Origin of the sequence: Roseovarius gaetbuli, assembly GCF_900172365.1 — a bacterium.
In the GTDB taxonomy this organism is placed as follows: Bacteria; Pseudomonadota; Alphaproteobacteria; order Rhodobacterales; family Rhodobacteraceae; genus Roseovarius; species Roseovarius gaetbuli.
The window spans coordinates 1-52,194 of the sequence record NZ_FWFJ01000028.1 but is presented as its reverse complement, the minus strand read 5'-3'; the positions used below and the strand labels follow the sequence as shown (position 1 = coordinate 52,194).

44 protein-coding genes and 5 pseudogenes are annotated in these 52,194 nt (G+C 54.7%); 18 read left to right on the top strand and 31 right to left on the bottom strand.

Annotation, left to right across the window (positions count from 1 at the left end; all coding sequences use genetic code 11):
- Nucleotides 1–98 precede the first annotated feature (98 nt).
- On the top strand, nucleotides 99–764 hold the full coding sequence (locus ROG8370_RS13600) for an IS3 family transposase (protein WP_370738340.1): 666 nt from the start codon (nucleotides 99–101) through the stop codon (nucleotides 762–764).
- A 3-nt stretch (nucleotides 765–767) separates the two neighbouring features.
- Here the strand turns inward: ROG8370_RS13600 and ROG8370_RS20215 are convergent, their stop codons facing one another.
- From ROG8370_RS20215 to ROG8370_RS13545, 12 genes are all read right to left on the bottom strand, one after another.
- Nucleotides 768–974 carry a hypothetical protein gene (locus tag ROG8370_RS20215; RefSeq protein WP_139838156.1) on the bottom strand — a complete coding sequence of 69 codons (207 nt, stop codon included), beginning with the start codon at nucleotides 972–974 and terminating at the stop codon, nucleotides 768–770.
- 80 nt (nucleotides 975–1,054) lie between these two features.
- Nucleotides 1,055–1,576 (bottom strand): HdeD family acid-resistance protein, encoded by a 522-nt coding sequence (locus ROG8370_RS13595; protein WP_085827729.1) that lies wholly within the window; start codon nucleotides 1,574–1,576, stop codon nucleotides 1,055–1,057.
- Between the two features lie 158 nt (nucleotides 1,577–1,734).
- Nucleotides 1,735–3,447 carry an amidohydrolase gene (locus ROG8370_RS13590; protein ID WP_085827728.1) on the bottom strand — a complete coding sequence of 571 codons (1,713 nt, stop codon included), beginning with the start codon at nucleotides 3,445–3,447 and terminating at the stop codon, nucleotides 1,735–1,737.
- A 36-nt stretch (nucleotides 3,448–3,483) separates the two neighbouring features.
- Nucleotides 3,484–4,812, bottom strand: a complete 1,329-nt coding sequence (locus tag ROG8370_RS13585; RefSeq protein ID WP_085827727.1) for a metal-dependent hydrolase family protein — start codon at nucleotides 4,810–4,812, stop codon at nucleotides 3,484–3,486.
- Between the two features lie 112 nt (nucleotides 4,813–4,924).
- Entirely contained in the window at nucleotides 4,925–6,271 is a 1,347-nt protein-coding gene (locus ROG8370_RS13580; RefSeq protein WP_085827726.1) for a metal-dependent hydrolase family protein, read from the bottom strand.
- A gap of 88 nt (nucleotides 6,272–6,359) precedes the next feature.
- The gene (locus ROG8370_RS13575; RefSeq protein ID WP_212580085.1) at nucleotides 6,360–7,859 is read right to left on the bottom strand and encodes a serine hydrolase domain-containing protein; all 1,500 of its coding nucleotides are present in this window, start codon (nucleotides 7,857–7,859) and stop codon (nucleotides 6,360–6,362) included.
- Nucleotides 7,860–7,992: 133 nt separating this feature from the next.
- Nucleotides 7,993–8,988, bottom strand: coding sequence for a class A beta-lactamase (gene bla / locus ROG8370_RS13570; protein WP_085827724.1), 996 nt, complete (start codon nucleotides 8,986–8,988; stop codon nucleotides 7,993–7,995).
- Between the two features lie 160 nt (nucleotides 8,989–9,148).
- Entirely contained in the window at nucleotides 9,149–10,774 is a 1,626-nt protein-coding gene (locus ROG8370_RS13565; protein WP_212580084.1) for an amidohydrolase family protein, read from the bottom strand.
- A gap of 164 nt (nucleotides 10,775–10,938) precedes the next feature.
- Complete coding sequence (locus ROG8370_RS13560; protein WP_139838155.1) at nucleotides 10,939–11,604, bottom strand: DUF3299 domain-containing protein; 666 nt, start codon at nucleotides 11,602–11,604, stop codon at nucleotides 10,939–10,941.
- Nucleotides 11,605–11,636: 32 nt separating this feature from the next.
- Nucleotides 11,637–13,268 (bottom strand): amidohydrolase family protein, encoded by a 1,632-nt coding sequence (locus tag ROG8370_RS13555; protein ID WP_212580083.1) that lies wholly within the window; start codon nucleotides 13,266–13,268, stop codon nucleotides 11,637–11,639.
- 164 nt (nucleotides 13,269–13,432) lie between these two features.
- Nucleotides 13,433–13,954 carry a DUF3299 domain-containing protein gene (locus ROG8370_RS13550; protein WP_170925245.1) on the bottom strand — a complete coding sequence of 174 codons (522 nt, stop codon included), beginning with the start codon at nucleotides 13,952–13,954 and terminating at the stop codon, nucleotides 13,433–13,435.
- Nucleotides 13,955–14,340: 386 nt separating this feature from the next.
- Nucleotides 14,341–15,135 carry a hypothetical protein gene (locus ROG8370_RS13545; RefSeq protein ID WP_139838154.1) on the bottom strand — a complete coding sequence of 265 codons (795 nt, stop codon included), beginning with the start codon at nucleotides 15,133–15,135 and terminating at the stop codon, nucleotides 14,341–14,343.
- Nucleotides 15,136–15,299: 164 nt separating this feature from the next.
- On the opposite strand from ROG8370_RS13545, the gene ROG8370_RS13540 reads away from it, so the two are divergent.
- The 3 genes from ROG8370_RS13540 to ROG8370_RS20210 all read left to right on the top strand — a co-directional run bounded on the left by ROG8370_RS13540 (nucleotide 15,300) and on the right by ROG8370_RS20210 (nucleotide 18,941).
- A complete protein-coding gene (locus ROG8370_RS13540; protein ID WP_139838153.1) occupies nucleotides 15,300–16,271 on the top strand; it encodes an AraC family transcriptional regulator in 972 nt (323 codons plus the stop codon).
- A 499-nt stretch (nucleotides 16,272–16,770) separates the two neighbouring features.
- Nucleotides 16,771–18,405 (top strand): alpha/beta hydrolase, encoded by a 1,635-nt coding sequence (locus ROG8370_RS13530; protein WP_085827716.1) that lies wholly within the window; start codon nucleotides 16,771–16,773, stop codon nucleotides 18,403–18,405.
- 131 nt (nucleotides 18,406–18,536) lie between these two features.
- Complete coding sequence (locus tag ROG8370_RS20210) at nucleotides 18,537–18,941, top strand: hypothetical protein (RefSeq protein WP_139838152.1); 405 nt, start codon at nucleotides 18,537–18,539, stop codon at nucleotides 18,939–18,941.
- On the opposite strand, the gene ROG8370_RS13525 is transcribed toward ROG8370_RS20210, so the two are convergent.
- The 4 genes from ROG8370_RS13525 to ROG8370_RS13515 all read right to left on the bottom strand — a co-directional run bounded on the left by ROG8370_RS13525 (nucleotide 18,908) and on the right by ROG8370_RS13515 (nucleotide 20,412).
- Complete coding sequence (locus tag ROG8370_RS13525) at nucleotides 18,908–19,282, bottom strand: potassium channel family protein (RefSeq protein WP_085827715.1); 375 nt, start codon at nucleotides 19,280–19,282, stop codon at nucleotides 18,908–18,910. The two genes, ROG8370_RS20210 and ROG8370_RS13525, sit on opposite strands and share 34 nt — an antisense overlap.
- Before the next feature lie 224 nt (nucleotides 19,283–19,506).
- A complete protein-coding gene (locus ROG8370_RS13520; protein ID WP_085827714.1) occupies nucleotides 19,507–19,755 on the bottom strand; it encodes a hypothetical protein in 249 nt (82 codons plus the stop codon).
- Between the two features lie 2 nt (nucleotides 19,756–19,757).
- Nucleotides 19,758–19,880 carry a hypothetical protein gene (locus ROG8370_RS21280; protein ID WP_281252705.1) on the bottom strand — a complete coding sequence of 41 codons (123 nt, stop codon included), beginning with the start codon at nucleotides 19,878–19,880 and terminating at the stop codon, nucleotides 19,758–19,760.
- Between the two features lie 19 nt (nucleotides 19,881–19,899).
- Nucleotides 19,900–20,412 (bottom strand): HdeD family acid-resistance protein, encoded by a 513-nt coding sequence (locus ROG8370_RS13515; RefSeq protein WP_085827713.1) that lies wholly within the window; start codon nucleotides 20,410–20,412, stop codon nucleotides 19,900–19,902.
- 474 nt (nucleotides 20,413–20,886) lie between these two features.
- Between ROG8370_RS13515 and ROG8370_RS13510 the strand changes: the two genes are divergently transcribed.
- Complete coding sequence (locus tag ROG8370_RS13510) at nucleotides 20,887–21,363, top strand: hypothetical protein (protein ID WP_085827712.1); 477 nt, start codon at nucleotides 20,887–20,889, stop codon at nucleotides 21,361–21,363.
- A 269-nt stretch (nucleotides 21,364–21,632) separates the two neighbouring features.
- Here ROG8370_RS13510 and ROG8370_RS13505 read toward each other — a convergent pair whose 3' ends face one another.
- Nucleotides 21,633–22,934, bottom strand: coding sequence for an alpha/beta hydrolase (locus ROG8370_RS13505; protein WP_085827711.1), 1,302 nt, complete (start codon nucleotides 22,932–22,934; stop codon nucleotides 21,633–21,635).
- Between the two features lie 140 nt (nucleotides 22,935–23,074).
- On the opposite strand from ROG8370_RS13505, the gene ROG8370_RS13500 reads away from it, so the two are divergent.
- Nucleotides 23,075–23,407 (top strand): hypothetical protein, encoded by a 333-nt coding sequence (locus ROG8370_RS13500; RefSeq protein ID WP_139838151.1) that lies wholly within the window; start codon nucleotides 23,075–23,077, stop codon nucleotides 23,405–23,407.
- 29 nt (nucleotides 23,408–23,436) lie between these two features.
- The gene (locus ROG8370_RS13495; RefSeq protein WP_085827709.1) at nucleotides 23,437–23,748 is read left to right on the top strand and encodes an HdeA/HdeB family chaperone; all 312 of its coding nucleotides are present in this window, start codon (nucleotides 23,437–23,439) and stop codon (nucleotides 23,746–23,748) included.
- Between the two features lie 146 nt (nucleotides 23,749–23,894).
- Here the strand turns inward: ROG8370_RS13495 and ROG8370_RS13490 are convergent, their stop codons facing one another.
- Nucleotides 23,895–25,250 (bottom strand): carbohydrate porin, encoded by a 1,356-nt coding sequence (locus ROG8370_RS13490; protein ID WP_085827708.1) that lies wholly within the window; start codon nucleotides 25,248–25,250, stop codon nucleotides 23,895–23,897.
- 369 nt (nucleotides 25,251–25,619) lie between these two features.
- Between ROG8370_RS13490 and ROG8370_RS13485 the strand changes: the two genes are divergently transcribed.
- Both ROG8370_RS13485 and ROG8370_RS20205 read left to right on the top strand, forming a co-directional pair.
- The gene (locus tag ROG8370_RS13485) at nucleotides 25,620–27,188 is read left to right on the top strand and encodes a phospholipase D family protein (protein ID WP_245827380.1); all 1,569 of its coding nucleotides are present in this window, start codon (nucleotides 25,620–25,622) and stop codon (nucleotides 27,186–27,188) included.
- Between the two features lie 125 nt (nucleotides 27,189–27,313).
- Complete coding sequence (locus ROG8370_RS20205) at nucleotides 27,314–28,630, top strand: BamA/TamA family outer membrane protein (protein ID WP_139838150.1); 1,317 nt, start codon at nucleotides 27,314–27,316, stop codon at nucleotides 28,628–28,630.
- Between the two features lie 532 nt (nucleotides 28,631–29,162).
- On the opposite strand, the gene ROG8370_RS13475 is transcribed toward ROG8370_RS20205, so the two are convergent.
- Nucleotides 29,163–30,194: an IS110 family RNA-guided transposase gene (locus tag ROG8370_RS13475; protein ID WP_085827706.1), complete on the bottom strand. Its 1,032-nt coding sequence runs from the start codon at nucleotides 30,192–30,194 to the stop codon at nucleotides 29,163–29,165.
- 499 nt (nucleotides 30,195–30,693) lie between these two features.
- On the opposite strand from ROG8370_RS13475, the gene ROG8370_RS13470 reads away from it, so the two are divergent.
- Complete coding sequence (locus ROG8370_RS13470; RefSeq protein ID WP_139838149.1) at nucleotides 30,694–31,191, top strand: hypothetical protein; 498 nt, start codon at nucleotides 30,694–30,696, stop codon at nucleotides 31,189–31,191.
- An 8-nt stretch (nucleotides 31,192–31,199) separates the two neighbouring features.
- Here ROG8370_RS13470 and ROG8370_RS13465 read toward each other — a convergent pair whose 3' ends face one another.
- A complete protein-coding gene (locus ROG8370_RS13465; protein ID WP_085827704.1) occupies nucleotides 31,200–33,959 on the bottom strand; it encodes an AsmA family protein in 2,760 nt (919 codons plus the stop codon).
- Between the two features lie 263 nt (nucleotides 33,960–34,222).
- Here ROG8370_RS13465 and ROG8370_RS13460 point away from each other — a divergent pair.
- From ROG8370_RS13460 to ROG8370_RS13440, 5 genes and pseudogenes are all read left to right on the top strand, one after another.
- Nucleotides 34,223–34,800: pseudogene (locus tag ROG8370_RS13460) on the top strand (Mu transposase domain-containing protein); the annotation flags it as partial.
- A 24-nt stretch (nucleotides 34,801–34,824) separates the two neighbouring features.
- A complete protein-coding gene (gene istB / locus ROG8370_RS13455) occupies nucleotides 34,825–35,580 on the top strand; it encodes an IS21-like element helper ATPase IstB (RefSeq protein WP_085827703.1) in 756 nt (251 codons plus the stop codon).
- A gap of 109 nt (nucleotides 35,581–35,689) precedes the next feature.
- Entirely contained in the window at nucleotides 35,690–37,297 is a 1,608-nt protein-coding gene (locus ROG8370_RS13450; protein ID WP_245827378.1) for a L,D-transpeptidase family protein, read from the top strand.
- Nucleotides 37,298–37,428: 131 nt separating this feature from the next.
- Nucleotides 37,429–38,346: a MipA/OmpV family protein gene (locus tag ROG8370_RS13445; protein ID WP_245827376.1), complete on the top strand. Its 918-nt coding sequence runs from the start codon at nucleotides 37,429–37,431 to the stop codon at nucleotides 38,344–38,346.
- 186 nt (nucleotides 38,347–38,532) lie between these two features.
- Nucleotides 38,533–38,796, top strand: a pseudogene (locus ROG8370_RS13440) (transposase); the annotation flags it as partial.
- 13 nt (nucleotides 38,797–38,809) lie between these two features.
- Here ROG8370_RS13440 and ROG8370_RS13435 read toward each other — a convergent pair.
- From ROG8370_RS13435 to ROG8370_RS21620, 3 genes and pseudogenes are all read right to left on the bottom strand, one after another.
- Complete coding sequence (locus tag ROG8370_RS13435) at nucleotides 38,810–39,316, bottom strand: peptidoglycan-binding domain-containing protein (protein ID WP_085827701.1); 507 nt, start codon at nucleotides 39,314–39,316, stop codon at nucleotides 38,810–38,812.
- 783 nt (nucleotides 39,317–40,099) lie between these two features.
- Nucleotides 40,100–41,074, bottom strand: coding sequence for a DUF2092 domain-containing protein (locus tag ROG8370_RS13430; protein WP_170925244.1), 975 nt, complete (start codon nucleotides 41,072–41,074; stop codon nucleotides 40,100–40,102).
- A 111-nt stretch (nucleotides 41,075–41,185) separates the two neighbouring features.
- Nucleotides 41,186–41,278, bottom strand: a pseudogene (locus ROG8370_RS21620) (IS6 family transposase); the annotation flags it as partial.
- Between the two features lie 89 nt (nucleotides 41,279–41,367).
- On the opposite strand from ROG8370_RS21620, the pseudogene ROG8370_RS13425 reads away from it, so the two are divergent.
- Nucleotides 41,368–42,398, top strand: a pseudogene (locus ROG8370_RS13425) (IS110 family RNA-guided transposase).
- Nucleotides 42,399–42,671: 273 nt separating this feature from the next.
- Here the strand turns inward: ROG8370_RS13425 and ROG8370_RS20990 are convergent.
- The 3 genes and pseudogenes from ROG8370_RS20990 to ROG8370_RS13415 form a co-directional block, all read right to left on the bottom strand.
- Nucleotides 42,672–42,800, bottom strand: a pseudogene (locus ROG8370_RS20990) (DDE-type integrase/transposase/recombinase); the annotation flags it as partial.
- Entirely contained in the window at nucleotides 42,778–43,065 is a 288-nt protein-coding gene (locus ROG8370_RS20195; RefSeq protein WP_139838147.1) for a hypothetical protein, read from the bottom strand. The pseudogene ROG8370_RS20990 and the gene ROG8370_RS20195, both read right to left, overlap by 23 nt.
- 119 nt (nucleotides 43,066–43,184) lie before the next feature.
- Nucleotides 43,185–44,588, bottom strand: a complete 1,404-nt coding sequence (locus tag ROG8370_RS13415; RefSeq protein ID WP_139838146.1) for an MATE family efflux transporter — start codon at nucleotides 44,586–44,588, stop codon at nucleotides 43,185–43,187.
- A gap of 160 nt (nucleotides 44,589–44,748) precedes the next feature.
- Here ROG8370_RS13415 and ROG8370_RS13410 point away from each other — a divergent pair, with 160 nt between their 5' ends.
- Nucleotides 44,749–45,333 (top strand): DUF502 domain-containing protein, encoded by a 585-nt coding sequence (locus ROG8370_RS13410; protein WP_085827698.1) that lies wholly within the window; start codon nucleotides 44,749–44,751, stop codon nucleotides 45,331–45,333.
- A gap of 109 nt (nucleotides 45,334–45,442) precedes the next feature.
- Here the strand turns inward: ROG8370_RS13410 and ROG8370_RS13405 are convergent, their stop codons facing one another.
- The 3 genes from ROG8370_RS13405 to ROG8370_RS13395 all read right to left on the bottom strand — a co-directional run bounded on the left by ROG8370_RS13405 (nucleotide 45,443) and on the right by ROG8370_RS13395 (nucleotide 49,230).
- Nucleotides 45,443–46,147: an IS6 family transposase gene (locus ROG8370_RS13405; RefSeq protein ID WP_085827697.1), complete on the bottom strand. Its 705-nt coding sequence runs from the start codon at nucleotides 46,145–46,147 to the stop codon at nucleotides 45,443–45,445.
- A gap of 76 nt (nucleotides 46,148–46,223) precedes the next feature.
- The gene (locus ROG8370_RS13400; protein WP_085827696.1) at nucleotides 46,224–47,660 is read right to left on the bottom strand and encodes a serine hydrolase domain-containing protein; all 1,437 of its coding nucleotides are present in this window, start codon (nucleotides 47,658–47,660) and stop codon (nucleotides 46,224–46,226) included.
- A 28-nt stretch (nucleotides 47,661–47,688) separates the two neighbouring features.
- Entirely contained in the window at nucleotides 47,689–49,230 is a 1,542-nt protein-coding gene (locus ROG8370_RS13395) for an amidohydrolase family protein (RefSeq protein ID WP_085827695.1), read from the bottom strand.
- Nucleotides 49,231–49,444: 214 nt separating this feature from the next.
- Between ROG8370_RS13395 and ROG8370_RS13390 the strand changes: the two genes are divergently transcribed.
- The gene (locus ROG8370_RS13390; protein ID WP_212580081.1) at nucleotides 49,445–49,981 is read left to right on the top strand and encodes an IS6 family transposase; all 537 of its coding nucleotides are present in this window, start codon (nucleotides 49,445–49,447) and stop codon (nucleotides 49,979–49,981) included.
- Nucleotides 49,982–50,997: 1,016 nt separating this feature from the next.
- Here ROG8370_RS13390 and ROG8370_RS20605 read toward each other — a convergent pair.
- Nucleotides 50,998–51,138, bottom strand: coding sequence for a hypothetical protein (locus tag ROG8370_RS20605; RefSeq protein ID WP_170925243.1), 141 nt, complete (start codon nucleotides 51,136–51,138; stop codon nucleotides 50,998–51,000).
- A gap of 4 nt (nucleotides 51,139–51,142) precedes the next feature.
- Complete coding sequence (locus tag ROG8370_RS13380; protein ID WP_085827693.1) at nucleotides 51,143–51,544, bottom strand: transcriptional regulator; 402 nt, start codon at nucleotides 51,542–51,544, stop codon at nucleotides 51,143–51,145.
- Between the last annotated feature and the right edge of the window lie 650 nt (nucleotides 51,545–52,194).

The window sequence follows — 52,194 nt, the reverse complement described above, 5'->3', positions numbered from 1 at the left end:
TCCGACCAAAAACGCTTCTTCTGACCCTTCTTGCCCGCCATATCCGCCCTCAAGATGTCCACTATCAATAGTGGACACTTATCAACACACTCTATGAAATGTCAGAGCAGCGAGGCCGGACGCTTACCTTTGGTCTGTGTTTTCTGTATCTGCGCAACGTTCAAGGCTATGGCTGGAACCACAAACGCGTCTACCGGATTTACTGCGCGCTGGAGCTGAATCTACGGATCAAACCCAAGAAACGGCTGAAGCGGGACAAGCCGGAGCCGTTAGCCGTGCCTGACAGGCCCAATGAGACGTGGTCGATGGATTTTATGGCGGATCAGTTGGCCGACGGTCGTTCGATCCGGACACTGAACGTCCTGGATGACTTCAACCGCGAGGGTTTGTGCATTGAAGTGGACTTCTCACTGCCCGCTGAGCGCGTCGTGCGCAGCCTGAACCAGATCATCGAGTGGCGCGGAAAGCCGCAGGCCATTCGGATCGACAATGGGCCCGAATATGTCAGTGGCAAGCTCATGGAATGGGCTGAAAAACATAGCGTTAGGCTCGAATACATCCAACCCGGGAAGCCCCAGCAAAACGCTTATATCGAGCGCTACAACCGCACGGTTCGCGGCGAATGGCTGAGCCAATATATCTTTGAAACCATCGAGGAGGCACAGGATCAGGCAACGCAATGGCTCTGGACTTACAACAATGAGCGCCCCAACATGGGCATCGGCGGCATAACACCCGCTATGAAACTGAAAACAGCTGCGTGATTTCTACGGCTGGACCCCATTGAAAATGGGGGGATTACCGTCCAGCGTGGTTTCGCCCATGCCTTCGGTGAGGTATGTGTTGGTTTCATGAAAAAAACCGACACAACAGACTCGTAATTTTCCGCTTTTTTCCGCTGACCCAAGTAAAGGTGACGATATTGCAGTAACGCCTGCAGAGACAGCTAATGTATTGAATGTTCTACGTTTCATGATTCTTTCTCCCTATCCAAGCGATTTTTTAGTTCAAGATGTTTCTACAGAAAGTTCCTCTGACACTGCCCGCCATTGCGTTATTCCCGGACTTCCTTGAAAAACCTGCCCATCATTGTGAGGCTTGCCCCTGCCGAAAGCATCTGGACCCCGAGCAGAGTCCCGAGCAGAGTCAGCGTCGCACCCGGTGATGACAAGATAATTATTGCCAACACGACTGACACTGACCCTGCCAACAAGAGGAGCCAAAAGAACCGTGTGCCTCTGACGCGGAAGGCGAACAAGATCTGGACGATGCCGCTTGCTGCGAGGAGGATCAGCAGAAAGGTAGATAGCGATATGATGCCGGCAAGCGGGTTGGCCATGAACGACCACCCCAGAAATGCTGTCAACGCGCCCAGACCCCAGGTCAGCACCTTGGTGCCGAGGCCTTCAGCCCAGACCCCGAGGGCAATCTGTAAAGCGCCGCCAAGTAAGAGAAAGATACCTGTAACCGTAACAATAGCCGCGGACGCAATCACGGCATTGAACAGCACAACGGTACCGAGAGCCATCGTCAGCACTCCAAGCCAGAAATATTTCGTCGAAATCTTCAGTGTCACAGGTCAGGTTTCCTTCTGAAAACGCTTTTGTTTTATGGTTCCACCGAGAAAGCGTTGCTATTTACCAGGGGCCGGTGGATCGCACGGCACGTCGTTATAGGCATACAGATCAGAGTGGTACCGGTCCTCTCAACGCCCAGTCCCACTTCATATCAGCATCAGGCGCCAAATTTCTGTTCGCCCGCCAGCCACGTTTCGCTGACAACAATATCCTCTATCTTCATGGGGGTCACTTTGGTCGGATCGTCTTCGAGGATGGTCAGATCGGCATATTTTCCGACCTCCAGACTGCCACAGATACCGTCCATCCGGCATTGGTATGCCGCGTCGATCGTGACCCCACGCAGGGCCAGGTCCGGCGAAACACGTTCATCTTCGAAAAACACATCCCCCCCGTCTGCCATGATCCGCGTGACCGCATCCTGGACCATCCGCAGCGGGCCAAGGGGCGTCACGTTGTAGTCGGAATGGAATGACACTGGAAGACCGGCCGCCATGGCTGACGCGACCGGATCGTAAAACTGCGCGCGTTCGGGTCCGAGGATCTCGTCGCGGAACGCCTTGCCCCACCAGCGCACATGCCCGATCAGGAACGAGGGCGACACGCCAAGCGCTACCATCCGTTCGATATGTTCGGGGTGCAGAACGCTGGCATGCTGGATCGTGTGGCGATGATCTGTGCGCGGCGTCTCTTTCAGGACGCCCTCGTAAACATCCAGCGTTATGTCGATGGCCGCGTCGCCATTGGCGTGAATCGCAACGTCCCAGCCCGCACCATGGGCATCGCGGACGACCGAAGCCAGTTCATCCTGGGTGTAATTAAGGGCACCGCGCGTGTCCTTGCCGAGGTAGTTTTCGCGCTGAAAGCCGGAAAACCCCTGGTTCGATCCGTCCGCCCAGGCCTTCACCTTGTTGAACCGGAACATGTCGTCGCCCTTGTTCGGAGACATCCCCAGTCCGTTCCAGATGTCCATCTGGGTCGATTGCAGCGCGCCACGGAGCCGAACGGGCGGTGCGCCCGCCATGACCGCGTTGAGGATATCGATATCGCCGCTGCCTCCAGTGAGGGCACCGATGCTCATGTCCTGCATCGCCGTCACCCCAAGCTTCGAGGCTTTATCGAAAATAGCCCTTATGTGGGCCGCGTTTTCTTCGACAGATAGTCGCGGCAAGGCGGCGATGAAGGGCAAATAGGCTGGTGGCTCTTCCAGCCGCCCGGTCAACTCACCGTTGGTGTCGCGGAGATACCGCGCGGTGGCCGGGTCAGGCGTATCGCGGGTGATGCCCATCGCCTGAAAGCCGCGGCTGTTAGTATAGGCGACGTGGCCATTGCTTTCGAGCATGAAAAAAGGATTTTCAGGCGAAAGCGCATCGAGTTCCGCCAGTGTCGGAACCTTTGCGCCCTTGATCAGGACAGGGTCGTAGTTCGCCGCATAGACCCATTCTCCGGGGGCCGTGTTGGCAACGGAATCGCGCAGCTTGGTGATCACATCGTCATAGGTAACATTGGCGAAGATGCCGACATCCACGAAGGCATCAAGCTGAACCATTGATGTATGCATGTGCGGGTCGAACAGGCCCGGCGTCATGGTGCGTCCGTCAAGATCGACAAGACGGGTGTTCGATCCGCGCAGGCCCTCAAGCTCATCCATGGCACCAATCGCCATGATACGCTCACCGCGCATCGCAAGCGCCGCGGCCCGAGGGGCCACGGCATCCATGGTGATGATGGTGCCGCCGGAAAAGATGACATCTGCGGTTTCTTGCGCCCACGCCGGGCGCGTGAAGATGGCAGGCGCGAAAAAGCCTGTACCGACAGCAGCTGCGCCGGAAAGAAAGCCGCGTCGATCAAGCGTAAGTCTTGATGTCATCTTTTTTCCTTTGGTGGATCATCATTATACAAAAACTCAGTTCAGGGTGTTCTTGTAGATTTGACCATCTTTCATGATGATTTTCAGGTTATCAACGTTGGTTACCGCTTTGAGGTCTTCAAGCGGATTGCCTTCGACAAGCAGGAGGTCTGCGTAGCCGCCCACTGCAACTGTACCAAGCGAACCTTCCTGATAGGGGTTGCGCATATCGCCGCTCAACTCGAACAGTTCGCCCGCAGTGCTCGTTGCCATCCGCAGGATTTCGACAGGCTCGAACCACGGCAGCAACCGCTCCATCTGCTGCGTTTGTTTGGCAAGCTCTTCTTCGGGAAGGAAGAACAAGTCGGTGCCGTAGGTCACCTTCAGATCAGGGAAATTCTTGATGGCTTTGTACACCCGTTCTGTACCCTGACAGACCACCGCCAGCTTGGAGTTCGAGAAATCATCCAACTGTGGCTCGCTACAAACTGTAAATGGCTGGGTACTCAGGAAAACGCCTTCGTCGGACATCCGCTGCAAGGTTGCATCATCCAGCAACTGGCCGTGGCCGACGTCCTTGATCCCCGCGTCAATCGCCCGGTTGATGGCGGAAGGGTGATACCCGTGAACGGTGACATAGGTGCCCCAATCCCCTGACGTATCCACGGCCGCCTTAATTTCATCAAAGGTGAATTGATTGCCCAGAAGAGGGTCCGCAGGCGAGCCGTATCCGCCGCCGATCGCCAGTTTGATATGGGATGCACCATTTTTCAGGTTTTCGCGAGCAGCCGCAAGCACCTCATCCGCGCCATCCACAAGATAGGCATGGCCCTGTCTTTCCCAATCGGGAGTCGTGCCGCCGAATTGAACATGGGGCTGGTTGCCGAACCGGAAGTCGAAATGCCCGGCTGTCTGGCCGATCAAGGCCCCTGGCGTATAGATCCTCGGGCCGGGAATCAGGCCTTCGTCAATGGCTGTCTTCAGGCCGAAGACGTTACCACCCATATCCCGAACGCTTGTGATGCCGCGCATCAACATGCCTTCGGCGTCCACTGTCGCGCGGATGTAGCCATAGGAAGCGTGACCCGTCAGCATTCGCATCTGAGAGATAGAGGAGTAGGCCAGATGGGTATGTGTATCCGAAAGGCCGGGCATCAGCGTGCGCCCGCCTCCGTCGATCACCCTGCCCCCGGCAACAGTAAGAGGTTCGGTGGAAATGGCGGTGATCAGGTTGCCTTCAACGAGTACATTAGCGTTCTCGATCCGCTCGGCACTAACGCCATCAAAGACATGCACGTTGGTGAACAGAGTGCGCGCAGGATCATCCTGCGCAACGGCAACGGAACACCATCCAATGATGGCAACGGCTGTAGATAATAGTCTCATGCTTTCTCCAGTTCTCGATCGGGGATGCAGAGGCATGCCCAATTCTTTCCCTCAGTAAATTCAAGAAATCGCTGCAGGCATTTTTTTGGCTAAACGCCTGCAGCAAAAAAGTTCACTCGATGGTGTTTTTGTAGATGACGCCGTCTTTCATGATCAGGTCGAAGTTGGCCTCCGCGTCGCCGACGAGATCGATATTTTCGAGCGGATTTCCTTCTACTAGAATCAAGTCAGCCAATGCGCCCACCTTCACTACCCCTAGCTCCCCCGGATAGGGGTCGCGTGGACCGGACAGCTTTAATAACTGGGCATTGTCGTGTGTTGCCATTTTCAGCACCTCAAAGGGCGTGAACCAGCGCTTCATCTTGGCCAATAACTTGCCTTGTTTTGCCGCAAGTCCTGCATCGAAAAGCACGTCTGTACCCCAGGCGATTTTTGCGCCGTGTTTCTTGGCATATCCGTAAACGATGTCTGTGCCCGCAGTCACAGTTACAAATTTTGCTCTATTGAGCGAGCCCTCAGGAAAGGGAATGGCATCCTCATCATCGAGAATGGGTTGCATGCTGAGCCATGCACCTTTTTCAGCCAAGAGTTTGACTACGTCTTCACCCAACAGGTGTCCATGCTCAATGCTCTTCACACCTGCTTCCAAGGCCTGTTTGACGGCCGTGTCCGTAAAGGCATGTACCGCGATGTAGGTATTCCAGGTGTTGGCGACCTCCACAAGGGCGCTCATTTCAGCAAACGTGTATTGGGTTACATCTAACGGGTCGAAGTCTGATGACACCCCGCCGCCGGCCATCACTTTGAGCTGGGACGCGCCCTGGCGCAAGATTTCTCGCGACCGCTTAATTACCTCGGGCACCCCGTCCGCTATTATCCCTATACCTGCTTGCTGAAGATAATCCAGAGGTTGCCCAGGATTCTCGGGCACAGCCAAAGGTGCACGATAGTCCCCATGACCCGAAGTCTGGGAAATCACCGCCCCAGAAGGGTAGATGCGTGGTCCGTTTATAAGCCCTTCATCAGTCGCCTTCTTGATTGAAAAGACATTTCCACCAATATCGCGAACAGTGGTAAACCCTCTCATTAAGGCGCCCTCGTTCGCTATAGCCCCTTTAAAACTCATATAGGCCAGATCATTTGTCATCAACTCAGCCACAGAAAGCGTCGCAAACAACGAGTGCCAATGGGCATCGATCAGCCCTGGCATCAGCGTGCGCCCGCCGCCGTCGATCACCGTGCCACCCGCGACAGCAAGTGGTTCGGTTGACACCGCGGTGATCTTGTTGCCTGTCACCACGACATTGGCATTCATGATCAGGGCTTCGTTGACGCCGTCGAAGACGTTCACATTAGTGAACAGGATCGGCCCATCGGCCTCCTGAGCAGCTGCCGGCAAGGCGACACTCACGGCGACGGCAAGCGTCGCGGCCAAGGTCTTTAGATTTAGTTTTCCCATCCGACTTCTCCTATTGTCGATGCAGCGCGTTCGGTGGAGAGTTCTATCTGCGCTGTGCAGGATCGCCCCTCCACCGAATTCGTGGCTCTTACTCAGCCGGTTTGTCGAACACAGAGCCGGAGAGGTCGAATTCATCGACCGCCCCGTCGCCCCGAATGAAGATCCGGTGGTTGAACCGCACGAAGTTAGGTTCGCCGGACGGATCTTCGAGCAATTCACCAAGGGCGCCCTCGTTCGGGCCTTCGGTGATGATGAAATAGCCCTCGGCCGTGTTGGCCACATTGGCAGGCGCGGGATCCGCTCCGCTGGTCAATGCGGAGAATTGGACAAACACATATTTGTCGCCCTCTTTGCGGATCTCGATGTTCTGGGAATTCCCCTTGAAGACGCCGACGAAGGGATCGAGCACAGCCGGATCAACGCCCGCTGCGACCGGAGAGTCGGCCTCGATTCCCGTGAAGGCTTTGACCATGTCGTCCGCAATTTTGCTGTAGGCTTCGACACCGCGATCGCTGTGGACCATGATCACCACGGCAAAGTCGTGTTCCGGGATCAACTTCAGAAAGGACCGCGTGCCGGGCCAATTCCCCCCGTGGAAGGGGCTGGTGACGCCGTCGTAGTCATGGACGAACCATGTCAGTCCGGTGAACTCGCCGACCGAAGCGTCGACTGCCGGAGCGTGGGCATAGTCCAGCGATTCCATGGACAGCAGCTGGTTCCCGGCGGCGTCCTTGCCGTCCAGCTGAAAGCGGGCGTATTTCAGCATGTCGGTAACCGTAGACCGGATTCCGCCGGAGGCTGCAGACTCTCTGATCAACGGAATGTAGTACGGCTTGAGATCACTGATGCTGCCTTCGCCGTAGATCGGCGGATGACCCCATGCGTAATCTTTGGCCGGCGGGGTGGGGTCGTAGTTGAAGGATGACGACTCCATGCCGAGCGGAGTCAACAGGTTCTCTTCGATCAGGTCCTCGATCGGCTTTCCGCCGACATGCGACACCACATGGGTCGCGAAGGTGATGGCGGTGTTGTTGTACATCCAGGTTTGACCGAACGGATAGATCTGCTCGACGTAAGCCGCCTGGAGCATGACCTTCTCGCTGATCGACCCACCCGGAGGAACAGGAAGGAACCCATGGTCGCCATACCAGCCAGCGTGATGGTGGAACAGGTCGACGACCCGGGCTTTCGACGTCGCGTCGGAATCCGCGACCCTCCACCACGGCAGGATGTCGACGACACGCGCGTTCAAATCCAGTTTGCCCTGTTCGGACAGCTTCATGGCCGTTGTCGAAAGGAAGGTTTTTGTCACCGAGCCGATTTGGAATTGCGTATCAGTGGTAACGGGCTCTCCGGTGGTGACGTTCGTAACACCGAGGCCGGCACCGTAGGCGTTGGGCCCATGGATGACCCCGATACCAAGTCCCGGGATGTTCAGTTCCTTGATCAGTTCCGAGGCTTCGGCGAGCACCGCATCAAAGGTCGCCTGGCCCTCTTCTTCTGTCATGGCCTGCTGTGCGAGTGCCGGTGTGACGCACAGTAGCGACGACACAAGCAGGGCAGGTAGTGGTTTCATTAGGTTCTTCACTGGGTTTTTCCTTTGCATTGGAAGTTTCGCTGGATTTCTTCTGGCGGGATAACGACAGCTCTTCCCGGAGGGTTCTGTCTTCGCCGGGCAGGATCGTGCTGGCACAGCCTGCACGGCGAAGTTTCCCCGTTTACTACTTCGCCATCTGTCCGACGTAGAAGTAGTCGTAAAGCGAGCGCGCGACCTCGGCAATGGCCCGATCCCTGTCCGCCTCGGATGACTCGCTGCTCTTGGTGAACACGGCGATGGCAAACCGACGACCGTCGGGAAGCGTGATATAGCCGACGTCATTGGCCACGCCCCCGATGGTTCCGGTCTTGTGCGCCACGGGCGTTCCCCGGGGCAGCAGCCCCTTGAGTCGGCCAGCACCGGTGCGCGTGCGCGACATGATGTCAATCAGGAAGTTGCGGCTCTCGGCGCTCATCGCCGTGCCGCTGTCGATGGCGAGCAGGAGTTGCAGCATCGCAAGGGGCGTTGCGTGGTCGCGGGGATCCGCCTCGAAGTCCAGATTGCGGTCACTGACGATCGTTGCAAGCTCCGGGTTGGTCTTGAAGGCCTCTGTGGCGACTTTCATCGTGGCAGGTCCCGGCAGGCCATAGAATTCCCCGATGATCTCGCCAGTCGTCCGATCGACCCTGAAATCGGTGATCCCGAGCCTGCGCAGGTTTTCGGTCACTGCCGCGGCTCCGCCAGCCAGCCCGATCAAGGTGTCGGTCGCCGTGTTGTCGCTCTCAGTGATCATGATCTCCATCAGGTTCGCCACCGAAAGCTGAAGCCCGGGATGCACGAATGTGTCGCTCAGCGCAGCGTCCCCGATCATCATCATGTCGGGTGTGATTTCGACCATCTGGTCGAGGCTCAGTTCCCCCCTGTCCACGCGGTCCATTATCGCAGTGGCGATCGCAACCTTGTAGGTGCTGGCCATGGCGAAGGTTTCATCGCCATTGAACGCGATGACATCGTCGCCACCGATTTCCTGCGCCGCGAAGCCGATGCGCCCGGCAAGCTTCGTCGCGACCCGCTCGATAGCGGCGGCAACAGGCTGGCCTTCCGCTGTCTGGCCGTATGCCGGGCCGAAGGTGGCCGCCGCGGAAACCGCAAGGGCCATGATGGTGTTGTGAAGTTTCATTTTCGTTCTTCCTTTTCTGTGAGATAGGTTTCGAGACTGTTCCGTTCGGTGTTGAAAACGTTGAACCGGCAGCCCGCGCTCAAGATCTGAGCGAATGGCAACCAGGAAGACGGAGATCAAAAACTGCATGACCCCGTCTTCTTGCCTGATCACATCACACTCAGTTGCCACCGTCCGCGGGGATGCCCGAGAAGTCACTGGGCATCCCGGTCGAGAATTCGGCATTCCACGCTTCTACCGAGACCGGCACGAAGCGCGGCTTGTCTTGGGGTTCAAACCGGATCGGCTGACCGGCGAAGACAGGAAGCACCTTGTCGTCACGCAATGCGACCTGACCGTTGACGATCACGGCTTTCATGCCCGTTGACGGCACGGCACCCTTCTCGTACGTCGAATTGTCCGTGAAGGTTTCGGGGTCAAAGACCACGATATCGGCAACCATGCCGGTCTGGATGCGGCCGCGTTCCTGCATCGCCTTCAGGCCCGTATCGCCCAGATGCTTGGCCGCGTTGTAGCTGAGGATCGACATCAGCTGCATCATCGGAATGTTGTTTTCCCGGCCGAAACGGATCGTGATACCCCGGGCGCCCGCCGCGCGGGGGTGGGTGTTGCCGAGCTGGTCCAGCGGGATATCCCACGGGCCGAAGTACGGTTCGGGCGGAAGCGCGTCGCTGCCCACGGTGACGCCCTTCAGCGTCAACCATTTCGGCGCATCTTCGGCGGGCATCTTGAACACGACGATCGGCTTGGTCGGATTGGCGGCCATGTCGGTCTTGAATGTCTCCAGGGTGTAGTACTCGTTCGTGACCGGATCCAGCACGGTATTCTCATAGCGGTTGCCCAACTGCCCGACCCAGCTCTCCGGCTGCAGGAACGACGCATTCAACGTGGTGGAGCCTGCAGCGTAGGGATAGATTTCACCCCAGATGTTGTGGCCCTGTTCCTGAAGCCCAACAATCATTTGCTGGGCAAGCCGCCAGCCGGGGTTGTTGAAGTGAAGAACAATCGCCGGGGCACCCAGTGTCAGGGCATTGGCGATGAGTTCCTGCGCGCCGTTGTTCTCGGTCGTGTCGGTGCCAAGCGTATAGCGTGTATGCGCGCCAGTCGGGCGGCCATAGCGTGCGCCAACCTTTTGCACCTCGAACATCTCGCGGGAAGAGACGCCCTCCCGCATATAGCCCACGGTGCTGCCAATGCCCGGTGCGCCCGCCTGCAGACCCTTGTCAATCTCTTCGAGAATCGCGTTGCCCTGTTCCAGGGTCGGGCGCGTGACGCTCCAGCCCGGCTTCTTTCGGGTTTCCAAAGCGGCAATGGGGCCGTTTATCAGAAAATCGCCCTCTGCCCCGTCGAGCACCACCGCGCGGGCAAGTTCGTGGCTGACCGCGCAGCCATAGTTGGCCTGGGTCACGCCGACGCGCGCTTCATACCAGGCCGCAATATATGATCCCGCACAGCCGGCCTCGAAATCCATGCTGCTGGTCAACCCGTCGCGCAACCCGACCCGGTAGCCGATTGGAGTCTGCCAATGGAAATGGGTGTCGATGAAGCCCGGCGCCACGATTTGGCCGGTGGCATCCACCGTCTCGGCACCGGTAAGCGGGTCCTTGCTGATCGCGACAATCCGGCCATCCTTGATACCGACATTGGCAAAGTCGTCATAAAGCGTTTCAGGGTCCATGACCCGGCCGTTATTGATCACGAGGTCATAGTCTTGTGCCAAGGCCGGAACGGCACACATGACACTTAGCAAGAAGGTCCCGGCCAGTAGATGTCTTTGCTTCTTCATTGGTGTCTCCATTTCAATTTTGGTTTCTATTGATTTTCTTGGTATCTGGCAGGCGACTGTCTTTAATGCGCCATCAGAGTATTATTCTTCTTTCACAGGGGCAGCGCCGCCCGGCGCCGCCACCAACTTTCAAGATACGGGGTAAAGGTCCGACCATTTTGGCTTCAACCCTCCGGCAACTCGACGGTTTCGGCGTTGAGGGTCCAGCCACTCAGCATGCGCGACTCCCCGTCGAGAACGAATATGGTCTCATCACTTGGCTCGACGCGCAGCTGCCCCGAGACCCGAACCGGTAGATACAGCGACCCGACCTGCTGATCTGCCCGCAGCCGAACCCGTACAAGCTGATTTGGCGGTGGCGGCGGAAGGTGGCTGCACATTCCGATCTGCGGAACCAGGTAGCCGAACCCGCTGCCATCCGCGGCCTGTGGCGCGGGAATGATGTAGCCCGAGATCGAGACCTCGACCCCGTCGAAAATGGGGTTGGTGGCCATTCGGGCGGTCTGGCGCTTTTTCGCGACGTCCCAGCGTTGCTCCAACAACACATCAACGTCCTGACCATTCGCCTCGAGCTTTTCCTGCGCAGCAGCGCGGCGGGCCTCCAGACGCGTGCGCGTCTCCTCATCAAGATCAGTGTCGGCGAGCTTCTCGTCCGACTGAACCAACAGTTTCAATTCGTTCAGCATGTCGACCCCCATGGCTGCGTAGGGGTCTTCAAAGGCAACGGCGAACGGATCCGCCAAGTCGGAGAACTCGATGGCCTCCGGTTCTGCCGTTGCTTGAGTGGCGGCCAATAAGGCCGCCACGAAGACAGAGATCAAAAACCGCACGGTCCCGCCTCCTGGTTTGGATGCGATCACGATCAATTTCCACCGTCCACAGGGAAGGCGCCCGTGAAGTCACTGGGCATCCCGGTCGAGAATTGGGCATTCCATGCTTCCAGCGAGACCGGCACGAAGCGCGGCTTGTCTTCGGGGTCAAACTGGATCGGCTGACCGGCGAAGACAGGAAGCAGCACATCGTCACGCACGGTGACCTGACCGTTGACGATCACGGCTTTCATGCCCGTCGAAGGGACGGCACCCTTCTCGTAGGTGGAATTGTCCGTGAAAGTTTCGGGGTCAAAGACCACAATATCGGCAACCATCCCGGTCTGGATGCGGCCCCGTTCCTGCATCGCCTTCAGGCCCGTATCGCCCAGATGCTTGGCGGCGTTGTAGCTGAGAATCGACATCAGCTGCATCATCGGGATGTTGTTTTCCCGACCGAGCCGGATCGTGGCTCCTCGGGATCCGGCGGTCCGGGGGTGTGTGCCGCCCAGCTGGTCCATCGGGAAATCCCACGGGGCGTCGTACGGCTGGGCACCAACCCCATCGCTGGCCATGGTCACGCCCTTCAGCGTCAGCCACTTCGCCTGATCTTCTTCGGGCATCTTGAACACGACGACCGGCCTGGTCGGTTCGGATGCGATGGTCGCCTTGTAGGTCTCGAGGGTATAGTACTCATTCGTGACCGGATCCAGAATGGTTTCCTCATAGCGGTTGCCCAGATCGTCGACCCAGCTTTGAGGCTCCAAAAACTCCGCATTGATCGTGGTGGAGCCTGCAGCGTAGGGATAGATTTCCCCCCATATGTTAAAGCCCCTTTCCTGCAGCCCTGAAATCAATTGGTGTGTCACGCGCCAGCCGGGGTTGTTGAAGTGCAGGACGATCGCAGGCGCGCCGAGCGCGATTGCGTTTGCGATGAGTTCCTGCGCGCCGTTGACCTCGGTCGTGTCGTTGCCAAGCGTATAGCGTGTATGTGAGCCAGTCGGGCGGCCATAGCGTGCGCCAACTTTCTGCACCTCGAACAACTCGCGGGAAGAGATGCCCGCTCTCATATAGCCCGTGGTGCTGCCGATGCCGGGTGCGCCAGCCATCAGGCCCTTGTCAATCTCTTCAAGAATCGCGTTGCCCTGTTCCAGGGTCGGGCGCGTCACGCTCCAGCCCGGCTTCTTTCGGGTTTCATAAGCGGCTACGGGACCGTTAATCAGGTACTCGGGGCCGTCCGAACCGTCGAGCACCACCGCGCGGGCGAATTCGTGGCTGACCGCGCAGCCATAGTTGGCCTGGGTCACACCGGCACGCGCCTCGTACCAGGCGGCGACATAGGATCCCGCGCAGCCCATCTCGAAATCCATGCTGCTGGTCAACCCGTCGCGCAACCCGAGGGAATAACCGATTGGCATCTGAAAGTGGAAATGCGTGTCGATGAAGCCCGGCGCCACTATATGGCCGGTCGCATCCACCGTCTCGGCACCAGTAAGCGCGTCCTTGGTGATCGCAACGATGCGCCCGTCCTTCACGCCGACATTGGCGATATCGTCGAACAGCGTTTCCGGGTCCATGACCCGGCCGTTATTGATCACGAGGTCATAGTCTTGTGCCAAGGCCGGAACGGCACACATGACACTTAGCAAGAAGGTCCCGGCCAGTAGATGTCTTGGCTTCTTCATTGGTGTCTCCATTTCAATTTTGGTTTCTATTGATTTTCTTGGTATCTGGCAGGCGACTGTCTTTAATGCGCCATCAGAGTATTATTCTTCTTTCACAGGGGCAGCGCCGCCCGGCGCCGCCACCAACTTTCAAGATACGGGGTAAAGGTCCGACCATTTTGGCTTCAACCCTCCGGCAACTCGACGGTTTCGGCGTTGAGGGTCCAGCCACTCAGCATGCGCGACTCCCCGTCGAGAACGAATATGGTCTCATCACTTGGCTCGACGCGCAGCTGCCCCGAGACCCGAACCGGTAGATACAGCGACCCGACCTGCTGATCTGCCCACAGCCGAACCCGTACAAGCTGATTTGGCGGTGGCGGCGGAAGGTGGCTGCACATTCCGATCTGCGGAACCAGGTAGCCGAACCCGCTGCCATCCGCGGCCTGTGGCGCGGGAATGATGTAGCCCGAGATCGAGACCTCGACCCCGTCGAAAATGGGGTTGGTGGCCATTCGGGCGGTCTGGCGCTTTTTCGCGACGTCCCAGCGTTGCTCCAACAACACATCAACGTCCTGACCATTCGCCTCGAGCTTTTCCTGCGCAGCAGCGCGGCGGGCCTCCAGACACGTGCGCGTCTCCTCATCAAGATCAGCGTCGGCGAGCTTCTCGTCCGACTGAACCAACAGTTTCAATTCGTTCAGCATGTCGACCCCCATGGCTGCGTAAGCGCGGTCGAAGTGCCCGGAATGGCAAGTATTGTAAGCATGAAGTGCAAGCAGGATATCTCAATCAGGTATCAGGAAAAATTCACAGTGCCTTGAAGAGTATAGGCCGTTCGAAAGTATCTGGGTTTGAAATCAAGGGTCAAATACTTCGCAGGTCAAGGCACATGCGAGTTCAACCCGAGCGCTAGGAAGCCACGTTTCTGGTTTTTTTCCTGTTGTGTTTTGGCGCGGGCACGGACTCTGACCGCAAATTTCCCAAAGCCATCAAAGCGATCGTCGTACAAGCTGATGCGGGCCTGAAAGCCCGGACCACGATCATCCGCCGCGCCACATGCATCGAACTCAGGTTCAGAAGAGATCACGCGCTAGAAACCGAGGATTTTGAACCCGACCTGGACCGAGAAGTCCAAAGGACGGTCACCACCGGCATAGATACCGGGTTTGATGAAAATCTGACTATCGCCACCCGCAAATTTGCCCGTCAGCATCCCGAAAGTGGTCTGAAGGCTCGCGAACGCCTTATCGGTCTTCCAATCATAGGACAGCGCAGGGTCGAAGGCCATGAAAAACTTCGGATTAGCCAGTTTTGGAACATAGTAGAAATCAATAGTGGTACGGTTGATATCTTGCCCATTGGAGCCTTTGCCATCCAGTCCAACCGTCTGGACCCAGGCGGGCGCAAAAATATTCCCTCCAGGAAGGAACTTTGCGTAAAAAGCGCTGAACTCAAGAACTTCCTGACCGTTGCCCAAATCAGGACGGTCAGCAGTATCCAGAAACACCTCTGCAGTGTACGCGATCCCTCTGCTGGCATTTACATCGACGACATGCACGAACTTGAGGCTGACATCCCCAAGACCAAAATCATCATTCAGAGCGCTGTCTGCGTAGGGCACAGTTACCTGAAATTGAAACTGCTTTCTGGAACCGAAGGGGACACCAACAAATGCCTCCCACATGCCTGAAGAAAAGCCTCCGCGTATATCATTGTATGTGTACTGAATGCCGGCGGAGGTTGTGAGCAGTGTCGGGTTGGTCCCATTGTTCACCTCCTGGTTGTCGACTCTTCGCTGCGCAAGTGTGCCAACATTTACGTCCTGCGCCGAAACCGGCGCGGCCAACACTATGATCGCCGCAAGGGTCGCCATTGAATAATGCATCGGTTAAGTCACCCCTGAGCTGGACTAGAAGAGTCATTGGTTGGTTTGATAAAGGCATTGACAAAAAAAGATTGGACATTCGAGGGTCAATTCCTTCATCATAGCGGAGTTCTCAGCTTTTAAGGCTAGCTCATTCGGAATAGGTTTTTAAAGGGCAGGTCTTTGTGAAAGATGGACCGACAAAGCGCTTGGCAGGATTTCCGGCCAAGACTGACATGACACATCAAGAGTTTTGGCGCGACTTGCCCATCCTTGAAGCAGAAACGGTCCAAGTCGGTCCGGGACCTCCTGTGTACAAAATGCTGCAAATCACTGGACGGGACCTTCTTATCTTTCGTAGCAAGGTCGCGCCAAAGATGGCCAGTACCATCGTGCCTCACCCGGATTGGATGGTTTTGATGGCACCGGTCAACTGGCAGGGCGCCTATGTTTTCAACGGTCAAGTCGCAAGACCGTTCGATGTTTTTGTTTCTGGCGGTCCTAACGGATATTCCTCCACTAGCGACCGAAGGCACAATCTGGCGCTGGGTCTGCGAAAATCCAGGCTGCGGGATGCATGCGCCCATTTGAGTGGTCTCCATATCGACGATATCGCCCTCGACGATCAACGGATTCGCCTTGGATCAGCCTTGGGAACAAGGTTTCACATGCGGATGCTGGAGGCGATAGCGGCGTCTCTCGACGCGCCTCTGAGCCCCGGTAAGTTCGCACTCGATGCTGTCGTTGAGAATGATCTTTTTGCTGAGGTCGCCGACCTCATCATGGCAAAGACAATCGAAAAAAGTGCCCTTTCAAAACTCAATCTTGACCCGTTGCGAGTTGTCAGGGCCGCAGAAAGCCTGTTTGAAGACCGCCTGGTGAATCCAATGAGCATAGGCGACCTTTGCAAGGCAGCCGGTGTTGGCGCAACGACATTGAACTTGTGTTTCAATGAAATTTACGGCACGTCGCCAATGTCGTACTTGCACGCGAAAAGGATTACCCAAGCCCGTTCTATAATCCTTGCAGCCGAAAGCGCCCCACGTTCCGTCAAAGACGTTGCCCTGTCGCTTGGCTTCACACACAGCGGTCGCTTTGCCGAACGATATCGCCGCTTTTTCGGGGAATATCCGTCAGAGACCCTCAACAAGCGATGAGCGGGCCGAATTCCAAGTTTTTGATTTCGTTACGCCTTGACCTCACTGCGTCTTGTGGACGTATTTCAGCGCTGCCTCTGAGCAATACCTTGTTTTGAGGTTTTATGGTCAAAAGCTGTGCCCTCAAAGTAAAAGGAATATTCGGGAACATAATGTTCACCAAGCCCCTAGTCACTGCCGTTGCTCTTGCAAGCCTTGTGCTCCCACAGACCCTTCATGCGGATGGCGATAAAGAAAGGCACCGAGATATGCAGCCGAGTTTAGACGTGAAGCGGGATACTCTCAAAACGAAACAAGACCCGCCGCTCTTAAGGCCGGAACGCATCCGTTTGATCGATGGCAGCTTGGGGAAAGTTCCTGCGAGTCCTTTGTCGTCTTCCGAGGTGGCGTTCCGTGGGCTGCGAATGATACCCGCCTTACCAGCAATTTTGCGTCGAGGTTTGCTCTCTTGATTCATCGTGCCAGAAATTTACTGCCAGCCATCTGCATCCCCAGCCTGATGCTTGGGGTGATGTTCTTCGCCATGTCCCTGACCCCCTCTCTGATCCCGCGCGGGCCGATGGTCCAGGGCATCCTTGGGGGGCTGGTTATGGCAATCGGTTACCTAGGCGGGCGCATCGCAGCACTGATTTGGTTTGCTGTCGATTTTCCTCGGCTTTCGCAGCCAACATCGCGCATCTTATTGCTTCTTTTGGTTGGCCTGGCCCTCGCAAGCCTTGCCTTCACCCTGACAGCCAGTCTCACTTGGCAAAATGATCTCCGCACCAAGATGGGCATGCAGACAGTGGATAGCCTGAACGCCGTCTCTGTCCTTGTCGTCGCATCTGCCACCTTTGCCGTGGCCTTTTTGATCGGGGCCAGCCTGGCCAACTTGTTCCGGTCGATCCGCATCAGGCTCCTTCGGTTCATGCCGCCGCGGCGCGCCAATGTGCTAGGCCTCATCACTGTGGTGCTGATCCTTTTTGTGGTCACGCGCGATGGCATCATCGATACTGTGGTGACCAGCCTTGATGAGAGCTATGAGGCCGCACAAAAGCTGTTCGAGAACGCCCCGCCGCGCCCATCCGAAGCGCGCATGACCGGCAGCGCTGCGTCGCTGGTGGATTGGGCGCGGATGGGCCAACCCGGCCGTGAATTTGTGACATCGGGCCCTGATGCGAAGGCCATAGCCGCCTTTACCGGCAAGCCCGCGCTTGATCCGATCCGGGTCTATGTGGGTCGGGCCAATGGCCGCACACCCAAAGAACGTGCGGACCTTGCATTGGCCGAGCTCAAGCGCACTGGCGCGTTCAGCCGCAAGGTGCTGATCGTCGTCAGCCCTACCGGCACCGGCTGGATGGATCCCGGCGCCCATGACCCGGTGGAATACATGCATGGCGGAGACATCGCCACTGTGGCCACGCAGTATTCCTACCTCCAATCTCCGCTTGCGCTCATTCTTGAGACCAACTCTGGCCTCGACCAAGCCAGAGCCACGCTTGCGACAGTGCATGAGTATTGGAAGACTTTGCCCCCGGGCACCCGCCCACGCCTATATGTTCATGGGCTGAGCCTCGGAGCGTGGTCTTCGATGCACGCCACCAATCTGTTTCGACTAGTTGGCGATGCGATTGATGGCGCCTTTTGGGCTGGTCCACCCTTTCCGTCCAATTTTTGGAACTATTCCCAAAATGCGCGCGTACCTGGAAGCCCTTGGGTTCTGCCCAAAATTGGGGATGGATCGCTTGTACGCTATGCATCTCATGTCGCCGACGCATCTGACGCCGAAGCCGAATGGGGCGAAATGCGCATTGTATTCCTGCAATACTCGAGCGACCCGATCGTCTTCTATGACCCCCGTTCGCTGTGGCGCCCCCCACCATGGATGAACGAAGCACCTGCCGAGGATACCTCGGCCCATTTACGTTTCATGCCGATCGTCACTCAATTTCAGCTTGCCTTGGATTTGGCCTTGGCTTTCGGGACTCCTGAGGGGCATGGACACGCCTATTACGCCCAAGACTACATCGCACCCTGGGTGCAAGTGACCGCACCAGACGATTGGACGGCAAAGGACACGCAACGGCTCAAGGTTCATTGCGATATTGGGCTTCAACATGGGTGCAAGAATAACGGGCTGAATCCAAGTGACTGAACCGGATAGATGCCAGATCGTTTCTCCCTAGTTGAGTCGGAGCAAACGCACCACGCTTCAGGCGCTAAGGGCTGGCGCAACCCTACCGCGCGCACTATACTTTTGTGCAACCCTTTCGGGGAGGCCAGCCCATGCCCCGTTTTGTCGTCACGTTGATCGCTATTGTACTGATAGCCGTCACACTTGCAGGAAGTGCCTCGGCGCAAGAGGTGCGTATGTTCGATACCAAAGAGACCCTAGATGCCGAAATCGCACGGCATCTTGAGTACGGCAGCTTTAGCGCGCTTTTTTCAGAGGTTGCTCCGCCATCGCGTATGTCGACCCGTCGCATCCGTATCCTGGAGGAGACATACGCCAGGGGCGGTGATACTATTTTAGAAAGCTCCTGTCTTGATAGGAAATTTCTGTTTACGAATTTCAAGAGCACTTGCACCATGGGTGGAAGTGCCCGCGCAAGCTTGAGCGCATGTAATACAAACTGTGCCAAAATGGCTTTAGGTTTTCAAGCGTCATCAGACTTCGTCGGTTGCGTTTGAGGGACCGGCACTTTGCTATCGCCCTCCACCTTCAACAAAGCGCGCGCGAATTGAGCGAACAGCGCGACGAAAACGCCAACGCCAACGAAGATGTAGATAATCGTGAAGAGCTTGCCAAAATCGGTCCGCGGCGACAGATCACCAAGACCGATAGTGGAAATCGTCGTTACGCTGAAATACAACGCATCGATCCACGACCACCCCTCAATAGTGTGATAGAATAGAGTTCCCGACAGCAGGATAAGGATGGCCAGAGCGAAACTGGCCCGGAACATCGGAACGCTCCATGAGCGTACGATCGCCTTGAGTAATCGTGCAAAGGTGATGGCGAAAGACAGCATAGAAGACCTCCAAAATTTTGCTGTTTGGGTTTCCTGTAGCTAAATGGGTGTGAACCTAACGCCCACAAACCGACGCGCTAAGAAATTGATTAAAATGAAAACCGTTAAAAGACCTTACTTGAGAGCTCTACCGAATGCTGTCGCCCTTTCTCCGCCTTCAAAGACCGACCCGTAAAACCCGCTCAGCCATACTGTGCAAGTCCGTGTCGGCCGTCAACCGGTCTTCACTCCTCTGGCTGAAGCTTCCACGGGTTGTCGCCGACCTGCACAAGGTTGCGACGCTCGTTCGCAGACTTACCCTCGTTGAATATCTTTTTCAGATCGTGGCCGATCTCTGCGTTGTAAAGATGGTAGAGATGACCCGTGGGGCTCACCACCGGCAAATCACTGATATCGATCACGTCAACACCCGACAGGCTCGCGGTGTCATTGCCCACCTTACCGAGACAAGGGTAGCCTTGCAGACAGGCCACGATCAGAAGCGACCATCCCGCAATTGTTCCAGCAGTCGCGCCGCACTAGTCGGATTGAACACTGCCAGAATGCCACCCAGCAAAGACAAAAGCTCGACGGCGCCTCCCAGTACCCAGTTTTTCAATACAAGTTTCCTCTTCCTGTTATGATGATCTGCGTGAAAGCGAGAGTACGATTAGCGTGATGCCGTTCGAGATCAGATCAATCGCAAGGAACAAGCTAAGCACGACTGCGGCCGATCGCGGAAAGTTTGCGAGAACCATGGAACCAAGAAGCAGAGATAGCGCGCCCGCAATTATCAGCACCCAACGCAACCGCGCCACCTCTAACGAGAGCCGCAGCACTATGCGGGCCAAACCCAATATCAGCAAAAAAATACCGGTCAGGAAGGTGAGTGACAAAACACCGCTAAGCGGTTCTGCGATCAGGTTGACCCCGGCCAGAAAAACAAAAAACCCGAGCACAATCGTCAACAGACGCCCGCCCCAGCCTTGATCTCCAAAGGCGGAAATCAGGATCAGTATTCCGACAAGAGTAAACAGCCAGCCGGTGATCACGGTTGCGGCCAGGCTGGCCGCCAATGGATTTGCCAGCGCGTACAGCCCCACGAAAAGAGATGTCAGTCCGGAAATCAGCCACAGTACCCAGTATTTCATAAGGCCTCCAACGAATAGCTTTTGAGTGCCCGATACAGGTGATTTGACTTCACGGCTCAACACTATCGCTTATCAAGCCAGTCTGATTTTCGCGCTCTGCGACCGTTCCCTGGATGTAGAAACGCGAGTCTCGATTAAACTCGCTTACCTGATACCAGATCACGATGCCAAACTCACCTGCCAAGTTTTGCCAGTGTAAGAATTGGACCTCGAATCCCGGATGCGCCGCGTCAAAATTCTGCTTATTACTCTCTGATAACCACTGCTAGTCGTGGCTTGGATCAACACATTCCATGCCGTGCCGTCTGAAGTCTGAAGTCTGAAAGATTGGAGAGGCGAACGTACGTAAACATCACCCGCATCTTTCAAACTTTCTGGAAGCAATTTCCGGCTTATAACTCGACTCCGGACGCGCGGCTGATCCAGCGTCTCAGGTCCAGAGGTCAAACGGATTTAGTTTTTGAGGATCCAGTCATGAGACAACCAAAAACCCTGGTCCGCTGTCTGGCGGTCCTATCGATGCTGGCCACGACTGCGTGTAACGCGCAGAACCATTCGGGCGAAGATCAGAGCGAGCGCAAAATGTCTTTTTCGAGGCCAACCGATGATTGCCCTGTGATCGAAAGCAGCCACTGGGTCGCAAAACTCACCCCAGCTTCACATGATGGCCCCCCCCCCATTCTTTTCGTAAGCGGTGATCTCACACTGCCCACCCCAGGATATGAAGTTGACCTGAAAATCGGAAAGGCAGATCGTTCTGCAGTGCCAACGGTTTTTGTGGTGATTTCCGCGACACCGCCGGACGGTATGGTTGCACAGGTGCTGGATACCCAGACGGTTTCAATGACAGCAAATGCACCAGCCTCCCGCCTGCGGTCCGTAATTGTGATCTGTGGCAACACGCGCCTGTTCGAAATCAGCGACGCCATGATAGTAAAAGACGGCGATTGAAACCGCTTTGTTATCTTCGTTTCATGATCCGTGATGATATCCAATGGCTTAAAGCGTTTCTCAGAATACCTCATCGAACCCTTATTACTTAACGCGTTGAAATCTTTGATTTCAGGCACAGTTAAGTGATTCAGGTTTTTCTGGAAACGCTCTAACCGGCCAGAGTACAAACGCCTTCGTTGGAAGATTCTTTACCGCAATCATTGCGTTTAAGAGGCGACGCAGAGTGCCCCCAAGGTTCCCTCAATCATACTCAGAACTTGCGGCGATCATTGGGCCAACGTAGCTGAGGTGACCGTAATCGGAAGCAAAAGCAGCGACGGAACAAACGATCCCGGACTGTTCCTCGCTCCCATTCGGCCATCAACGCTTAGTCTCTTGCCGATCAACTGCACTACCTCGGGCGAATCTGCGAACTTTGTGTGATTTGAACCATTCACGTGGATTTCAGATAGATCTATGACCGTCACACCAAGTCGCGCAAGATCTTCTACGTCGTCATTGCCGACCCTTGGCACTCCTCGCGCAAGAAACCGGGAAAATGCCAGCGCATTGTCATCGCGAGAAATTAGGATGTAGAACTTCCGTTCATTACTGGCAAACGGCGTCAATTGCTGCTTGAACAGGTCTGCGTCAATGTCAGGCGCCGCCAATATGACATTTCGAAGCCGTCCAGAACGGTTGAAGGTCCCGCTAATTTTTGCCTGCCGCATTGCCTCAACCGCTAGCAGATTACCGATAGAATGCGAGAGGAGATCAACAGATTTCACATTAGTTTCCGCTATGAGATCGGCACCGCGCAAGAGGTTGTCCCGCGCGATCAAGACGCTGTTCATATCATAGACATAGTCAAACAATCGGCCGCTGGACGCCCAACTAAACAATACCGGAACACCTGTATAGTTAGAGTCCTCGACAAACTGACCCAGTCGAAGAACTGCTTCTGACAAGGTTGTATTGAAGCCATGGACGAAAATTAAAACATTCCGGTCTTTGGCGGTACGCTTGTTCAATTCTGCTTGCAAGGCCGAGGTAAAATTGCCTTCAGACGCAAAAACGTTTGGCTCGGTGACGGTGAAATGTCTCTCTGGGTCCGGGAGGCCGGACCGGGGAAGCTCGATCTCACCCGGCCTGTGATCCGGCGGCACACTCACGGACAATTTTGCAAGCCCCATTTCGGGAGACCGAACCCTTGAGAACAAGATAGTTGGATCAGCATCCGGAGCACGCGAAGTTATCACGAAAATTTGATGTTCTTTGAGGTTGCTCGCCACATCACTGTTCTGAGGTTCGGCGGCCAGACCGATCATCCCGCGTTCCGCCCGACCGCAGCCCGCAATCGCAAGACTTGTGACAAGCAAGAGAACACTGGCCTTAAACTTCATACAATCTGCGCTAAAAAACATCGTTAGATTTTCCTCCAGCTTACAAGGTTGCGCGTGAACACGCGACGCCGCAGGCAACTTTTCGCTACGATATAACCAAATCATCGGCTCTAAAGCTCGAAAGCACAGCAGCGAAGGATTTGGACCTCGTTTTGCTTTGCTGCCGATTTGCGGCGCTTCTATCATCTGCGTAAATCAAGCTACCTTCCGCTGAGGGGACCGATGGTTCTTAGGTCGAAGGATATAGCCAGATCACATCGTTCGAAAGGCCTGGATAGACCATGATGTGCTCGATTGCTGAACTGCATCCCGTTTGGAGAGTTTTCATGAAAATACCTGTATGTACATTCGCTGCATTGGCCGTGTCTTTCTTATCAACATTGATGCTCAGTGAGCCCGCTTACGCAGCCGACCCCGGCTACTGCCAGAGTGTTGCAAACGATTACGCAAGGCGAAATGCCTCGGGTGGCGCAATCAGCGGTGCCGTGCGTGGCGGCGTCCGTGGCGGTCTTACCGGACGTATCATCAGCGGAAAAAAGGGAGGCGAGAAAGGTGCCAGGATAGGCAGCACCCTTGGCGCCATCAGCGGCGCGAGCCAGCGCGCGCGAAGCCGCGACTACCTCTTCCAACAGGCCTATGCCGATTGCATGCGCTACTGATCCCCAACCGTTATGAATGAGAGAGAACGATGATCCATACATTCTTCAGCAAAACAGCCGTCCTCGCCACTATCGGCGCACTTGCACTTTCCGCATCCGCCAAAGCTCAGGACGCGGATGTTATCGACCTGAACGACCTGACCTGCCGAACCTACCTGACGCTTGGTGGCGATGAGCGGGATATGACGACTATTTTCCTGCACGGCTATTTCACGGGCCAGGCCGATATGAGCAGCGTAAATATTTCTGACCTTGCCACTACCTCGGATCAAGTACTGGAAGATTGCATTGACGGCCCTGATAAAAAAGTTCTTGAGGTATTCGGCGCAGCACTGAAATAGGCGCCTGGTTTCTGCCGTACTTGGTAAGCCGCCCGCCACCGGGCTGCAATATAAAGCGATTTGTGCTATCGACTTGCGGCTTTCGTATGTCTGGAAACGGCCCACGACCTCTGAATGTCGTGGGCCTTTTGCGTTCAAGGCACTGATCAGAACGCGAACCGCGCGCGCAGACCCACAATAAAAACGTCATCCGTCGTCGGGTCGTTGACGGGATCAACAATGTACTGAACCGATGGAGTGATCGCAAAAAAGTCTGTTGCATCGTATCTGTAGAACGCTTCCACCGTATATTGATCCCTGGAATTATTCGGAGCGCGCCCCCAGCTCAACCCAAGACCCAGCAAATCTTTGTCCCTCCTGACGTCATATCCTGTCCCTACGCTGACCGTGCGATGCAGAGCTGCGCCACCGCCGTCAGCGTATCCCGCACGCAGGAAGGGTCGCCATTTGTCAATGCGCGTGCCAGCCAAAAAGGAAACACCGTGGCCGTTTTTCACGTCAGCTTCCTTCCGTTTGTCGACCTGCCAGAATGTCAGTTGCACGGCCTGGTTATTGCGGTCGACCCAATCGGGCGACCAGCCAACCGTGAGATGCTTGAACGTTTCGCCATGGTCAAAAAACTTCTCTGCGCTGTCCAGCGGATCGGATGGATCTGCGTTCGCATTCAAGATACCGGCCTGTACTGCCCACTCGTCGTCGAGCCGCCATTGCAAAGCCGCCCCAAGGCTCTGTTGAGGCGCGGCAAGTGTAGGTTGTTGGCCAAACGACAGGTTGGTGAAGGTCGTCCACGGGCTGGAGAACGTGTTGAAATTCACATATTCGCCGGGATCGATATGCCCGATGATGAAACTGCCGCGCCCGTTGGCAAATCTTTGGCGCCAGTAGAGGTTTGTCAGAATCCAACCTGCGTCACTGAATGTGGAAGACAACACGCCCGCATAACCAAAAGACCGGCCAAGCGCCTGTGTCGGAATTCTGTTTCCTATCGCCGAACGGTTTTCGATCTTGAAAACCAGCGCGCCATTGTTGGGCGTGCCCCGACCGATCGGCGTCCATGTCGTGTAAAAGCGGAAAGCGTTGCTTGCAGCGTTTGAGGGCGATCGGTTCGAGTCAGCGCGAAGCACTTGAACCTGATTGTCGAATCCGAAGGTTATACCGGTTCTGTTTTCAAAATCTTTTTTCCAGAGCCGGAAATCAGCCAGGGCACCCTCGCGCTGGCGTTCATCGGTTGCGGCGAGTGTACCCTCGACACTATCTGGCGTGGAAAATGCCAGCCCCTTTTGTTCCTGGGCTCGAGAGTCAGCAGGCAGCACGCAGACCATTAACATCACTGATACGCGCATGATGGAGCGAACCGAGGCCAAAGACTGCCCCACAACTGTAGAAAGTTGCGGTCCAAGCTTGCGAATATTTTCCTCGCCAAAACCTAATTTGCAGGCTGCACTATAGGGCCTTCTCGGCTCCGGTTTTACCTGAATCACGGCGTTGAATTCGTTGTGCATTGCGCATTGCCTTTCTAAACAAAAATCAATCCGTCCTTTCCGTTTTGACGTACCATAGAGCAAGGCTTGGTGGTTTCATCACTTTTCAGGAGCCAAATACTACGCAGAACAACTATCGGTTGGCGCCTGTAGGACCGGCTTGCCGATGGAAGCAGATCCGAAAATTAAACATTCTGGGTAACCTGAACCGCCAAAGTCTTGGTCATCAAGGCTGACGTCGGGCAACCACCAAACGCGTTGTGCGTAACCTCTACCAGTCAAGCCGCAGTATTTTGAAACCACGACAACAAGCTGCGTCCCAAGCGAACCCACGCCGGGACCTCGCCGATCGTTTTTGTTGCAGATCATGCTTGCAATAACACCATGGGAATGATTCATTATTTCAGCCTCACATTGGAGACGTTGATTATGATGCGCAGTTTGCCAGTCCTTTGCTTGTTTCTGGCGACACTGTCGGCCTGCTCCGGGGGTATTCGGTCTTATGAAAAGACCGTGACGCGCGCGACCGACCTGCAGCAGGAAAGCCGACTTGCGCGCAGTGTTCGTCGACTCGGCAACCCCGGAGACGGGCGCTCTGGTGTACGATTGATCAGCAACGGCGAAGAGGCTCTCGCCGCTCGCTTGCTTATTGCGTCCAGAGCAGAACGATCGATTGACGCCCAATACTACCTGCTTCACGACGATCCGACAGGTCACATTTTCGCCGCGAGCCTGCTTGAGGCCGCGGACCGAGGGGTGCGAGTACGTCTTTTGTTGGATGACATGTACAACGCCGGATACGACCCGATGACTGCGGCGCTTGATCAGCATCCTAACATCGAGATTCGATTGTTTAACCCCGTGTGGCGCGATCGGGGACGTATCCGTGCCGGCCTCACGGATTTCAAACGCATTAATCGGCGAATGCATAACAAATCCATGACATCAGACAACGCGGTTACGATTGTAGGCGGGCGCAATATTGGCGCCGAATATTTTCTCGCCAAAAAGGAAATGAATTATGCCGATCTCGATGTGTTGGCGGTTGGGCCAGTCGCAGTCCAGGTTTCCAATAGTTTTGATCAGTACTGGAATAGCCGTGCTGCCGTTCCGGCCAAGGTTGTCATTGGTGAATCGGCCGCATATGGCATTGAGGACGCAAGGGCCCGGCTGTTGGAGCTTGTAGATCAGGCAAAGCAGACACCCTTTGCTGAAGCACTGGTCCGGAAGGGTAGGTCATCTTTCTCCAAAGATAGTTTTTCACTGTCCTGGGTCCCCGCGCAGCTATATGCTGACCACCCTTCAAAAGTCGCTGGTGCAGAAAGCGAAGACCCGGTTCTGGCCTCCCAACTGATCCCTTACTTCCAGGCTGCGGAAAATGATGTGCAGGTCATTTCCGGCTACTTCGTGCCACGCAGCAGCGGTGTAAAATGGATGACTGAGCTTGAAGATCGCGGCGTCGATGTCAGGGTTATCACCAATTCACTTGGATCAAACGATGTTGACTTGGTCTATGCACATTACGCAAAGAAACGGAAGTCACTGCTGCGCGGGGGTGTCGAGCTCTATGAATTACGCCCCGACCTGAATTTCGTTCAACATCGTGGTTCAGCTTGGGAACACTCACGTTCCGGCCTGCATTCGAAAGCATTTGCCATTGACGACCGATATTTATTCATAGGCTCCTTCAACTGGGATCCCCGGTCAGTGAATATCAACACGGAAATGGGTATTTTAATAGATTCACCGCCCCTTACCAAGAAGGCAATGCAGGCGGTCAATGGGGTTTTAGACGCCAATACCTTTCACGTTCAACTCAGCAAAGCAGAAATACTTACCTGGACGACGCAACGGGAAGACGGGGTCATGCTGCGTTACAATTCCGAACCAACCGGAAAGTTCTGGGACCATTTATGGACAGGTTTTTTGGGCATTCTGCCGATCGGATCACAACTTTGATCATGCAGTTGTTGAGCCGAAGCCAGCAAGACAACCCGGTCGACCATTTGTTGCCATTTGTTTTATCTTAATTGCGGAGGGTCGCTTGAGCCGCAACGTGACCTCAGAAAAGCGGCAAAAAAGCATTGGAAAAAAATGAAAAATTCATATTAAGTCTTAGGTCAAAGACCATTTTTGAACCGATTGGCGGGAGTGACGTCGGGCAAACTTTTTATTGGTTCTTTACGGCCACGACCTTCAGAAAGGTAAAAATGCGTTTTCCCATTTTGAATAGTCTTTGCGCAACAGTGAAACTTTTTCCTGCAGTGCGCTATGGAAATTTGTGCTGGCTTTTCAGCCTGTGCCTTGCTCTGCTTCAGACCTCGCCAACCCATGCGCAAGTGCTTCAAAATGGCGGCGGGACAATTAAACCCTCAGCAATCGCAAAGCCCGAAATTGGTTTGAAATTCGGTTCTGTCATTGTAGCACCCATCCCTTTTTCCAGTCCGTTAATCGGAAGCGGCGTCGTTTTAGGGGCCGGGTATCTGTTTAATTTGCCGAAGTCCAAGACCTCCGGGGTTGGAATCGCTCGGTTGACTTCATCAAATGGTAGCAGCGGCTTAGGAGCTGGCGGAAGTTTGAATTTCAACGAAGGGAAATGGACGGTTTCCCTTTTTGCGGCAAAGGCGGATGTGTTCTACAATCTTGGAGATTCTGACACCCTTCAACTGCCTCTCAATCAAAAAGGTGAACTTACATCTTTTTCTTTGATGCGTGCTATAAACGAGAAGCTTAGTTTCGGCGTCCAACTGTCTTATCTGGATTCAGAAATATCGATAAACAGCAAGTTTCTGGCATTACTTCCCCCCGCCCTGCAGCCTGATTTGGACATTGTCTTGGGCAAGGTAAACTTGATTGTTCAGTACGACACCCGGGACAACACCTTTTACCCCACGCAGGGCATTCTGGGTGACATAAACTTGTCCTACGGAAAGGAAATCGATTCAGCTTTCAACAAAAAACTTCTCCTATCTTCCAGGGATTACCTCAAAGTCATCGCGTCGGGTTCTGCTTACCGCGAAAAGTTCAAGACAGGGGTACTAGCTGCACGTGGCGTGTTTTGCAGCGCAGGCGAGAACGCGCCTTTTTTCGACACCTGCGGCCTGGGCCTGGTTGACGGTTTGCGTGGGTTTTCTTCTTTCGATTATTTGGGCGACAACTCGGTCTCCTTTCAGGGCGAATACCGGGGTCGTTTCACCGAGCGTTTTGGATATGTGGCCTTTCTTGGCGGCGGCAACTCAGATGATACCATCGGTGGTCTGCTTTCAGATTTGGACGTTGCGGGTGGCGTTGGTCTACGCTTTCGGCTGTCCAAGAAACTTTCACTCGACTATGCCATGGACTACGCGCTTAACGACGACGGGGAACACTTCGTGTATCTCTCTCTAGGGCAAAAGTTTTAAGACGAAGCCCGTTTACGGTGGCCCGCGAGCGCCAAAGATCGAGCACGTTTACAAAACGGGACTGACGATGGCCAAGGTATTATTCGAAATACGTTTTCGCCAACTCCAAGCCTACACCTCCGTCAAGGAAACCGGTTGGTAGTGTCATGTGTGGGCGGCTCAGTTTACGGAAGGGTTGATTTGAGCTGATTTTGATGGTTGCAGGTTGCGGTCATGTGTCCGGCCTTTCTGCGCGGTGCATATAACCGCTGGCCCTTCTGTGGTTGCCGCTAAAAATGCAAGAAGTTTCTGAAGCATGGATTTGAGATCGAGTGCGGTCTTCTGTCAGGCCTCGTTGTGCGGTCTTTCGGAAGCCGCGGGCCGGTAAGGTGATCTGCGGGACAGGTCCAAATCTGATGACCGAGCTCTCATCGGCTTGCGGGCCAGCACTGGTTTTCCTGCTCCAGATCTGTTCGATCATTTCGCCCATGCAATTCGTCGACTTCTCACCCTCCCTTTCAACAGCTTCGATCCGCCATACGGGTGTCCTCTTTCACCCAGCGGCAGTCGGAGCTGGATCCCGATAATCTTCGTTGTTTGTCACCATTGCCCAGATCGCTCGGGCCATCTTGTTCGCCAAAGCAATGGCGACCAGCATTTTCGGTTTCCTGGCAAGCATGCGTCCGAGCCACGACTCTTTACCGATCGATTTGCGTCCGAGCCAGTTCAACCGCGACATGGCGCCGATAATCAACAACTTGCGTATGTCAGCTTGTCCGGCCTTGGATACGCGTCCCAATCGTTCCGTCCCACCCGAGGAGTGCTGCCTCGGGACAAGCCCCAGCCAGGCCGCGAAGTCCCGGCCGCGCCTGAAGCTCGCCATGTCCGGTGCGAAAGCTTCAACCGCCAGCGCGATGATCGGGCCGACACCGGGCATTGTCTGAAGCCTCCGCGCTGTATCCGTCTCAGTCCCCAAGACCTTGATCTGCCGGGTCTTGGCGTCGATGCGAGCGGTCATTTCCGAGATTTGATGCAGGAGATCATGGCATTCGCCACAAACCAGTTCCGGCAAGCCGGAGTTCGGATCCTCAAGGAATGCTTCGACTCTTTTGAGATGGCCAATGCCCTGCGGAAAGATATATCCGAACTCGTAGAGATAGGATCGCAGCGCGTTCACAAGTTCCGTTCGTTGGTGTACCAGTCGTTCCCGGCTCCGGAACACCATCGCCCGGGCCTGCTTGTCTTCGGATTTCGGCTCAACAAAGCGCATCTCAGGCCGTTGTGCCGCAATCACGATTGCTTCGGCATCGGCGGCGTCATTTTTCTGCCGCTCCACGAACGGTTTGACGTACCGCGTCGGGATCAATTTCACCACATGGCCCAGCCGGGACAACTCTCGTGCCCAGTAGTTGGCGCCCCCACAGGTCTCCATTACGACGACCGCCGGGTCGTGGTCAGCCATAAACCTGAGAAACTGTGGCCGCGACAGTTTCTTTCGGAACTTCACATCGCCATTCATCGAAGCTCCATGGAGCTGGAAAACATGCTTTGCCAGGTCCACCCCGATCATTGTATCTTTCGTCATGGTTGACGTCCTTCGCTCTAAGTGAAAATCACACCACGTTTTTGGCACATCGCGATGCCGTCGAGGGAGGCGGCAACCACCCCATCTGATGAAGTCCGCATGCCGGGTACCAATCAGACGAACTAACGTGAGCCCTGACCGCACCTCGGGATGTCCCGGTAAGCTACGTAAACAGGTACTCGTTCAGCCACTTACCCCCAGCGTCCATTCAAGCTTTTACCGAAGCCGTTTTGCATCCGCTTTCCCGACGCGATTTAGTGTCAGTCGACGATCGGACCCTCCTGCCCCGTCAGGATGGCGTTATTGGACAAATCTGTGCCGATGTCGAAGACGCACCCCAAACGTCGAATTTTTCAGGGGGCCGGGTCACTCATCTACGCGTTCCAAGAACGACAAAGCGGTCTGTGTTGCCCGGTCGCTCTCCCGAAATCCAAATTCCACTTTATAAAACAGACAGCATCGGCCATCATGACGACGCTGGGTGCGTCGAGGGGTTTTCATGCGATTTACGCTTTCGTTTTTCATCGTTTTGGGGTCATCAGCCGCCGCCTCAGATTATCAGACGTGGGGACAGTCTGGAGAATGGGAAATCCTCGTCAACTCCGCCATGGGAAACGGGTGCTTTGCGCGCCGTATCTTGGAGGACAAAACCGAGATCCAGATCGGCACGGTGCCCAATCGCAACGGCGGCTATTTCGCTGCATATAATGCCGATTGGACTGGCATCAGAGATAGTGAATTCGGCGTCGTCGAATTTGATTTCAGTGATGCGATATTTGCCGGAGATGCCGTAGCTCATTTTGAAAGCGAGGTACCTGGCGGTTACGCGTTTTTTGACAACCCCGCCTTTGTGAAGGAGTTTGCTAAACGCAACTCCGTGACGGTTTCGTCAGGCGGCCGCAAATTGATCGACATAGATCTGGGCGGCTCAAAAAAAGCGATCGACGCGATTTTGGCGTGCCAAAACAAACAGCCTGCCCCGAGTATCGATAACTGACTAAACTTTTATTGCAGCTGCAAAATGTCAGGATTGCAGGGCTTTCTGTCTATCGGCATCCGATTGGCGCCATCTAGGCGCCGACTGCGCAATCCACCAACAATCAGTTTGAATTCCGGCTTGGAAAATGAACCCGAAACATCAAACGGCCAAGCGGAACGCGAAAGTGGCCTGCCGACCGGCCGTGGCACCGCGCGGATGGAAATCGTGTCACGCTTCCAATCCAAACTTCCCCTTGCTACCAATTGCACGCGGTTGGTTTCGGCTACGACTGAATCAAAGATAACCTTGCCGTCTCGGATCTGGATCGGAGCAGAAATACACTGAATCTTAGTACGCTTTTTCCTGAATTCCTCAGAAAACAGCCATGGAAAGATGCCCAGGCCTGCCAGTTCTAATAGGCTGGTCGCAATTTCACCGTCATACATATTGACGGAAACGGAACCTCTCATCGAATTGACGAAGGCATCAAGAGACCGCCGATCGCCGGTTAAGTTGAAACGACCGCCCAATATACCGTAGGCCTGCACCCCAAGACCAACAGAATCCAGAATTTTGCCAAAGTCCCAACCGCCTGTAGACCCTGAAACAGACACCAGGGTTGGTGACTTGACCAAATCCAATCCTGCTTGAGCCCGCAGAAAGCCGCCGCCATAGGCCACGTTTAACGGTCCAAATTGCGCCTTGCCATCTTTGGATACCAATTCGCTCGAAATGCTTGTGACACCGTGAACGCCGACAAGTCTTTCAATGTCGATTTTTGCATCCAGTTCAGTGTTGAGCAAAAATTTTTGAAAATTAACAACCTCAGACAACTTTGGCCGCTCTTTTGGCAACACAAGAGGTTGCACCTCTCTTTCCAAAACAAGTGGTTGAACCTTTACCCGTGTCGGCCCAACGGTAGACGCGGTTCTGTCAGTAGATCTTTTTTTCTTGATGTTGCTCAGCTCCACAATGCCTGCAAGAGCGTTTTTAAGGTCATCCAATCTCAGGCTTTTACTGTGAATTTTTCCATTAATTTTTGTCAGGTCATCTTGCCTGTTCAGTTCAAGCGATGTCGTCATTTTAGAAGTGCCAACCCTCACTCCCAAAGTCGCGATCATGTCGTCCTTATTGCCATGCAGCGATGCCATGATTTCAAACTGGCCCGCATTGACCCGCTTAAGATCAAGTACGCTTAGAAACTTGGATAAATCATAGATATCAAGGTCAATTTCCAATGCTAGGTCGCCAACGTTCCTGGCATCTTCCAGAACCATAGACCCATCCATATCCCACTCACGCGCGCCAACCGCCGTTGCGGCAAACCGCGTCACCCTGAGTGGGCCTTTCGTATCATCAAAGGCAAATTCAACCTGAAGGGCCCCAAATGCTGCTACGGCGTCATCGCTTAATTCGCCAAGTAATAACGATGCGGGTGCCAGAATCTCGCCCTCGATGTCGTATTCCTTGAGCGCGAGCAGATGCAAAAGATTGCCTTGAGCTTTGAGGATCGGTTCACTTGGTGGACCGGCCTGTAATGACACGTCCAGCAGAGCCAGTTTACCGTCTTCGGTGCGACGAAACTCGCCGATCGCAACCGGGCCAATGTCTTCCAAGCCCTGATCAAACAAATTGGTCCTAAGCAGCAGGTTTTTGAACTCCAGATAACCGTCTGCGCCAACGATATGGGCGGAAATGTTTGTCAGCTTGAATTCAGAAAGTTCTTTCGCCGGTTTGGGTTGATTATTTTCGGGATAGAGACGAAAATCCCCCCTGATATCAACGCCCTGACCTGTCAACAGGTTCTCAGCAGTCCCCTCGACACTTAGCTTTCTGCCGTTGGCCAGATCAACCGTGGAGAGGAAGTCTGAAACCTCAAGCAACCCGCTCTGGCGGGTGACCTTGGCTGACAAGGTCCCCGAGCCCTCAAGCGAGCGCTCAAGCTTTAGCACCTCAAGCAAGTCACCGAGTTCTCCGGTCTGCAAATCCACATCAGCAACGTACCCACCGCCTTCTGCTCGCGAAATGGGCACGCCACTAAAGGTCAATTGCATATCACCAAATTTGGTCAGCGTGGTGAATGGTGCTTGTTCTGGGAAGTAACCTTCGAACGTAAATTTCTGCCCGTTCACGGTGCCATTACTCGTTACGTTCAATCGGTTTCCGTTTTCCACCTCAACAAGCCTGAGTGCCTTAAGGTTAAAATCAAATTCGAACCCGGTTTTTTGATTTTTAACTGTGAGTCGCATAGCCTCAAAGGAACCATTCCTGGTCCTCATGAAGTCGAGAAGTTTTCCGCGCGCATTATTGAGCCCGCGCCAAGGCTTCTCGTTTCCCCCGGACGTTCGGTTCAAGGGCGACACAGCGCTATCAGAAGGGAGAGCGGCGTGAGGTTTTGACCAACTTGTCCGACTGTTCTGTTGCGTGAATAGGTTAACCTGCAATCCGGAAACTCTGATATCGTTAAAATCGACGGTGCCATTGATCAGTGCGAATGTATCCAGATCAAGACCAAGGGTATCCAATTCCGCCAGATTAACATTGGCAATCCCTTCGCTGGGTATTTTAACCTTGGTCACTGTGATGGTGCTTGTCTTTCCGGGTATCGCATGGACATCTCCAGAAATGACAATAGGCTGACCTATCTGCTCTGACAGAACGCGCTCAAGTAGATCGGAGCGCACGCCGTTGAACATCGGTGCGCTGAGCATGAGCCAGCCAAGCGACAGCATAAGCAAAGCGATAGACGAGAGAAAAATCGCGAACCTAGATGCCCAACGTGCCATTTTACTCACAATCTGAAATCGTTTTTTCGACGCAAAACTTGGTTTAAACTTTCATGTTCCATATCGAGATTGGAAATGAACGGCGACACTAACCTGCAGCCTTGTTGCTCAGCTTCCTGAGGGAAGAGCAATAAAAATACAGAAACGGTCCAAAACTACAAGCGGATCCAAAAAGGCTGCGTTTCGTCGGCAATCGGCCTGAACCCTTCATCCGTCTTAGCCCCCTAAAACTGTGCCATTATTTGACTGGCATAGGAGGCTTGAAGAATGGCTCGGAAACCTGCCTGATTACCTTTGATCACAATAGTTGCTCCGTGCCCGCAAGCTTCGCAAACCGCCGTGTTAGCCTGCACATCTATCCCGAACGGTTGGTGGTCGTGGCTGAGGGGCCGTTGTCTGTACCCATGACCACATCATTTAAAGATCGCACCGCAAACCCGGTCGCGTCATCTATGACTGGCACCATTGTTTGGCTGTGGTCCAGCGCAAGCCGGGGACGCTACGGAATGGCGCCCCATTCGTGGAAATGCCCAGCCACTTCCGACAATTGTAGGATCTGATGATGAGAAAGCCCGGCGGTGACCAAGAAATGGTCGATATCCTGTCGTTGGTTCTGCACCATGATGAACAGGCCGTGCTCTGCGCCGTGGAGATGGTACTGGAAGCAGGTGTGCCGACCAAGACCCATGTGCTGAACCTGCTTCACAGGCTGGTGGACGGCACGCCGACCGACCAACCCGACGTGACGCCGATGATCGCCCTGGCCCTGAGTGAGGAACCTGAAGCCAATGTCAGCCGCTATGACGGCCTAAGGCGAGGAGGTACGCGTCATGCGTCATGACCCAGCCGGTGCCGCCATTACATCATGTTGCGCAGCCTGAAGGTGCCCGGGATGGCGCAGGCTGTCGGCGATTTGATCGAACAGAGGGCACCTGCATTCGATGCAGCTGTCCCCATGCTCTCACAGCTCCTCAAGGCGGAAATGGCTGAACGAGAGGTGCGTTCAATCGGTTACCACATGAAGGCCGCACGCTTTCCTGCTTACAAGGACCTGTCCGGCTTTGACTTCGCCGCCAGTGAGATCAACGAGGCCCTAGTGCGCCAACTTCATCGTTGCGAGTTCATGGACGCAGCTGAAAATGTGGTCTTGCTCGGTGGACCAGGCACGGGGAAAAGCCACATTGCGACCGCCCTTGGCATCCAGGCCATCGAACATCATCGCAAACGTGTGCGCTTCTTCTCGACGGGCGAACTGGTCAACGCGCTGGAACAGGAAAAAGCCCTCGGAAAAGCCGGGAAGATCGCGGAGGCGCTGATCAAGACGGATTTGGTGATCCTTGACGAACTGAGATACCTGCCGTTCAGCACATCAGGCGGCGCGCTGCTATTCCACCTTCTCGGCAAACTCTACGAGCTCACCAGCGTGGTCATCATCGCCAACTTGAGCTTCAGCGAATGGGCCACGGTCTTTGGTGACGCCAAGATGACCACCGCGCTCCTCGATCGCCTCACCCACCGATGCCACATTCTTGAGTCTGGCAATGACAGCTACCGCTTCAAAGCCAGCTCCGAGGTTGCGAAACAGAAACGAAAGGACACGCCAGCATTGACCACATCATAACGAACAAAGCATAACGACTGAGCGGGCCAAATCTTGGTGACAACACCGGGTCAGTTCTCAGTGACATTCAACAGATCAACACCGATCAGGCAACTTTCGGAGACCAACCATGCAGACCCTTCTGAGATATGTTTTTCTTTCGCTTACCTTACTCATCGGCATGGCGGAAAAGGTTTTGGCGAACGAGGTCAATGATCGAATAGAAGAGTTCACACTGGATATGTCATCCGGCCGTTTGGACATGATCGGGGATATTAGGTTTGGCGCAACCCAGTTTGTGGCGAGGCTCTATGCCCTGCGAGAATATGAAGCCATCTGGCTTGAGGGCGATCACCGCGAGGATCTCCTGAATGAACTCGTAGACGCCGAGCGGCATGGTTTCCGCCAGGAAGATTTTAAGGTCGATCGATTGGCAGAGTTGTATGCGGTATCTAGAAGTGGCGATGCAGCAGCACTTGCTAGATTTGACATTGCGGCCACCGAGGTCGCGGCGCGGTTATTGCAACATATCTACTATGGCAAGGTCGACCCGAAGTTGTTCGATGCCAACTGGAACTTTGAACGCGCCTTCGCCCCAGGCGATCCTGCAAAGTTAGTCAATCAGTATCTCGACGTCGCATCACTCTCGGCACTTGTGGACGACATTGAGATCCTCCACCCAGCCTATCTTCGATTGCAGGAGGCGCTCGCGCTCTATCGGGCGATTGCGGCGCAAGGCGGTTGGCACAAGGTGCCGGAAGATTCCGTGCTTCGTCCAGGCGAAGAGAACCCCGTCATTCCGGTTCTAAAGCAACGGCTCAGGATCACCGGAGACTTTCCGGGGCAACTGGATGGGAGCCGTGCCTATGACGACGTGCTTACCGAGGCCGTTAAAGGCTTCCAAGCCCGGCATGGACTCGAAGCCGATGGGGTAATCGGGCCTCGGACCTTCCGCGCTCTGAACCGCACCGTCGACGAGCGAGTTGATCAACTCCGCGCTAGCCTTGAGCGAGCGCGATGGCTTTTTCGCGATCTGGACAGCGACTATGTCTTCGTCAACATTGGGGGCCCCGAAACCTACTTCGTGCAGAATGGCGAGATGGTCTGGAAGACACGCTCGATTGTCGGGCAAGCCTATCGGCAAACCCCGGTATTTCGCGAAGATATCCAGTATATTGACTTCAACCCAACCTGGACCGTCCCGGTTTCGATATTTCAAAGGGACAAACTGCCCCTGATCCGTCGCGACAGCAATTACCTTAGCCGTGGCAATTATACGGTGCTCAATTCTGACGGCCGCCCGATCAACCCGACCTCGGTCAACTGGAACGGCTCGCCGAATGTGTCTCTCAGGCAGGAGCCAGGACCCAAGAACGCCCTCGGGCAGGTCAAGTTCATGTTCCCAAATGCGTATTCCGTATATCTCCACGATACCGATAATCGCAGTCTTTTCGACCGGAACGAACGCAATCTGAGTTCGGGATGCGTGAGGATCGAAAACCCTTTCGAACTCGCGGACCTCCTCATGAAGAGTGATCCTGACTGGTCGGCTGCGGGCCGGGAAGCCATTCTCGCTTCGGGTAAGACAACCCGAATAAACCTGCCTGAACCTGTACCTGTGTTGCTAACTTATTTCACGGCCTGGATGGATGAGACCGGGCAGGTCCAGTTTCGTGAAGATCTCTACGAGCGGGATGCAAAGGTTATTTCTGCCCTCAATTCGACCCCAGAAGGGTGAAACCATTTTTCAAGCCCTGACTGCTAGGACAACGATATCAGTGCAAATGGGAATCCCGAATATCGACAAACCCTAAAGGCAAACTTCTCTGGCTGTACCCAGAGCGATTTTTGTGGTTGAACGGAAACTTGATGCCGTTTGTATGTCGGCGCTTCGGTGGTCTGCTGCGAAAACTTTTTATTAATGTCTCAAGAACAAGACATAACAAACGATCTTCTAAATGGTTTGGAGATAACATGTTAATAAAAACTGCTAAGACTCTTGCTGCTTTAGCAAGCCTGCTACTTCCAGAGACTTTGCGCGCGGAAAGCGACAGTTTGTCATTGGCGCCGTCGTATTTGCCAAACTACGTAGGAATTGGTGTAGGTGCCTACCCGGATTATTTTGGCTCGGACGATCAGTCTTTTGGCGCAGCGCCCTTCGGACGCTTTTCTTGGGGAGAGCGCTATGTAGCTTTTCAGGCCACTTTTGTAAAGGCAAACCTTCTTCAGCATTCCAATTGGCGCGCAGGTCCAACGGTTTTCTGGCGATTTGGTCGAAGTGACGTTGATGACCGTGCGGTTGATCTTCTTCCAGATATCGACGGATCACTCGAGCTCGGTGGCTTCGTTGGCTACGAGAGTGTGTCGCCAGGCGATCCGCGGGACCGTTGGGGCCTCTCTGGTGGCATCGCTCACGATGTCAGCGGCGTTTACAACGGAATTACCGCTTCGGCTTCTGCAAGTAAATGGATTCCTGCCACTCGTTTTGGAGCGCTCGGATTTTCTCTCGGAGCCACATACGGGTCGTCAGATTTCATGGACAGCCGATTCTCTGTAGACGCTTCCGGAGCAGCGGCAAGCGGCTTAGATGAGTTCACTGCGGGTTCCGGCGTGCGCGACGTGCGTGCCAGCATCGTATACATTCAGGCAATAAGCCGGGAATGGCAGATCGGAGGCGGCTTGGTCTACTCAAGGCTTCTGGGAGACGCCGCAGACAGCCCCATCGTCCGTGATCGTGGATCGCGCAATCAACTGTACTACGGGATTGGCATTTCACGTGCGTTCTGACGATGGCGCAAGAGCCGCGCGGCGCATCCAAATGACACCTTCTTAAGCTGCACCCCATATTCAAGCTGCCGTTGGTCCAGCATGTAAACTCGAAGGCCGCAACTTAGGCAGCGCACCCACTAATTTCTGCTCTTTCGCATAGGCTTGTGATTCATTTCTCCCAAAACGACATGGGAAAGCAGAAACATGGCGCGGTCGGATATGAGCGATTTGGAGTGGGAGTTCATCAAGCAGGTGCTTCCTGACAAGTCACGCGGCGTGAAGCGTGTTGATGATCGCCGCGTGATCAACGGCATCTTTTACGTTCTTCGCACGGGCATCCCTTGGGCCGATCTGCCCGAGCAATATGGCCCGCCGAGCACGATCTACAACCGCTTCAATCGCTGGAGCTATGCTGGCCACTGGGATCGGATCATGGTGGCGGTGGCCGACGCCCACAACGTCGATATGATCATAGGCCCATTCATTCAGAGGCTGCACCCGGCATGCCTTCCGGAGCTGTCTCTTGCGCAGACGGCACCTCGGTATCTCTCTCAATCTGCGGGGCAGTTGCCGGTAGATTTGGCACAGGCGCGCCCACAGGAGAATCATAACCGAGTAAAGCCGCGGTCTCTACATCAACTATACCGGTCGCGTCGAGACCGTTGTCATATTGAAACCACATCAGCGCAGTGCTCGTACCACTCCCAAAAACGCCATCAACACCCCCACCATCGTAGCCAAAATCATACAATCTTTGCTGCATATCTCGCACAACAGCACCGCGCGTCATCGGTTTTGTAAGAGCCAGTCCGATTACGTTTGTTGGCTCAGCCGACGCTGCGTTCGGCGCGTCAGAAACGGCCTCATAGACTTTCTCGTCCTTATAAAAGGTTGATCTATAAAGCTGGCCGTTGCAGTTGTAGAGTGTCTCCGCTCCATCCATGACCTTCGAACAGTTGTTGTCAGGTAACGTGGAAACAAAGGCCATAGTTCCTCCCAGAACCGCACCTGTAAAAAACCAACCCCAGGTATTATTATAATAATAGCGGCCATATCTGTGGTGCGGCGGCCTGTAATAAGGCGGCTGCACGTAAGGAGGCCGCCAGCCAGGCGGTCTGGAATGTGGCGGGCGCCATCCCGGCGGACGCAGGCCGGGCTTGTTGCCTGGGGGGCGGCCGACCAGCGGTGGTCGCTGTCCCGGTGGTTTGCCATTAGGAGGTCTTGACCCCGGGGGCCTGAACCCCGGTGGCTTGGATCCCGGCGGGCGCGATGCCCCCGGTCGATTGCCGACAATGGGTTTTGTAAAATCACCCGGGCGGCTCGGACGAACTCCTGGATCTGGACGCGACGGTTTGTTGATCGGGCGCATGGAAGGTCGCCCTGGCTTGACCGCCGGACGCGAAGGGCGCGGCACCGCACCCAGAGACGGCCGAGGACGCGGGACAGTCCCTATCGACGGTTTAGGTCTCGGCTTTGCAATCCCTTGGGGTTTGGGCCTTGGCTTTGCAATCCCTTGGGGTTTGGGCCCTGGCTTTGCAATTCCCGAGGGCCTTGGACGTGCAACATTACCCGCTGATGGCCTCGAGTGTTTCGTTCTGGCACCTGCCGGGCGTTTTCCTTTGGGCTGCCCATGGAACCCCCCAGCCTTGGCATCACTTCTTGCCTCGGCCATATCCGGAAAGAAATTAAACTGTAGTGCTCGGTCAGGAGATACCCCCACACCAATCATGAACGCTAAAAAGCCAGCCAATATTTGTCTCGTAAATCGCATTTACTCACTTCCAGTGTCTGGTGCAGGCTCACTTGAATAATCTGAACTGCCTCTCAACTCATCCATTTGACTCGGCGTTTTTGGCCATGTCATCCGATCGGCTTCGGCGTCAGGAATGTAGGTGAAGAGATCCTCCGGCAACTCTGGAGAAAAATTCCAATCGGTAAAGTAAGCGCGGTATTGCGGCCAACCCTGCTGATACGGATCTGTTCCGACCATCATAATAACCTCTGGCCTATCCACTTCAGTCGACACCCAGATCTGCCAGTCCCTTTCGTAGTTGGAAAACGCCAAGTGGTGTGCCGGACGGCCGCCGACCGTTGTAAGATCGACATAAGCGGCCGACTCTGCATCTGAAAGAAGGTCGGCCGTCAGCGTATCACTCATCAGCTTCCCGATTGGCAGCTGGATATCATATTCAGCTTCAAGTCTGTCGATCAGGGCGTTGAAAGTGCCGTTGAATGGCACTGCCGCATAGGCATTCTCTTCGACATCGTTGACCACAAATGAAGCCCCATCGAAAAAATATTCCCGGGTGTCTTCGCCTGATACCGTATAAGAGTAAAATCCTTCGTCACGCTTCGCAGTGTTTCGGCCACTTCGCGTGTAAGTAAGCTTTTCTCGGCCATCGACTATTTCATCATATGAAACAAACCAGCTGAACGAAAAGCGGTCCTGATTTTCCAAGAAGGACGCAGCTTCTTCCAGAACGTCCAACGCCATCGCATCCACATCAGTCGCCTCTGGATCACTCTGCGCAGAAACCGCGATGGTCCCCAACAACACAAAAAGCAACGTGCACAGACCGGTTGTGAACGTTTGCTTCACACCTTTTACAAGGCTTTGGACTATAAGTTGGGAATTCGAAATTTGCACACTAAGATCTCTCGGCTTATTGATGCTTCTTATCTGGAGGATGATGTATCCAGGCGATTTTAGCAAGAGGCCCGAATGGCAGTCCAACAGCAGGGACATCCTAAACGTCATGGTTTGCCCTCATCGGGTGGAGCGGCCTGAATGTTAGTGCATGGTCGGTGGTGTCAGACTAATGCGAACAAGTCTCCGTAAGGACAGGGAAGCTGCCCCTTATGCCACGCCCAACTGACGCCACTCTGCCAAAGCGGCGGTTCGGTTCAGCTTGAAGTTGGTCCGTGAGTAAAGGTGGCGCTCCTGGTTGAAGATGGGGTGGTTGCCGCCCTCCCTCGACGGCATCGTAATGTGCCAGAATGGTGGTGTTACAGCCACTGGAACAGGAAAGGACGGCAACCATGACAAAGGATACGATGGTAGGCGTCGATCTGGCAAAGAGTGTTTTTCAGCTTCACGGGGCATCGATGACGGGTGAAGTGAAGTTCCGCAAGAAGCTGACGCGAACGCAGTTTTTGAAATTCATTGCGGATCATCCGCCCGCGGTTGTCGTCATGGAGGTATGCGGCAGCGCATATTTCTGGGTGCGCGAAATGGCGCGTCTGGGTCATAAGGCGAAGTTGATCGCACCGCAGTATGTCAAGCCGTTCGTGAAACGCCAAAAGAACGATGCCGCTGACGCCGAAGCAATCGTCATCGCGGCACAGCGCCCGGAGATGCGTTTCGTCGAACCCAAGTCGGAAGACCAGCAGGCCCGTGCAATCCTGTTTCGTGGTCGGGAACGGCTTGTTCACCAGCGCACTGCATTGACGAACGCGCTGCGTTCACACCTCTACGAATACGGCTACACCGTTCCGAAGGGGATCCGGCAAATCAAACGCATTGAGGCGATCCTCGAGGAGCCAAATAGTGAACTGCCCGATTTGGCTCGCGAGGAATGCCACGATCTTCTTGAACAGATCAGCGAGAAGACAGTTCGGATCGAGGCCAAGACAGGGAAGCTCAAGAACCTCGCAGCCAGAACCGATACCGCGCGACGGCTACAGACGATGCCAGGCGTGGGCCCATTGACAGCGCTAGCCGTCGAGGCTTTTGCTCCCACATGAAGAGTTTCAAGCGCGGTCGGGACTTTGCGGCCTGGTTGGGCCTGGTTCCGCGGCAATACTCTTCGGGAGGAAAGGCGCGGCTTGGGCGTGTCTCGAAGGCGGGACAGACCGACATACGCCGTTTGCTGATCATTGGCGCAATGTCCAGGATCAACTGGCTGAGCCGCAAGCCAATCGCCAACGGAACGTGGATTGCGCGGATGCTTGCAAGAAAGCCGAAAATGCTCGCCGCGATCGCGTTGGCGAACAAGATGGCGCGTGCGATCTGGGCCATGTTGATAAAGAATGAGGATTATCGGGATCCGGCGCAAGCTGTCACGGCATGAAGCCCATGCTGCCGAACATGTTTGACGTCGGTGAAAGGGGTGTGAAAAGTCAATAACCTGAATGGGCAAAATGATCGAACAGATCTGGATCGGGAAAATCAGGACAACCATTTGAACTTCTAAGTTCGTGTTGAAGATTAGGAGCCGATCCGCGGATCACCATACCGGCCAGCGGCTAATGTTAAGTCGCACTCAAAGGCCTGACACAAGACCGCACTCGATCACACGTCCAGCGGGGAAAAACTTCTTGCATGCGGGGCGGCAACCACACAAATGGTTGTGAATTGAAGAGTGGACGGCGACGAATTTTTGCAAACTTCGCATCTGCCGAAAGCGGAGCATTGCCCTCTCTTGTCGTCGAAACGGCAGATGTGAATTCTCAGCGCGATTGTTCAGCGTCCTGCAATTCGTATAGTACCGGAAGATTCAAATCTGTTGGGCGAAAGCCCTGCTCAAGGCCACGGTTCAGTTCTGCAAAAAGCTGTTCCGTATTGAGCGTGGCATACCAAGCGGGAGCATGGTCGCGATTTGCATAAAACTGGGGGATCAAGGTGGCCGTATCCAGCTTTGCATCTGCGAAAAGAACGGCATCTCCACCGTCGAATGCGATCGATAACCGCCACGCGTATGACTTCCTGGCTGCTGTGAAAGTACTTGAATGGGTCACTTTTTGTCATGAGTGAAGGCTACTGAACCGCCCTGCCCGCCTCAAGGCGATTTGTTCTGACAAAGCCTAAGGCGTTATGTTTCTTCCTTGATAGGATCAAGGATGCACTCTTGAGGTTATCAAGAATACAAGGGCTTGCCGTATTCAACCGCAATCTGGCGATCCTCTTGTTGGAATGTGTCGGTGCTTGCGAGGTGGGGCTGGGTCGGCAGTTTGCGGATGATGCGCAGGCTCATCCAGTTGGCGATCGCAGCAAACAGCGCTGCATTCAACAATAGCCCATATGCCAGACCCTGCATGCCATACAAATGTGTGCCTATGCTCACGAAAAAGAAGAGGCCGATTGTGCTCTTGGCCCATCCAAGACTTGGGGATATGCGTGGATGACCCAAGCTGTTGAACGCAGCGCAAGAGATGAAAAGTGCGCCATTAAAGAACGCTATGAGCGCGTATGGTCCGCAGAAGATAAAAAGCATCTCGCGGGTCTGCCCCTGTGCGCCAAAGGCATCTGCTAGCACGTCACGCAGCAGCACCAGGATAATCATCGCGATAGCGATATACACACCCAAGAACTTCATCGCCCCCAAATAGGCCTCACTCACCCTATCCACCCGTCCGGCACCATAGTTTTGTCCAATGATGGCGCCGATCGAGCCTGAAAGCGCACTAACCACCGAAAAGACAACCGGGGATAGTCTGCCAATGATTGCCATACCTGCAACGGCCTCAGGCCCAAACACGGTAATAAACCGGGTTACAAGCGCCATCGCGACCGGAGCGCTTAAATTGGAGACCACTGCAGGGAGGCTGTAAGACATGATATCACGCATGTAGCGGTGTAATATGGCGCGGTTCGGGCGACACACCAGATCGAAATGGCGCGTTACGGCGTAAAAAGCCAGACCGAATGTAGCGATGCGCGCTAACACTGTTGCGGTTGCGGCTCCGGGTAAATCCATGCCCAGACCGAATATCATCAAAGGATCAAAGACCAGATTGACCAGAGCCCCCGCCAGCGACGGATACATCGCCCAAGCGGCCGCCCCATTGGCACGGATCGCGGCGACAAAGACCATGGACATGCCGGACAATCCGGTTGCAGGAAGCACGATCAGAAGATAGCCGCGCGCCATTTCGGCCACTTCACCTTCAGCGCCCAGGAGCGAGATCAGGAAAGGCAGAAAGGGGATCAAAATGATCGGTAGAATGATGCCCAGTGACGCGGCAAACACAGCCGATGTTGTAGCAATACTACGGGCATACCATGCCTGTGCGCGCCCCAACTCTTGCGCGATCAGTGCTCCGGCGCCGACAGAAAGGCCTATATTCATGGCGCTAACAAAAAATAAAAGCGTGCTGGCATAGCCTGCCGCAGCGGCAACTTCCCTATGTCCAAGGAGTGAAATGAAGAAGATATCGAAAAAATCAACCAGATAGATGGCCATAATACCGATGCTGGACGTGAATGACATCACGGTTACATGGCGCATCACGCTGCCTTCGGCCAGTTTGGGATCAGCCAATGATATCTTCCTTCCCGCCCACCTGCGCCAGAGGTCATCGTCCCGATGGATCAAAGGCCAATCATGCACTAACTTCCAATCTGGACCACTCAAATGGGGCCAATCACTGCCGACGATTGGAAATCGAGAACGCAAAACATAGTGTCAGAGGAAGTTTGAAATGAAAACTACTATTCTTGGCGGCATAATATTCCTTGTTCCTTTAGCCTTCCTTGCCATTATTCTTCAAAAAGTCTTTGAGTTGAGCATGGTGGTCGCCGCTCCTTTGAACAGGTTCATACCAGTCGAGCATTTTGCGGGCATAGCATTCGCAAATCTATTGGCAATCTTGCTGATTTTGTTTGTCTGCATTCTTGCGGGTTTGGTTGCGCGCAGAGGCATGTTTTCCCGGCGCCTGAAACAGTTGGACAATGCGCTTTTTGATGCGGTGCCCGGATACGCAGTTGTCAAAGGAATGGCTTCCGGTATCGGTGGCGATGACAGCGGAAATTCTCTCTTTCAACCGGTGCTCGTTCGGTTTGATGACTTTGAACAGATTGCTTTCGAGGTCGAACAGTCAGACGATAAATCTACCATTTTTCTGCCGGGATCCCCAAGTGCAGCCTCTGGTTCGACCGTTATTGTTGAGTCTGATAGAATTACCCCACTGAGCCTTCCTCCCCACAAGGCTGTCAGCTTACTTCGAGCGATGGGGCGCGGCTCTTTGAGTGTTACTCAAAGACAACCCGAAAGTTCCGAAAAGTAATTGTTCGGAAGGTGCTGTCATTTGTGGACGGCTCCTTTTTTGCAACGGCTAATTTGGGTGCTGCCAGACAAATTCGAACCTGTCTCCGAATGGACAGTTACGCTGCTCCTTAAGCCGCGCAAAGACCACGCCACTCTGCGAGAGCAGCGGCGCGGTTGAGTTTGAAATTGGGTCGCGTTGAGAGGCTGCGTTCCTGATTAAAGTGATTATAGACGGAAGCGTGAACGGCAGCAAATTTCTGCAAACTTCGCATGCGCCGGAAGCGGAGCATCGCCCGTTCTCGTCGTCGAAACGGCAGATGTGAATTCTCCGCCCTGTTGTTCAGCCAGCGGCCCGTTTCCTGCCTGTCTGCGGCACCGATCTCCTTCAGGGCCGCACCGTACGATCGCAGCAGGTCCGTGACGATAACCTCCGGTCGGCCGTATTTACGCATTGCTTTCTTTAGAAATTTTAAAGCGGCCTTCTTATCGCGTGTCTTCGTCACGAAGCTTTCCAGAACTTCGCCTTCATGATCGACAGCCCGCCAAAGATAGTGTCGCTCGCCGTTGATCTTCACGAAAACCTCGTCCAGATGCCAGCGCCACTTGCTCGATTTCATGCCGGTAATACGTCGTTTCCGGATCTCCGCGGCAAACATTGGACCGAAACGATGCCACCAGTATCTCACAGCTTCATGGCTCACATCGATGCCGCGCTCATGAAGCAGATCTTCCACATTGCGAAGGAACAGAGGCAAACGGACATACAACATCACAGCCAGGCGGATAATCTCACGGCTCGTTTTGAAATAGCTAAATGGATCAGGTTTGGTCATCCGACGAGGCTACGAAACCACCCTGCCCATCTCAAGCTGATTTACTCTGACAGCGCCCGCCGAGGCCATCAGGCGCTTATCCCCCGGCCAGCATTTTCGCAGCGTTGCGCAGAAATCCCGGCGAATGATCGACTCCCGAGATTTCATCCGGGTTGGGCGCCAAGCCGAAATACATGCCGCAGAAATCGCGGGAGGGATCGACATAGATGCCCTGCCCCATGTTCCCGTGCTTGAACATGGCGCCGTCGCTGAAGACATGGTCCCACTGGGCTGAGTTGTAGTCAGGGACTTCGCCGAACCAGTCCGTGCCGTACTGCTCTTCGGTCGAGCCTTTGTAGGCCTCAGGATTGCCCATGGTCTGGATGCTTTTCAGCAACCTACCCGAGATGATCTGCTCGTCCGACACCACATTCCAGCTGGGCGTGTAAATCATCGTGTAGCGCAACAAGTCTTCCGGCGTGGTGTTGTGCATTCCGGCGCACAAGGGCGTTCCGTCCGGCGCAAGGGCGGTGATGAAGGCGTTCTTCGCCCCGATCTTTGACCAGACACGCTCGTTCCACGTGGTCTGCCACCGCTCTCCGGTAACAAATTGCGTCAACAATACCAGCGTCTGGGTATTTGCGCCGGAATACCGGAAATGCGAGCCTGCAGGCTCATCGGGCAGAGGTTGGGCGTTCTTCGACATTTCGCGGAAATCGCCCTTGTTCAGCTCAAAACCGGCCGTGAACCATTTGGCGATCCAGGAATCCGGATTCAGCAAATTCGCGATGGTTTCCTCGATATCAAGGCCGGAGGACATGTTCATGACGTTGCGGACCGTGGCCTGCTCCCATGCCGACCCCCTGATCTCGGGCACATAGGTCGGGACGGGTGCATCCAGATCAATCTTGCCCTCATCGGCTAGCATCGCGACAAGCAGACCCACGGTTGGTTTGGATGCCGACATCCATATATGAATATCCGTTGGATTCATTCCGGGATATACCTCGAAAACCACTTTACCCTTGTGCGCCATCATCATCGCCTGAACCTGACGCTTACCGACCAGGTATTCCTTAAGCGGCGGTGTGGATTTGCCGTCAACTGACGTATAGCCCAGATCCAAGATCGACGGATCAATCGCGCGTTCAAGTTTTGAGAATTTCTTCGGGGGTGCGACATAAGAGCATTTGAAGAACTCAGGGAGATTGAGGTTGTAGTAGATGGAATCTTCGTTGCCGGACTGCCAATTGGGAAAACTGTAATTCTTGATCGCCTTTTCGATGAACTCTAGAGATTGGGGCTTTTTCCACCTAACCATCGGGCTGTCGACTTCAAGCGGCTCAAAACCTGATGCGCCGACGCGGACTGGCCCGCTCGTCTGTGCAGGGGCAGGCTTGGATGTCAACCCGAGCCCGGCTGCACTCGCCGCCGCTCCAACGGCAACCCCACGCGCCATGAAGCTGCGCCGGGAAATACCCTTCGAAGCGACGTTGTCTTTGTCCTGTTCAATCCCCGCGGATTTTTTAGTCATTTGTGTTTCTTCCAGTGGTTTCGTACTTTTAGTCTACGACAGCGTTGCGGATCGCCCTGCCATTCGGTGCGTCCAACACCAGCTCCTCATCGCGCACCGAGAAGCCGCCGTTCACGATCACGGTTTGCACGCCTACAGTCAGCTGATTGGCGTTTTCAAAGGTCGCTAGGTCAGCGACCGTGGCTGGATCGAAGACAACTATGTCAGCGTCCATCCCGACCTGAAGCCGACCCTTGGTGCGCATCTGCGGCACGCTGTCTTCTAGTGTCTGCGCGGGCAGCAGCGACATCTTGCGGATCGCTTCGGAAAGCGACAATACCCCGCGTTCGCGCACATAGGACCGCAGGATCTTGGTATACGTGCCTGTTGACCGCGGATGGCTGAACACATTGTCGGGCAGCGGCCATTCATCGCCTTCGTATTGTAGAATGTTGCCGTTTTCATCGAAATAGGACCAGAACACGGAATCCGAGGCGATCGCTGTCGCGGGGTTGGTCACCGAGACGTCCAGCAGCGACAGGGCCGCGGGATCGGCCTCGTCCAGGAAATGCCAGACGATGAAGGTGCCGGGCTTGTTGGCCTGATAATCGGCAAGTTCATCCTCGGTCATCCGATCCGCGCCAAGCTGGAAGTTGTTGGCGGTCGAGTCCATCCGGTCGCGCCAATCCGGGCCGCTGAACATGGCCGCGCCGACCACGGTGCTGGCTGCGCCGTAAGGATAGGCCTCGGTCGTGACGTTGATGCCCTGGGCCTGCGCCTTTTCCACCAGCGCCATCGTGGCCTTGATGTCCGATAGCGAGGTCGAATTGATGTGGCACAGATGCATGTGCGCGCCGGTGATGGCGGCGAGGCTGATCAGCTCCTGGATCGCCTCGAACGAGCTTTGCGGCTCGGTGTTGCTGGCATAGCGCACATGGGTATAAGTCGGGACATTGTATTTCTTGGCCAGTTCGGCCAGCGCGTAATACTCTTTGTGTCCAAAACCCGGCGCATAGCCAGCGTTGACGCCGATACCGAGCGCACCGTCCTTCAGGCCCTGTTCGAGCAGAGACATGATGCGCTCGGATTGTTCCGGGCTGGCGATGTCCTGCTTCCAGTCGGTGCGGCCCTGCGCATCCGTGAAAAATGCCGCCGTGGCCAGTGGGTCGGTATCGCTGAAGGTCGCAATCCGGCTGTGGGTCCAGCCTGCGGACGCGCCATAGTTCATCGGCAGTTTCTTCGTGGCCTGATCCTCATACCAGTCGCTGACCGGCACAATGCCGGATTCAAGCTCCAGCGCCGTTGTGACGCCCTGGACAACCTGCATCCGGTAGTCGCCGATGTTCTGGCCATGGGAATGCAGGTCGATGAAGCCCGGCGACACAACGTGGCCGGTGGCATCGATCACCACATCGCCCTCTAACGGGAATTCACTGATCGCCACGATCTTGTCACCCTCGATGGCGACGTTTCGAACAGCATCAAGACCGGTTTCGGGGTCGATAACGCGGCCGCCAATAATCACGATATCATTGGCCATCAGCGCGGTAGAAGTACTGAAAATCGCGAGCGTTGCTAGAAAAAATCGCATGCGGCTATGCCCTTTCCAGTTGTAAGATTTAATTCACAGTTGCCGAAACCATATCGTGCTTGACAAAATTTGATCGAAGAAATGAGGGTCGAATCCTACGCAGGAATTGGAAAACTCGGGGCTGTTGACGTTCAAGATTCCCAAATCACCTGACTTCTGATGGCATTGTCACGGTAACTCGCCGCGCGTGGTGAATTCAGGGTAACGGCAGGGGATGAGAAAGATTTCCTATTCCCGCCACCGGTTCCCAGCAGCCGTGATCCATCGTGCTGTCTGGCTCTACTTTCGCTTTCCGTTGAGCTTTCGGGATGTGGAGGAAATGCTTGCAGAACGTGGACTTGATGCAAGCTATGAAACGATCCGGCGAAGGGTTTTGAAATTCGGCCCGGCAATCGCTGCCAACGTCAGATCCCGCAGAGTTCAGCCGTCAGGAATCTGGCATCTTGACGAGGTTTTTGTCCGCATTGGTGGCAAGCGGACATATCTGTGGCGTGCCGTTGACGATGAGGGCGAGGTTCTTGAAGTCCTGGCCCAATCTCGCCGAAACAAACGTGCGGCTCTTAAACTTATGCGGAAACTCCTGAAAAAGCAGGGATACATTCCGGATAAGATTGTCACCGACAAATTGGGTTCATATTCCGCAGCGCTTCGAGTGGTCTTGCCACGGTTTAGTTCCGGTCTCTTTCGAGCAATGTTTGCTATGAAGGAGATTAAGAATGGCAACGAGATACACAGACGAGTTTCGGCGTGATGCAGTCCCTGCGTGGGGCGCCTGAAGCGCACCAGCGGTTCACTAATAGCCCTGAGCCCGAGACTCCGCCTTTGATGGCATGCTCTAAAAGGCCCAGCCCAGATCCTCGGGGCACCGATCTCATGGCAGAGATATTTGGTCAAAGTGAGGGGAGCCAATCTCCCGGACTTGTTCGCCCACTGCGTGGACTTGATCCATGAGCTTGACCCCTCCGCTGTCGAAAGACTTGCGAACAAGAAAACGCATGCACGGCGTTATGTGGCACGTCGAAGTCAGGACATTCACATTAGGAGTCCGCATCTCGAAACTAGGGAGACCAAATCAGGTTGGTGGATCAGCGCCAACGTCGGCAAACAGCAGGTCACAACAGCCATGCGCCTGTTGGCGGAAGCCGCGAGTTTGACGTTTAGAGAAGACTTCATCTTCCCGTTGCCTGCGCCGCGCTGTCCCTAATGAGCAATGGATCGCGTGAATGCGCACTGGAGTGTTGGAACCCCGGCTCAAATGGCAAAGGTCATACGTGGACGCATCTGAATACTCCCAAGGTAGATGGAGATGGGCTATGCACCTTATTAGTTGACCTGTCTCGTCCAGTCTGCTTCGACCTGTTCACTCTAGGCAAAGCAGCGCTCCCAACGCTCTAATTCAGAAAAACAGAGCTTCCCGCGCTGCCTTACACGCGAGTTGAGCTTCCTATTAACCTAGGCCTGACCCTCTGAACGTGCTGAATTGCCTTGTTTTACAGGGCAGCTTTGATTGCAGGGTTTACATACGCGCGACGAAAAACGCTTTTTGGGGCGATTTTTGTCAACATTAGGTAAACATGTTGTCAACATGGACCCTCCCAAAACACCGCTTTTGGGCCCAAAAACCGAGGCAAATGTTGACAACATCCGGTGTCGAGACGGGCCGATGTCAACATTTGTCAACATTTGTCAACGTCATGCAACGCGGCCAGCTCTTGAAGGGGGTGCGGGAAAGGCAACTTCTGCAGCCATTCCCGCTCCGAAGGCTGATTACGTCCTTCTGGGCTCACAGAGCCGTCTCAACAACTGCACACGGCGCAAGGTGATGCCGGGGTCAGTGTCGTTGCTGACGTCGCGCAGGAAGCGCAGCCAGGCGCGCTCGTTCGGTGTCAGATCGTTTGTGTCGTCCATGTGCCTACCTCCCGAAGATCGCCCTGATGGCCACCTGTGACCTGCTGGTTATCCGCGGATCACTATGTTCAGACGCCCCGCGAATTTCCTGAAGCCAGCCGAGTTCGTTCGCTGTGATGGGGGGGCCGAAAATCTCAATGATGGCCTGGGCAGCCGTGTCGCCAACCGCCTGCTTCAGGGCCAGACCCATAAGGTATGCCGGATCGCACTCCAGAGAACGAGCCATGCTTGGCACCCGGTCCAGAGCGAGCTTGCTGGACCCGTTCTTTATCATCGTAACCATATTCGCGTTCGGGAAACCGGCCTCACTGGCAATCTGAAGCTGGGATTTTCTGGCTTTCAGTTCGAGCACCCTGCGCTCGATGTATTTTGCCAGGCGGGTCTCTTCATGTGGCTTCTTGCTCATCGCTAACCTCTCAGATGTGACGCAGCACTTGCTGCTCGTCTCTGCTATAGCGACGGCGTGTTTGGGGATGTGTGGCGGGAAAAGAAAGAAAATCTAGGACTCTCAATCCGAGAATTCGCTATGAAATGAATTATAGAGGACGCTGAATCTTGCTATACATACCGCTATACAAAATGAATTACACCCAAAATACTTATCCATTTATTATCAATGCCTTAACTTGAATCCACAACGCAAACGACGGACACCTCCTCCGCCAACGCATTTATCGTTAATTATCAGATAATTATACGGCAAGCGAATCGCCTTATTGGACCCATTAATGGACCCATAGATGGATAATTTTAGCCCCTCGCTATAAAATCGCCTTTCAGACGTAATAGCCGGTCACCACGCCATTCACGCAAGAAAAACTGAATCAGGTAACACTGGTATGCGGCTCAAGCTGGCGTCAGCCCAATTGAACGATTGGACACGATCCGCGAAGCTGCTCGATTGCCGCTGTTCCTACAGTGTTGATTGTCACTGAGAACTGACCCGGCAACTGCAGAAATTGTCATTGAGAATTGACCCATGTGCAACCTTACCCCTGCTTGATTCAGCTGGGGGCTATTGGAGTGGTAGACATGGGATTTTTGAGGGTTATTCGG

Bases quoted from the DNA above. Each gene is read 5' to 3' on its own strand.
- ROG8370_RS20215 (WP_139838156.1), bottom strand. From the start codon at position 974: ATGAAACGTAGAACATTCAATACATTAGCTGTCTCTGCAGGCGTTACT.
- ROG8370_RS13530 (WP_085827716.1), top strand. From the start codon at position 16,771: ATGCTTGGGGTGATGTTCTTCGCCATGTCCCTGACCCCCTCTCTGATC.
- ROG8370_RS13400 (WP_085827696.1), bottom strand. From the start codon at position 47,660: ATGACTAAAAAATCCGCGGGGATTGAACAGGACAAAGACAACGTCGCT.
- ROG8370_RS13485 (WP_245827380.1), top strand. From the start codon at position 25,620: ATGATTCATTATTTCAGCCTCACATTGGAGACGTTGATTATGATGCGC.
- ROG8370_RS13395 (WP_085827695.1), bottom strand. From the start codon at position 49,230: ATGCGATTTTTTCTAGCAACGCTCGCGATTTTCAGTACTTCTACCGCG.
- ROG8370_RS13445 (WP_245827376.1), top strand. From the start codon at position 37,429: ATGCCGTTTGTATGTCGGCGCTTCGGTGGTCTGCTGCGAAAACTTTTT.
- ROG8370_RS13505 (WP_085827711.1), bottom strand. From the start codon at position 22,934: ATGATAGAAGCGCCGCAAATCGGCAGCAAAGCAAAACGAGGTCCAAAT.
- ROG8370_RS13590 (WP_085827728.1), bottom strand. From the start codon at position 3,447: ATGACATCAAGACTTACGCTTGATCGACGCGGCTTTCTTTCCGGCGCA.
- ROG8370_RS13585 (WP_085827727.1), bottom strand. From the start codon at position 4,812: ATGAGACTATTATCTACAGCCGTTGCCATCATTGGATGGTGTTCCGTT.
- ROG8370_RS13380 (WP_085827693.1), bottom strand. From the start codon at position 51,544: ATGAGCAAGAAGCCACATGAAGAGACCCGCCTGGCAAAATACATCGAG.
- ROG8370_RS13550 (WP_170925245.1), bottom strand. From the start codon at position 13,954: ATGCTGAACGAATTGAAACTGTTGGTTCAGTCGGACGAGAAGCTCGCC.
- ROG8370_RS13515 (WP_085827713.1), bottom strand. From the start codon at position 20,412: ATGAAATACTGGGTACTGTGGCTGATTTCCGGACTGACATCTCTTTTC.
- ROG8370_RS13500 (WP_139838151.1), top strand. From the start codon at position 23,075: ATGAAAATACCTGTATGTACATTCGCTGCATTGGCCGTGTCTTTCTTA.
- ROG8370_RS13525 (WP_085827715.1), bottom strand. From the start codon at position 19,282: ATGCTGTCTTTCGCCATCACCTTTGCACGATTACTCAAGGCGATCGTA.
- ROG8370_RS13475 (WP_085827706.1), bottom strand. From the start codon at position 30,194: ATGACGAAAGATACAATGATCGGGGTGGACCTGGCAAAGCATGTTTTC.
- ROG8370_RS13435 (WP_085827701.1), bottom strand. From the start codon at position 39,316: ATGGCCTTTGTTTCCACGTTACCTGACAACAACTGTTCGAAGGTCATG.
- ROG8370_RS13410 (WP_085827698.1), top strand. From the start codon at position 44,749: ATGAAAACTACTATTCTTGGCGGCATAATATTCCTTGTTCCTTTAGCC.
- ROG8370_RS13555 (WP_212580083.1), bottom strand. From the start codon at position 13,268: ATGAAGAAGCCAAGACATCTACTGGCCGGGACCTTCTTGCTAAGTGTC.
- bla (WP_085827724.1), bottom strand. From the start codon at position 8,988: ATGAAACTTCACAACACCATCATGGCCCTTGCGGTTTCCGCGGCGGCC.
- ROG8370_RS13470 (WP_139838149.1), top strand. From the start codon at position 30,694: ATGCGATTTACGCTTTCGTTTTTCATCGTTTTGGGGTCATCAGCCGCC.
- ROG8370_RS13545 (WP_139838154.1), bottom strand. From the start codon at position 15,135: ATGCATTATTCAATGGCGACCCTTGCGGCGATCATAGTGTTGGCCGCG.
- ROG8370_RS13565 (WP_212580084.1), bottom strand. From the start codon at position 10,774: ATGAAGAAGCAAAGACATCTACTGGCCGGGACCTTCTTGCTAAGTGTC.
- ROG8370_RS13450 (WP_245827378.1), top strand. From the start codon at position 35,690: ATGCAGACCCTTCTGAGATATGTTTTTCTTTCGCTTACCTTACTCATC.
- ROG8370_RS20605 (WP_170925243.1), bottom strand. From the start codon at position 51,138: ATGGACGACACAAACGATCTGACACCGAACGAGCGCGCCTGGCTGCGC.
- ROG8370_RS13580 (WP_085827726.1), bottom strand. From the start codon at position 6,271: ATGGGAAAACTAAATCTAAAGACCTTGGCCGCGACGCTTGCCGTCGCC.
- ROG8370_RS13495 (WP_085827709.1), top strand. From the start codon at position 23,437: ATGATCCATACATTCTTCAGCAAAACAGCCGTCCTCGCCACTATCGGC.
- ROG8370_RS13510 (WP_085827712.1), top strand. From the start codon at position 20,887: ATGAGACAACCAAAAACCCTGGTCCGCTGTCTGGCGGTCCTATCGATG.
- ROG8370_RS13405 (WP_085827697.1), bottom strand. From the start codon at position 46,147: ATGACCAAACCTGATCCATTTAGCTATTTCAAAACGAGCCGTGAGATT.
- ROG8370_RS13600 (WP_370738340.1), top strand. From the start codon at position 99: ATGTCAGAGCAGCGAGGCCGGACGCTTACCTTTGGTCTGTGTTTTCTG.
- istB (WP_085827703.1), top strand. From the start codon at position 34,825: ATGTTGCGCAGCCTGAAGGTGCCCGGGATGGCGCAGGCTGTCGGCGAT.
- ROG8370_RS13465 (WP_085827704.1), bottom strand. From the start codon at position 33,959: ATGGCACGTTGGGCATCTAGGTTCGCGATTTTTCTCTCGTCTATCGCT.
- ROG8370_RS13430 (WP_170925244.1), bottom strand. From the start codon at position 41,074: ATGTCCCTGCTGTTGGACTGCCATTCGGGCCTCTTGCTAAAATCGCCT.
- ROG8370_RS13390 (WP_212580081.1), top strand. From the start codon at position 49,445: ATGAGAAAGATTTCCTATTCCCGCCACCGGTTCCCAGCAGCCGTGATC.
- ROG8370_RS20210 (WP_139838152.1), top strand. From the start codon at position 18,537: ATGCCCCGTTTTGTCGTCACGTTGATCGCTATTGTACTGATAGCCGTC.
- ROG8370_RS13490 (WP_085827708.1), bottom strand. From the start codon at position 25,250: ATGCACAACGAATTCAACGCCGTGATTCAGGTAAAACCGGAGCCGAGA.